General features: G+C 72.5%; 41 protein-coding genes. 15 read left to right on the forward strand and 26 right to left on the reverse strand.

What is annotated here, in order from left to right:
• The first annotated feature begins 199 nt into the window (after positions 1–199).
• Positions 200–889, forward strand: a complete 690-nt coding sequence (locus tag ACZ6R6_RS12470; RefSeq protein ID WP_470092708.1) for a DsbA family oxidoreductase — start codon at positions 200–202, stop codon at positions 887–889.
• A 57-nt stretch (positions 890–946) separates the two neighbouring features.
• Here the strand turns inward: ACZ6R6_RS12470 and ACZ6R6_RS12475 are convergent, their stop codons facing one another.
• Positions 947–1,579, reverse strand: a complete 633-nt coding sequence (locus ACZ6R6_RS12475; RefSeq protein WP_306867835.1) for a thymidine kinase — start codon at positions 1,577–1,579, stop codon at positions 947–949.
• A 153-nt stretch (positions 1,580–1,732) separates the two neighbouring features.
• Between ACZ6R6_RS12475 and ACZ6R6_RS12480 the strand changes: the two genes are divergently transcribed.
• From ACZ6R6_RS12480 to ACZ6R6_RS12490, 3 genes are all read left to right on the forward strand, one after another.
• The gene (locus ACZ6R6_RS12480; RefSeq protein ID WP_306867837.1) at positions 1,733–2,182 is read left to right on the forward strand and encodes a hypothetical protein; all 450 of its coding nucleotides are present in this window, start codon (positions 1,733–1,735) and stop codon (positions 2,180–2,182) included.
• 78 nt (positions 2,183–2,260) lie between these two features.
• Positions 2,261–4,288 carry a hydantoinase/oxoprolinase family protein gene (locus ACZ6R6_RS12485; protein WP_470092711.1) on the forward strand — a complete coding sequence of 676 codons (2,028 nt, stop codon included), beginning with the start codon at positions 2,261–2,263 and terminating at the stop codon, positions 4,286–4,288.
• Entirely contained in the window at positions 4,278–6,125 is a 1,848-nt protein-coding gene (locus ACZ6R6_RS12490) for a hydantoinase B/oxoprolinase family protein (protein WP_470092713.1), read from the forward strand. The genes ACZ6R6_RS12485 and ACZ6R6_RS12490 overlap by 11 nt, the downstream gene beginning before the upstream one ends.
• Positions 6,126–6,221: 96 nt before the next feature.
• Here ACZ6R6_RS12490 and ACZ6R6_RS12495 read toward each other — a convergent pair whose 3' ends face one another.
• Genes ACZ6R6_RS12495 through ACZ6R6_RS12505 form a run of 3 tightly spaced genes read right to left on the reverse strand, consistent with a single transcriptional unit; the run spans position 6,222 to position 8,500 of the window.
• A complete protein-coding gene (locus tag ACZ6R6_RS12495) occupies positions 6,222–7,190 on the reverse strand; it encodes a hypothetical protein (protein WP_470092714.1) in 969 nt (322 codons plus the stop codon).
• Positions 7,191–7,226: 36 nt separating this feature from the next.
• Positions 7,227–8,111 carry an ABC transporter ATP-binding protein gene (locus ACZ6R6_RS12500; protein WP_470092716.1) on the reverse strand — a complete coding sequence of 295 codons (885 nt, stop codon included), beginning with the start codon at positions 8,109–8,111 and terminating at the stop codon, positions 7,227–7,229.
• Positions 8,108–8,500 (reverse strand): GntR family transcriptional regulator, encoded by a 393-nt coding sequence (locus tag ACZ6R6_RS12505; protein ID WP_470092718.1) that lies wholly within the window; start codon positions 8,498–8,500, stop codon positions 8,108–8,110. The genes ACZ6R6_RS12500 and ACZ6R6_RS12505 overlap by 4 nt, the downstream gene beginning before the upstream one ends.
• A gap of 335 nt (positions 8,501–8,835) precedes the next feature.
• Here ACZ6R6_RS12505 and ACZ6R6_RS12510 point away from each other — a divergent pair, with 335 nt between their 5' ends.
• A complete protein-coding gene (locus tag ACZ6R6_RS12510; protein ID WP_470092720.1) occupies positions 8,836–10,860 on the forward strand; it encodes a hypothetical protein in 2,025 nt (674 codons plus the stop codon).
• Here the strand turns inward: ACZ6R6_RS12510 and ACZ6R6_RS12515 are convergent.
• The 9 genes from ACZ6R6_RS12515 to ACZ6R6_RS12555 form a co-directional block, all read right to left on the reverse strand.
• Entirely contained in the window at positions 10,847–12,196 is a 1,350-nt protein-coding gene (locus ACZ6R6_RS12515; protein ID WP_470092722.1) for a hypothetical protein, read from the reverse strand. The genes ACZ6R6_RS12510 and ACZ6R6_RS12515 overlap by 14 nt on opposite strands.
• Before the next feature lie 23 nt (positions 12,197–12,219).
• On the reverse strand, positions 12,220–13,248 hold the full coding sequence (locus ACZ6R6_RS12520) for a LacI family DNA-binding transcriptional regulator (RefSeq protein WP_470092724.1): 1,029 nt from the start codon (positions 13,246–13,248) through the stop codon (positions 12,220–12,222).
• Positions 13,249–14,988, reverse strand: coding sequence for a glycoside hydrolase family 36 protein (locus ACZ6R6_RS12525; RefSeq protein WP_470092726.1), 1,740 nt, complete (start codon positions 14,986–14,988; stop codon positions 13,249–13,251).
• Between the two features lie 2 nt (positions 14,989–14,990).
• A complete protein-coding gene (locus ACZ6R6_RS12530) occupies positions 14,991–15,800 on the reverse strand; it encodes a carbohydrate ABC transporter permease (RefSeq protein WP_470092728.1) in 810 nt (269 codons plus the stop codon).
• Complete coding sequence (locus ACZ6R6_RS12535) at positions 15,797–16,708, reverse strand: carbohydrate ABC transporter permease (RefSeq protein ID WP_470092730.1); 912 nt, start codon at positions 16,706–16,708, stop codon at positions 15,797–15,799. The genes ACZ6R6_RS12530 and ACZ6R6_RS12535 overlap by 4 nt, the downstream gene beginning before the upstream one ends.
• Entirely contained in the window at positions 16,705–18,009 is a 1,305-nt protein-coding gene (locus ACZ6R6_RS12540; protein WP_470092732.1) for an ABC transporter substrate-binding protein, read from the reverse strand. Before ACZ6R6_RS12540 ends, ACZ6R6_RS12535 begins: the two co-directional genes overlap by 4 nt.
• Before the next feature lie 50 nt (positions 18,010–18,059).
• Positions 18,060–19,373 (reverse strand): aminotransferase class V-fold PLP-dependent enzyme, encoded by a 1,314-nt coding sequence (locus ACZ6R6_RS12545; RefSeq protein ID WP_470092734.1) that lies wholly within the window; start codon positions 19,371–19,373, stop codon positions 18,060–18,062.
• Positions 19,374–19,589: 216 nt separating this feature from the next.
• Positions 19,590–21,644 (reverse strand): prolyl oligopeptidase family serine peptidase, encoded by a 2,055-nt coding sequence (locus ACZ6R6_RS12550; protein WP_470092736.1) that lies wholly within the window; start codon positions 21,642–21,644, stop codon positions 19,590–19,592.
• Between the two features lie 112 nt (positions 21,645–21,756).
• Positions 21,757–22,338 (reverse strand): uridine kinase family protein, encoded by a 582-nt coding sequence (locus ACZ6R6_RS12555; protein WP_470092737.1) that lies wholly within the window; start codon positions 22,336–22,338, stop codon positions 21,757–21,759.
• 277 nt (positions 22,339–22,615) lie between these two features.
• Here ACZ6R6_RS12555 and ACZ6R6_RS12560 point away from each other — a divergent pair, with 277 nt between their 5' ends.
• Positions 22,616–23,773, forward strand: a complete 1,158-nt coding sequence (locus ACZ6R6_RS12560) for a CaiB/BaiF CoA transferase family protein (protein ID WP_470092739.1) — start codon at positions 22,616–22,618, stop codon at positions 23,771–23,773.
• A 40-nt stretch (positions 23,774–23,813) separates the two neighbouring features.
• Positions 23,814–25,310 (forward strand): carboxyl transferase domain-containing protein, encoded by a 1,497-nt coding sequence (locus ACZ6R6_RS12565; RefSeq protein ID WP_470092790.1) that lies wholly within the window; start codon positions 23,814–23,816, stop codon positions 25,308–25,310.
• Here ACZ6R6_RS12565 and ACZ6R6_RS12570 read toward each other — a convergent pair.
• From ACZ6R6_RS12570 to ACZ6R6_RS12595, 6 genes are read right to left on the reverse strand one after another with little or no spacing between them, the layout of a single operon-like run.
• On the reverse strand, positions 25,286–26,503 hold the full coding sequence (locus tag ACZ6R6_RS12570) for a hypothetical protein (RefSeq protein WP_470092741.1): 1,218 nt from the start codon (positions 26,501–26,503) through the stop codon (positions 25,286–25,288). The genes ACZ6R6_RS12565 and ACZ6R6_RS12570 overlap by 25 nt on opposite strands.
• Entirely contained in the window at positions 26,500–27,000 is a 501-nt protein-coding gene (locus ACZ6R6_RS12575) for a SigE family RNA polymerase sigma factor (RefSeq protein WP_470092743.1), read from the reverse strand. The genes ACZ6R6_RS12570 and ACZ6R6_RS12575 overlap by 4 nt, the downstream gene beginning before the upstream one ends.
• A 53-nt stretch (positions 27,001–27,053) precedes the next feature.
• Entirely contained in the window at positions 27,054–27,485 is a 432-nt protein-coding gene (locus ACZ6R6_RS12580) for a hypothetical protein (RefSeq protein WP_470092745.1), read from the reverse strand.
• Complete coding sequence (locus tag ACZ6R6_RS12585) at positions 27,482–27,943, reverse strand: hypothetical protein (RefSeq protein WP_306867871.1); 462 nt, start codon at positions 27,941–27,943, stop codon at positions 27,482–27,484. Before ACZ6R6_RS12585 ends, ACZ6R6_RS12580 begins: the two co-directional genes overlap by 4 nt.
• Before the next feature lie 9 nt (positions 27,944–27,952).
• Positions 27,953–28,747: a carbon-nitrogen hydrolase family protein gene (locus tag ACZ6R6_RS12590; protein ID WP_470092747.1), complete on the reverse strand. Its 795-nt coding sequence runs from the start codon at positions 28,745–28,747 to the stop codon at positions 27,953–27,955.
• Complete coding sequence (locus tag ACZ6R6_RS12595) at positions 28,744–29,691, reverse strand: DUF418 domain-containing protein (protein WP_470092749.1); 948 nt, start codon at positions 29,689–29,691, stop codon at positions 28,744–28,746. The genes ACZ6R6_RS12590 and ACZ6R6_RS12595 overlap by 4 nt, the downstream gene beginning before the upstream one ends.
• Positions 29,692–29,908: 217 nt before the next feature.
• Between ACZ6R6_RS12595 and ACZ6R6_RS12600 the strand changes: the two genes are divergently transcribed.
• Positions 29,909–31,093 (forward strand): pyridoxal phosphate-dependent aminotransferase, encoded by a 1,185-nt coding sequence (locus ACZ6R6_RS12600; protein ID WP_470092751.1) that lies wholly within the window; start codon positions 29,909–29,911, stop codon positions 31,091–31,093.
• 141 nt (positions 31,094–31,234) lie between these two features.
• Here ACZ6R6_RS12600 and ACZ6R6_RS12605 read toward each other — a convergent pair whose 3' ends face one another.
• Positions 31,235–32,230: a LysR substrate-binding domain-containing protein gene (locus tag ACZ6R6_RS12605; RefSeq protein WP_470092753.1), complete on the reverse strand. Its 996-nt coding sequence runs from the start codon at positions 32,228–32,230 to the stop codon at positions 31,235–31,237.
• A gap of 317 nt (positions 32,231–32,547) precedes the next feature.
• Between ACZ6R6_RS12605 and ACZ6R6_RS12610 the strand changes: the two genes are divergently transcribed.
• Positions 32,548–33,099: a peroxiredoxin gene (locus ACZ6R6_RS12610; RefSeq protein WP_306867884.1), complete on the forward strand. Its 552-nt coding sequence runs from the start codon at positions 32,548–32,550 to the stop codon at positions 33,097–33,099.
• Positions 33,096–33,632: an alkylhydroperoxidase, AhpD family gene (gene ahpD, locus ACZ6R6_RS12615; RefSeq protein ID WP_306867886.1), complete on the forward strand. Its 537-nt coding sequence runs from the start codon at positions 33,096–33,098 to the stop codon at positions 33,630–33,632. Before ACZ6R6_RS12610 ends, ahpD begins: the two co-directional genes overlap by 4 nt.
• A gap of 127 nt (positions 33,633–33,759) precedes the next feature.
• On the opposite strand, the gene ACZ6R6_RS12620 is transcribed toward ahpD, so the two are convergent.
• From ACZ6R6_RS12620 to ACZ6R6_RS12640, 5 genes are all read right to left on the reverse strand, one after another.
• A complete protein-coding gene (locus tag ACZ6R6_RS12620; protein WP_470092756.1) occupies positions 33,760–34,233 on the reverse strand; it encodes a group II truncated hemoglobin in 474 nt (157 codons plus the stop codon).
• Positions 34,234–34,329: 96 nt separating this feature from the next.
• Entirely contained in the window at positions 34,330–34,704 is a 375-nt protein-coding gene (crcB, locus tag ACZ6R6_RS12625; RefSeq protein ID WP_470092758.1) for a fluoride efflux transporter CrcB, read from the reverse strand.
• The gene (locus ACZ6R6_RS12630) at positions 34,701–35,045 is read right to left on the reverse strand and encodes a DUF190 domain-containing protein (protein WP_470092760.1); all 345 of its coding nucleotides are present in this window, start codon (positions 35,043–35,045) and stop codon (positions 34,701–34,703) included. The genes crcB and ACZ6R6_RS12630 overlap by 4 nt, the downstream gene beginning before the upstream one ends.
• Complete coding sequence (locus ACZ6R6_RS12635) at positions 35,042–35,545, reverse strand: fluoride efflux transporter FluC (RefSeq protein ID WP_470092762.1); 504 nt, start codon at positions 35,543–35,545, stop codon at positions 35,042–35,044. Before ACZ6R6_RS12635 ends, ACZ6R6_RS12630 begins: the two co-directional genes overlap by 4 nt.
• Positions 35,546–35,821: 276 nt before the next feature.
• A complete protein-coding gene (locus ACZ6R6_RS12640; RefSeq protein ID WP_470092764.1) occupies positions 35,822–37,402 on the reverse strand; it encodes an MDR family MFS transporter in 1,581 nt (526 codons plus the stop codon).
• 81 nt (positions 37,403–37,483) lie between these two features.
• On the opposite strand from ACZ6R6_RS12640, the gene ACZ6R6_RS12645 reads away from it, so the two are divergent.
• Positions 37,484–38,044: a TetR/AcrR family transcriptional regulator gene (locus ACZ6R6_RS12645; RefSeq protein WP_470092766.1), complete on the forward strand. Its 561-nt coding sequence runs from the start codon at positions 37,484–37,486 to the stop codon at positions 38,042–38,044.
• Between the two features lie 101 nt (positions 38,045–38,145).
• On the opposite strand, the gene ACZ6R6_RS12650 is transcribed toward ACZ6R6_RS12645, so the two are convergent.
• Entirely contained in the window at positions 38,146–39,093 is a 948-nt protein-coding gene (locus ACZ6R6_RS12650) for a cation diffusion facilitator family transporter (protein ID WP_470092768.1), read from the reverse strand.
• A gap of 228 nt (positions 39,094–39,321) precedes the next feature.
• Here ACZ6R6_RS12650 and ACZ6R6_RS12655 point away from each other — a divergent pair, with 228 nt between their 5' ends.
• The 4 genes from ACZ6R6_RS12655 to ACZ6R6_RS12670 all read left to right on the forward strand — a co-directional run.
• Entirely contained in the window at positions 39,322–41,175 is a 1,854-nt protein-coding gene (locus ACZ6R6_RS12655; protein ID WP_470092770.1) for a fatty acyl-AMP ligase, read from the forward strand.
• Between the two features lie 2 nt (positions 41,176–41,177).
• Positions 41,178–41,447 (forward strand): acyl carrier protein, encoded by a 270-nt coding sequence (locus tag ACZ6R6_RS12660; protein ID WP_306867901.1) that lies wholly within the window; start codon positions 41,178–41,180, stop codon positions 41,445–41,447.
• Positions 41,447–43,846 carry an MMPL family transporter gene (locus ACZ6R6_RS12665; RefSeq protein ID WP_470092772.1) on the forward strand — a complete coding sequence of 800 codons (2,400 nt, stop codon included), beginning with the start codon at positions 41,447–41,449 and terminating at the stop codon, positions 43,844–43,846. The genes ACZ6R6_RS12660 and ACZ6R6_RS12665 overlap by 1 nt, the downstream gene beginning before the upstream one ends.
• 175 nt (positions 43,847–44,021) lie before the next feature.
• Positions 44,022–54,541: amino acid adenylation domain-containing protein (locus ACZ6R6_RS12670; RefSeq protein WP_470092774.1), on the forward strand; the 10,520-nt coding region annotated here is incomplete at its 3' end.

A 54,541-nucleotide genomic window follows, 5' to 3' on the forward strand; every position in this document is an offset into this window, starting at 1 on the left:
GGGGACGGTGACGTCCCTGAAAGGAGTTAGTTGGCTAACTGAATAGTGATCGTAGCCGCCCGGATCGCGGCCTGTCCATAGTTAGTCAGACAACTGACTCAAAACGCTGTCGCGCCGGAGCCGTGATCCCGGGGCCCGGCCTGACCGGGTGCCCACGCCGCGCGGAATCAGCGGGCCGCCGTGCCGGTTGCAGCACTCCGTGAAGGTTGAAATCTACTCAGACGTCGTCTGCCCCTGGTGTTACATCGGCCACACCCGCTTCGCCCGCGCCGTCGAGCGCTACCGTGCCAAGGGGGGCGAGGTGGAGGTGGAGTTCCGGCCGTTCCAGCTCGCGCCGGACGCGGAGTCCGCCGGGGAGCCGACCCTCAAGTGGGCGGCGGCCAAGTTCGGCGGGGCCGAGCGGGCCGCGCAGATGTTCGCGCACGTGACGGGCGTCGCCGCCGGAGACGGGCTGAGACTGGACTTCGATCGTTCGGTCCAGGCCAACACCTTCGACGCGCACCGCCTCATCCGGCTCGCCGGCGAGCAGGGGAAGGGGGAGGAGGCGCTCCACGCCCTCTTCCGCGCGCACTTCACCGACGGTCTCGACGTCGGCTCGCGGGAGGTCCTCGCCGAGCTGGCCGCCGGGCTCGGCGTCCGGGCGGACCTCGACGGCGAGGACGGCACGGCGGCGGTCAAGGAGGACCTGGCCCGGGCCCGGGCCCTGGGCGTCGGCTCCGTCCCGCTGTTCCTGTTCGAGGGGCAGTTCGCCGTCTCCGGCGCCCAGCCCGAGGACACCCTGCTCGCCGCTCTGGAGGAGGTCGCCGAGCGGACCGGCCGGAGCCCGGCGCCCGAGGCGGCCGGGTCCGCCGGGGAGGCCTGCGACGACGACGGCCACTGCGCGGTCTGACGCGCCGTCCGCCGGCGCCACGGGCCTCCCCGCGGGGACCCGGCCGGCAGGCCGGGCTCAGGAGTGGCCGAGGTCGCCCGCGCGGTAGTGGCGGCGGCAGAGGACCTGGTAGCGGATCGGGGCGTCACCGGTGTCCCCGATGATCACCTGCTCGCCGGTCCGCACCAGCTTGTCGCCGACCACGCGGGCGTTCAGCCGGCCGGGACGGCCGCACCAGCACAGCACCTCCACCTGGAGGCGGCTGATCTCGTCGGCCAGCTCGAACAGGCGCTGGGCGGCGGGGAACATCTGCGACCGGAAGTCCGCCGCCAGGCCGAAGGCGTAGACGTCGATGCCGAAGTCGTCGGTGAGGTCGGCGAGCTGCTCGATCTGGGCGACCGTGTAGAAGCACGCCTCGTCGCAGATCACGTAGTCGACGGGCTGCTGGTGGCCGCGGACCAGGGCCACCAGGTCGAGGTCGTCGACGACCTCGATGGCGTCACTGCCCAGCCCTATCCGGCTGGTGAGCTGAGGGCCGCCCGAGCGGTCGTGCTTGGTCAGCACCAGGCCGCGCCTGCCCTGACGGCCGTGGTTGTAGTTCATCTGCAGGGCCAGCGTGGACTTGCCGCAGTCCATCGGGCCGAAGTAGAAGCGCAGCACCCCGTCACGGGATTTGAGGGGGACGGCGGAGAGCGCGGACGATTCGGTCACGGGGGGTCAGCCTAGTGGGTCGGCCGGGAGCGTTTGGGCAGGCGGTGCGCTGGTAGGAATGGGGGACCTCGCGGTGACATAGCCTGGTCCGGCTTGGCTTGACTGCGAAAAGCATGGGAGATTCATTTTGCCTATCGGAAAGTGGGAGGGTCTGTGACGACCGCCAAAGCCTCTGCTCCACCTCTCAACAAGATCCCCGCGGCCACGTCCCCGGCGATGCCGTCCACGGCGGAGACCGCTGAGATACCCGTCGCGCTCGCGGCGATGATGACCGAGGACGAGGCCGTCGCCGCCCAGGCGGAGGCGGCCCGCTGGCGCTACGGGTTCTACGTCGTCGTCACGGGCCTGGTGGTCCTCCTGGTCGCCTTCGTGGTGATCGCGATGCGCAACGGCGAGTCCGCGGCCCCCTTCGCCGGCCTGGTCGGCGTCTCGGGTGCGATCATCGGCGCCTACTTCGGGGTCCAGGTCGGCCAGTCGGGCAAGGACCGGGTCGAGGCCGAGCTGCGCCGTACCAACGAGATGGCCATCCGGCTCGCCGCGAAGGTGCACGCGCACGACGCCGACGCGGTGATCGGCTCCACCATGGGTCCGCGCCGCCGCTAACAGTGCCCAAGGACGCGGCCCAGCTTCGGCAGGGTCCGCCGATTTGCCGCCTCCGCAGGACTGGGTAGACACGGGGGCATGCGTAGCGTCCGTATAGGGGTCGACACCGGGGGCACGTTCACCGACGTGGTCGCGGTGGACGAACAGACCGGTGAGATCACCACTACCAAGACTCCCTCCACACCCGCCAACCCCGCTGACGGGTTCATGGAGGGAGTGCGGAAGGTCCTGCGGAAGGCGGGCGTGGAGACCGTGTCGGCGGTCGTGCACGGCACCACCGTGGCCACCAACCAGCTCCTCGAAGACCGCATCACGGATCTGGGCCTCGTCACCACCGAGGGCTTCGAGTTCATCCTGGAGATCGCCAGGCAGAGCGTCCCCGACGGCTACGGCAACTCTTACTTCTGGGTGAAACCGCCCCGGATCGTCCCCGTGCACCGGGTCAAGACCGTCGGCGGACGTCTCGACCACACCGGCGCCGAGGTCCGCCCGTTCGACGAGGCGCAGGCCGTGGCCGTGGCCGGATGGTTCCGCGAGCGGGGGATCACCGCGATCGGCGTGTGCCTGCTGCACTCCTACGCCAACCCCGGACACGAGCTCCGCATGCGCGAGATCATCGAACGTGAGCATCCCGGCGCGGTCGTCTCGATCTCCAGCGACGTACTGCGCGAATACCGCGAGTACGAACGGTCGGTGACGACCCTGGTGGACGCCGCGGTCAAGCCGACCATGCGCCGCTACATCGCCAACCTCGCCGACCGGCTCGGCATGCCGTTCTCGGTGATGAAGAGCAACGGCGGCGTGCTGTCCGCCGCCGAGGTCGTGCACCAGCCGATCACGACCGTGCTGTCCGGACCGGCCGCGGGCGCGCTCGGCGCCGCGCTGGTCGCCTCCACCGCCGGGCACCCGTCGGTGATCACACTGGACGGCGGCGGCACCTCCACCGACGTCGCGGTGGTGATCGACGGGGAGCCCTCGCTGACCACCGAGGGCGGCATCGGCCGCTACCCGTGCAAGATCCCGATGATCGACATCGTGACCGTGGGGGCGGGCGGCGGGTCCGTCGCGTGGATCTCCCCGGAGGGCACCCTGAAGGTCGGCCCCAGGTCGGCCGGGGCGGACCCGGGCCCGCTCTGCTACGGGCGGGGCGGCACCGAGGTCACCGTCACCGACGCGCACGTCTTCCTCGGGCGGGTCCCCCCGCACCTGCTCGGCGGGGAGATCCCGCTCGACGCCGACGCGGCCCGGCAGGGGGTCGAGGCGCTGGCGGGCAAGATCGGGCTGAGCCCCGAGCGGACCGCGGCCGGCGTCCTGGAGATCAGCGCGTTCAACCAGTCCAACGCGATCCGCCAGATCACGGTCAAGCGCGGCCTGGACGTGCGCGACTTCCCGATGGTCGCCTTCGGAGGCTCGGGGCCGCTGCTGGTCTGCCGGCTCATCGACATCCTCGGCCTGCCGTCGGTGATCGTCCCGCCCGACCCCGGCAACGTGTCGGCGTTCGGCCTGCTCACCGTCGACGTCAAGAACGACTACGTGCGCACCTTCGTCACGCGAGAGCTCTCCCTCGACGCCGCCGCGGAGATCTTCGGCGACCTGGAGCAGCAGGCGGCCGAGGCCCTCGACCGCGAGGGGTTCGCCGCCGAGCGGCACGTCTACGCGCGCAGCGCCGACCTGCGCTACTACGGCCAGGCCTACGAGGTGCGGGTGCCCGCCCCCGCCGGGCCGCTGGACGAGACCTGGCGTGCGGAGGTGCTGGACCGTTTCCACCAGGCGCACCGAAGACTCTACGGATACGGCTACCGCGACGACCCCCGGCACGGCGTCGAGTGGGTCAACCTCCGCGTCTCCGGCATCGGCCCCATCACCCGCCCGGCCATCGGGCGCAGGCCGTACGGCGCCGCCGAGCCCCGGCCGGTGACGGCCCGCGAGGTCTTCTACGACGGGTGGGGGCCGGCGCCGATCCACCGCCGGGCCGACCTGGGCGCCGGATCGGTGGTCTCCGGCCCGGCGGTCATCGAGGAGTACGGCTCCACGCTGCCGGTGCACCCCGGCTTCACGGCCGCCATGGACGAGTTCGGGAATCTGGAGGTGCGCCGTGCGCGGTGAGCCGATGAGCGCCGACCCGGTGCTGGTGGAGATCGTGGAGGGCACGCTCGCGTCGGTGGAGAAGGAGGTCGAGACCGCCATCGCGCGCACGGCCCGCTCGCCGATGATCCGCGACGCGCACGACTTCCGGGCGGGCATCCACGACGTACGGCTGCGCAAGCTGACCGGCAGGTCCTACTCGGCCCTGGTCCAGCCCGTCGTCAGGGACTTCCCCGTGGACGGGATGAACCCCGGCGACGTGTTCTTCCACAACGACGTCTACCTGTCCGAGGGCGGCATCGGGCACCTGCCCGACCTGTGCGTGACGGTCCCGGTCTTCCACGACGGAGCCGTGGTCGCCTTCGTGCAGGCGTTCGGGCACCACGACGACATCGGCGGGGCGGTCCCCGGATCGATGCCCTCGCACGCGCGCAGCGTGTTCGAGGAGGGGCTGATGGTCCCGCCGATCAAGCTCTGGGACCGGGGCGTGCCCAATCGGGCGGCGCTCACGATCATGACCCGTAACTCGCGGATGCCCGACTCCCTCGCCGGCGACCTCGACGCCGAGTGCTCGGCCTGCCTGATGGGCGCGCGGCGGCTGGGGGAGCTGTTCGACCGCTACGGGCGCGAGGCGGTCGAGGCGTGCTTCGACGCGATCATCTCCAAGACCACCGAGACGTTCCGCAGGGAGCTGCTGGCCAGGATCCCCGAGGGCACGCACGTGTGGGAGGACTACGCCGAGCACGACGGCGTGGACGAGCCGCGCCTGCACACCCAGCGGATCACCCTCACCGTCGACCACGGCGCGCGGGTGCCGCTGGTCATCGACTTCACCGGCACGTCACCGCAGGCCAAGGGGCCGATCAACCACGCGGGCGACTACGCCGACGGGGTGTTCCTGAAGAAATGGCTCGCGCCGATCCTGCGCAACCTGGCCGAGACCCCGGAGCGGATGGCGGAGCTGGACGTCAACGAGGGCGTCGTCCCGCTCATCGAGATGCGCTTCCCGGAGAAGGGGACGCTGCTCACCCCGGTCTTCCCGGCCCCGACGAACGCCCGCACCTTCGTGATCCTGCGGCTGCTGGGGGTGCTGGCCGGGGTGCTGGCCAAGGCCACCGGCGGCCGGATGCCCGCCGACCAGGAGACCATCCGCTACACCGGCGTCTACGGCGACGACGCCGACGGCAGGCCGTACCTGATGAGAGAGGTGCTGGGCGGCGGCTCCGGCGGCCGATGGTACGCCGACGGCGAGGACACCATCCACGTCGTCCCCGACTCGCGCAACATACCGGTCGAGTTCGCCGAGTCCCGCTGGCCGTTCCGGGTCGAACGGCTCGGCCTGGCCCAGGACTCCGGCGGTCCCGGCCTCTACCGCGGCGGCCTCGGATACGACAAGCACCTGCGGATGCTGCGCGACGCCTCGTTCATGTCCATCGCCGACCGCTCGATCCTGTCCTGCTGGGGGGTGAACGGCGGGCGGGCCGGGCGGCCGTTCGTCGTGGAGATCGAGGGGCGGGAGATGGAGGGCCTGGTGGACGACTCGCCGGTCCGCGCCGGTGAGGTCATCCGGGTGCGCACCACCGGGGGCGGCGGCTGGGGCTCGCCGCTGGAGCGCGACCCCGCGCTGGTGGCCGCCGACGTCCGCGACGGCAAGGTCTCGGCCGAGGGGGCCCGTGACGACTACGGGGTCGTCCTGAGCGGCCCCCGCGACGACCTCCGGGTCGACGCCGAGGCCACCGCCCTGCGCCGCGCCGAGCTCCGGGCGCTCGTGCCGGACGGGGCCCCGTTCTTCGACCGGGGCCCCGGCTTCCCCTCGCTGTCGGGCGGCCTGCCGCACGCGGAGGTGGACTTCATGTGACGGACGGCCACGCCAGGCCGTCGACGCGGCCGGCGTGCTCCTCGCGTACGTCGGCGGCTCGGCGATTCGGCGGCTCGGCGGCTCGGCGGGGAGCCGTCAGTTCCGGCGGCGGAGGGTGCGGGTGACGGCGAGGCCGCCGACGGCGAGGGTGCCGGTGAGCAGGATGCCCGTCTCGGTCCACTGGAAGCGCCAGAAGCGACCGGTCGGGTGGTGATAGACGGCGATCCGGTAACCGGCGTCGATCAGGCACTCGTCCTTCAGCAGCTGGGCCCGTTCGGAACGGGCGTCCATCCCGGGGGGCGGCGGGCAGACGTCGGCCGGCGGGGCCGCCCCCTCCCGGCCTGACGGGTCGACCCACGCCTCGCGGACCAGTTCGGCGCCGCTGTCGTAGATCGCCAGGCGGTTGCCGGTGACGGTCCGCACCGGCTCGGCGTAGGAGTCGCGGGAGAAGAAGACGGCCGGGACGGCCAGCGAGACCACCGCGACGGTGACCGCCATCGCGGCGACGGTGCGGCGCAACAGCGTCCCGGCGGCGGCGCCCAGGACGAACGCGAACAGCCACCACGCCGCCGGGACGACCCCGGTGATGGTGAACGTCCCGGGCTCCATCGACTTGTCGCCGATCACGCCGCGGAAGATCGGCAGCCACAGGCTGACCATCGCCGACAGGAGCAGGGCGGCGAGCGCGGCCAGGCCGCCGAGCACACCGAGCTTGACCGCCAGCCAGCGTCCGGCCGGCACGGACTGGGTCCAGGCGAGCGCGTTGGTGCCGCGCTCGAACTCGGCCGCCAGCAGCGGTGCGCCCCAGAACGCGCCGATCAGCGCGGATCCGAAGAACGGCAGCAGGCCGAAGACCAGGAAGACGGGGCTGTAGTAGTCCTGGTAGAGCGTCGTGTTCACCTCCGAGCAGGCCGCCGCCGGGCCGGGGCAGCCGGGCGGGGCGTGCCCGGCGATGTGGGCGGAGGCCCGCAGTCCGGAGACCAGCAGCAGGACTCCCAGGACGAGCAGCAGCGCGCCGGTCGCCAGGATCTGCGCGCGGTGCTGTCGCCAGGTCAGCCAGAGCAAGAGGGGTTCCTTCCGATTCGTGCGGGGCCGGACGGGTCAGCGTGCCGGAGCCAGGGCAGGGCGGGGGAGCGCGGCGAGGTCGGGGGCGCGCAGGTAGGCCAGGACCGTCTCCTCCAGGTTCACCGGGCGGGCGCTCCAGCGCGGGTCGGGCAGCGGCCCGGTGTCGCGGACGAGGAGGGTGGCCTGCCGCCCGGTGCCGCCCCGCGAGATCACCGGCAGCCGGGCGGCGAGCGCGTCGGCGGTCCCGGCGGGTCCGGTCAGCAGGCGGTGCCCGGCGACCAGGTCGTCGATGTCGCCGCTGACCTGGACCCGGCCCCCGTTGACCACGATCAGCCAGTCGCAGATGCCCTCCAGTTCGGAGACGACGTGCGAGGACAGCAGTACGGTCAGCCCCGTCTCCGCCACCGCCGCCATCAGGCTCCGCATCACCTCGTCGCGGGCCAGCGGGTCGAGGTCGGCCAGCGGCTCGTCCAGCACCAGCAGGTCGGGGCGCTTGGCCAGCGCGACGGTCAGCGCCACCTGGGTCCGCTGGCCACCCGAGAGCCGGCCGACCCTGCGCTCCAGCGGGATGCCCAGCTCCGCCAGCCGCCGCCGGGCCGAGGCCTCGTCCCAGCGGGGGTTGAGCCCGCGCCCGAACCTCAGCATCTCCTCCACCCGGAACCCGGGGTAGAGCGGCTTGTTCTGGGCCATGAACGCGACCCGTTCCATGTGCTCGCGGGCCGGGCCGCCGAAGATCCGCACCTCTCCCGCGGTCGGGGTGAGCATGCCCACGGCCAGATGGAGCAGGGTTGTCTTGCCCGCGCCGTTGGGCCCGGCCAGCGCGGCGACCCGGCCGGGCGGCACCGTCACCGAACAGTCGCGCAGCGCCCAGGTCCGCCGGTAGCGCATGCCCAGGCCGGTGGCCTCCAGCGCCGCCCTCATGCGATCTCCTCTCGGAAGGTGTCGGTCAGGACCGTGGCGACCAGTGCCCGCAGGTCCTCCTGGTCCAGGCCGGCCTGGAGGCCGTTGCGCACCCACTGGACCAGCTCCGCGCGCAGCCGCGCGCGGTCGTTCGTGGACGCCGCGCCCAGCGACCGCTCCACGAACGTGCCCAACCCCGGCCGCCCGACGACCAGCCCCTCCCGCTCCAGCTCCCGGTAGGCCTTCAGCACCGTGTTCGGGTTGATCGCGAGCTGGGCCACGACCTCCTTGGCCGTCGGCAGCCGGTCACCGGGCCGCAGCAGGCCGAGCCGGAGCGCGTGCCGGACCTGGTGGACGAGCTGGAGGTAGGTCGCCACCCCCGACCCCCGGTCGAGGCGGAATTCGATCACCGTCGACACCTTTCACTATTTGATTAGTGAAATGTTTAAGGAGGGTGATGACGGAAGTCAAGTCCTGGCGTCCCTTGACGTCCCCTGACGTCACCGAGCGGGGCGGTCCGCCGGCGGCACGCCATCCGTGATCACCCCGGTACGGCACGGCCGGAGTGAGTCCGACGCGCACGACTCGGTCCCCGCCCGGCGGGGGACGCGCGGAGAGCTTCAACGCCGCCGGCCATCCGGGAGAGGTGGCGTTTCAGATCGTTTTTTCACCCCCTCCATTGACGAGCGCCCCGTCCTGGGGTCTGCTGCGGCTAGATCATGTCGAGGTTCGAGGAGGGAGGCGCATGCGCCTGCGCACGATGGTGGCGGCTTTCGCGCTGGCCGTGACGTCGACGGCCGCACCGGCCTGGGCCGGTCCCGCCCCCGGACTCGTGGCCCCGCCGCCGCCGTCCGCGGGCGGCTGCGATCCCGTCGCCGGCCCGGAGTGCCTGCTGCCCTTCCCCAACGACTGGTTCACCGAGGCCGCGCGTACCCACACCGGAGTGCGGGTGACGCTCTCGGCCGAGGCCATGCCCCGCAACGCGGCGGGCACCCCGATCGACCCGGCCCAGTGGAACGGCGCCGACGGGTTCTCCCCGGGCTCCATGCTCCTGGCCCATGTGCCCGGCCTCGACCTGGCCAAGACCGGCGCCGCGCCCGTCACCGACATCGGGTGGTCCCTGCGCAACGACGCCCCCATCGTGATCGTCGACACCAGGACCGGGGAGAGCTGGCCGTACTGGGCGGAGCTCGACGCGGGCGCCGCCGACCCCGCCCGGCAGGCGCTGATCGTCAGGCCGGCGAAGAACTTCCGCGAGGGCCACCGCTACGCCGTCGCCCTGCGCCGGCTGAAGGACGCCGCGGGCCAGGAGCTGCCGGTCCCGCAGACCTTCGCCAGGCTCCTCGGCGAGGAACTGCCCGCCGGCGACCCGCTCGCCGCGCGGCAGCACGCGCTCCACCGGACGCTCGCCGACCTCGCCAGGGCCGGGGTGGACACCGAGGGACTCCACCTGGCCTGGGACTTCACCGTGGCCAGTGAGCGGGGCATCGCCGGTCCCGTGCTGACGATGCGCGACCAGGCGCTACGCGGGCTCAGGGGCCGCTCACCGAAGTTCACGGTCTCCTCCGTCACCGACCTCACCCCCGAGCAGGACCCCTCGATCGCCCGCGAGGTCACCGGGGAGATCCTGGTCCCCAACTATCTCGACAGGCCGGGCGGCCCGCCGGGCTCGAACCTCAACCGGGGGCCCGACGGCCTGCCGCGCCCGCTCGGTGACACGGTGAAGGCCCAGTACCAGTGCGAGATCCCGCGCTCGGCCCTCCGGCGGCCCGCGCATCCCGCGCTGTACGGCCACGGCCTGCTCGGCAAGGCCACCGAGGTGCGCGCCCGCAACGTGCGGGCGATGGCCGGCGAGCACGGCTTCGTCTTCTGCGCCACCAAGTGGATCGGCATGTCCGACGAGGACGTCCAGCACGTGGCGGGCGTGTTCGGAGACTTATCCCGGTTCGGCACGGTCACCGACCGGCTCCAGCAGAGCCTGCTGAACTTCGTCCTCCTCGGCCGGGCGATGCTCACCCGGGACGGTTTCGCCGCTCACGCCGCCTTCCAGGACGGGCGGGGCAGATCGCTGATCGACCGGCGGGCCGATCTCGCCTACGACGGCAACAGCCAGGGCGCCATCGCGGGCGGCGCGCTGGTCGCCGTCTCGCCCGACGTGCGCAACGCCGTGCTCGGCGTGCCGGGGATGAACTACAGCACGCTGCTCAACCGCAGCGTGGACTTCCAGCCGTTCCAGCGGCTGATGGACGGCGCCTATCCCGACAGGCTGACCCAGCAGGTCTGCTTCGCGCTGATGCAGATGCTCTGGGATCGCGCCGAGACCGACGGCTACGCCCAGCATCTGGCCGACGACCCCCTGCCCGGCTCGCCCCGCCACCGCGTGCTGCTGCACGTCGCCTTCGGCGACCACCAGGTCTCCACGGTGACGGCCGAGGTGGAGGCGCGCACGGTCGGGGCGCGGGTCCGCCAGCCCGCCGTCGCCGCCGGCCGGAGCCCCGACCTGGCGCCCTACTGGGGGATCAGGTCCATGCCCCGCAGGCCGTACGCCGGCTCGGCCATGGTGGTCTGGGACAGCGGCGCCCCGGCGACCCCGGCGGCCAACCTCCCGCCGCTCGGCCCGCAGTACGGTCGCGATCCCCACGAGGACCCGCGCAACGACCCGCGGGCCCGCGTGCAGAAGGCCCACTTCCTCCGCGACGGCCTGGTGGTCGACGTCTGCGGCGACGCCCCCTGTACGGCGGGCCCGGCCGAGGCCACTAGCTCGCGGTGACCGTGCGGCCCGGAGGGACGTGCTGGACACGGGTGCGGCCGCCGGGGAGGTGAGCCGTCCAGCGGCAGGAGACGTGGGAGGACAGGTTGGTGAGGGTGCTGGCGTGCCGGTCGTGCCGGACGGCGAGGTGCCCGTCGCCGAGCGGGATGCCGCTCACCTCCAGCCAGTCGATGTCCTCCGGCAGGTGGGAACGGGTGGTGACGGCGCCGTCGGGGGCGTCGGGGCGGACCCCGAGCAGGCCCTCGACCACCTGCCCGACCAGGGTGAACGGCACCTCGGGGTAGTCGCCGTTCAGCCCGCCGGCCACGTGCGGCCGGTCGCGTACGGCGAAGATCTCCCGCATCCACTTCCAGGCGGTGCCGTCGCGGCCGTGGCGGAAGAACGTGTCGGGCAGGTAGGTGAGCGCCTCGACGTTCTCCGGCCGGCCGGGGCCGGACGCCTGGGCGTCGACGAAGTCGAGGTAGTCGTCGTTGCGCGGGCCGTCGTCGACGATGCCCTTGAGCGGCATGAACCAGCTGTTCTCCCGGCCCCAGCCGGTCATCGCCCGCCCGTCCACCGTGTAGGCCCTGACCATCTCGGCGCCGGCGCCCCGGCCGCTCCAGGTCTCGTTGAAATACCGTTTGAGCTCGGCGGCCCGCCGCTCGAAGGCGGCACCGTCCGCGCCCCCGGCCCGCGACAGCGCGGCCATCGCCAGATACGCCTGGTACTGAGCGGCGATCCCGTCCCCCGATTCGGCCAGCGGCTCGCCGCTCAGCTCGTTGTAGCTGGCGGCACCCTGGAAGATGCCGCCGCCCGTGCCGCGCGCGACGGGCCCTCCGGCACCGTGCAGGGTGACGAACTCCCCTGTCGCGTGCCGGTAGAAGTCCCGCAGCACGGGGTCGTCCACGTAGGCCGGGTCGCCGGTCCAGCGGTGGCCGAGCTCGGCCCGCTCGACCAGCTCGAACACGGCGGGAACCTCCCGGACGAAGTCATCGGGGCCCCGGTAGTCGATGGCCAGGTAGGAGCCGTCGAAGTTGAACGCCCACACCGGGTAGTAGCCGTGCTCCGGCGTCGCCGAGGCGGCGAAGCGGCGCAACATCGTCAGGTTGGCCTCGGCCAGGCCGAGCAGGTGGGCGCCGGCGAACTGGTGGGCGAAGTCACGGGAGTAGAAGCCGCTGCGGTGGGCGTATCCGGCCCAGTAGGACGGCAGGTAGACACCTTCGCCCGTGCCGGACGGCTGCCGTTCGTCGACGTTCAGCGGCCCGAGTGAGCCGCCGGGATGCGCCCAGCGCAGCGCCCGCTCCCGCGCCCACTCGAACATCGTCACGATCTCCGGGCACGACGAACTGATTTCCATAGGTGTTCCGATCTCGGGGAGGACTACCCACCTGAGCTGGCCCGGACCACGAGCTCGCCGGGGAGCAGGAGGCCGGCCTGAGGGGTGACGCCGTCCTCGACGGTCTTCAGGAGGCGGTTGACGAGCGCGCCGGCGATCTGGCGCAGCGGCAGCCGTACGGTGGTCAGGGCGGGTTGCAGGAACGCGGTGACCGGAAGGTCGTTGAAACCGGCCACGGCCAGGTCGGCGCCGATGCTGAGACCCTCGGCCCGGGCGGCGGCGTAGACGCCCAGCGCGAGCCAGTCGCCGGCGGCGACCACGGCCGTCGGCCTGACGCGCCCGCCCAGGAGCTCGCGTGTCGCCGCGACGATCTCGCCGGGGTCGTCGCCGGGCGCCGAGATCTCCTGGCCGCGCAGACCGTGGCGGCGCATGCCCGCCTGGAAGCCGTCGCGGCGGTGGTCCATCCAGGGCAGCCTGGAGGAGGAGGCGAGGAAGGCGATCCTGCGGTGCCCGGCCGCGGCCAGCAGGCCGACCAGGTCGATCATGGCCTGGACGGTGTCGACGTCCACCCAGTTCTGCGGGTGTTCGGACGCGGTCCTGCCGAAGGCCGCGAACGGGAAGCCCCGGCCGGCCAGATAGGCCACGCGGGGATCGTCGTGCAGCACGTCGGAGAGCAGGAACCCGTCCACGGTCCTGGCCGCGATCAGCTCCTCCAGGGCCCGGGTCTGGTCCTGTCCCGGGTGCGGCCGGACCAGCAGGATGTGATAGCCGGCCTCGCCCGCGGCCGCGACGATCGCCTCCAGGAAACCCCCCATGAGCGGGTTGGGGTTGGTGGGGTCGTCCTCGGGGGTGGGGTAGGCGATGATCCGCCGGGTGCCCGAGCGCAGGCTGCGCGCGGACTGGTCGGGCCGGTAGCCGAGCTCCTCGATGAGCGCGGTGACCCGCTCCAGGGTCTCGGCCTTCAGCCGGTAGGGCGCGTTGAGCGCGTTGGAGACGGTCTGACGGGACACACCGGCCGCGCGGGCGACATCCTCGATCGTGACGCCGCGTCCACGGGGCCGGTGCGTCTCCATCTATTCCTCCTCGGTACGGCGGCGCAGCCTCAGCAGTCCGCCCGTCGGCACGGTGACCAGGTTCGCTCCGGCGTCCAGGCGCAGCGTGGCGGCCGACAGCGGCCTTCCGCCGCAGTCGTGCACGGTCGCCTCCAGGCTCTCCGCCTCCGTGCCGAGCAGCACCACGCGAGAGTCCGGGGCGGCGTTGGCGACCAGGAGCTCACGCCAGCCGGAGGCGGGGATCTCCACCGGCAGCGGCCCGTAGCGGGCGATGACCATGGTCTGATCATCGTAGGCCCGCACGAGGGGGTAGCCGTGCTCGGGCTGAGCCGGCTCCAGCACGCCGAGCTGGAGCGTCTCCAGGTGCCGCCGGAAGATCCCCAGCCAGAACCCGACGGCGGCGAGCTGCTCGGGGGTCTGGGCGGTGAGGTCCACGGAGATCTGCGGTACCGAGAACAGCGCGTTGATCAGGTGGACCGCGACCTGTTCGGCGGGCTCGGACGGGTGCCACAGGATCATGTCGGAGTGCACGGCGACGGGACCGGCGGTCAGCCGCAGGTCCACGGTCCGCTGCCGGTTCTCCTGCGGGCTGAGCGGGCAGTCGACGGCCCGGACCATGTTCGCGTACGGCCACAGACCCGGGTGCGTGTACGGCTGGCGGTGCTCGATCAGCACCTCGGGCCGGGTACGGCGCAGCCGCGTGTCCAACTCGTGCAGCAGGCGCCGCACACCCTCGTCCACCTCCTCGCAGTCGGCCCCCTCGCCGGGGGCGGGGTCGCCGCCCGGCGTCGCGAACCGGTCCACGAAGTCGATCTTCAGGCCGTCCATGCCCCACTTCTCGACCGCCTGGGAGAGCCGGTCGACGAGGAACTCGCGGACGTCGGGGTGACGCGGGTCGATCACCCCGGCGTCCATGTGGTCGAGGTAGCGCAGGAACTTGCCCTCGAAGCGCTCGAACGCGGCGTTCTCCTTGCCGACGAACGGGATGGCGTACCAGAGCATGTAGGCCTGGCCGATGTCCTGCACCCGCTTCACGTGAGCGGAAATATCAGGGAAAGCCGCCGAGTTCGGCTCCCAGTCGCCGCAGAAAGCGTAACCCCGCGCCCGGTCGGCGGTCTGCCAGCCGTCGTCCACGATGATCGTCTCGCAGCCCAGCTCCTTCGAGAGCCGCGACTGGAGTTCCACCGACTCCTCGCTGACCTCCTGGTGCATGCTGTACCAGGTCGAGTACGCCGGCAGCCGGGCCGCGCGCGGCGTCCGCGGCAGCTCCCGGCCCTCGCCCCACCAGGCCGCCACCCCGGCCAGCGCCGCCGAGAACAGTCGGTCGGACAGGTCCAGCCGCAGCCGGAACGCCGGACCCTCGTGCTCGATCGTGAACACGAACTCGCCGGTCTCCTCGATCAGCCCGCCGCTGAAGCGGGACAGGCCCGCCGACCCGTCGAGCGCCGCGGTGCACACGTTCGCGTCGCCCGCGCCGACCAGGGAGACCACCGGCGCGCCGACGGCCAGCCGGGACGTCTTCGACCCGCTCCAGATCGGCGGTACCCACCGGGGACCGCTGTCCGGCGTCCAGAACGCGGTCGTCGAGACGCACGGCACGCGCCACTGCGCCCCCGTCGCGCCCGGCGCGTCGATCACCCAGACTCCGTCGGTGGCCTGCGTGACCGCGATGTCGCGAGCTCCGGAGATCTCCACGTTCAGCCCCCCGACGGGGACCTGGGCGGAGTCGCCGGAGAGGGCGTGTGGCAGCCACAACTGCATGTCTATCCCTTCGTGGCCCCGGCCAGCAGGCCGGAGATGAACTGTCGCTGAAAGAACAGGAAGAGCACCATCACCGGCAGCGTGGAGAGGGCGCTCGCCAGCAGGACCTGGCCGAAATCGGTTTCGGACAAGCCGTTCAGGGTGGCCATCGCCACCGGCAGGGTGTGCATCTCCGGGCTGCGCAGCGCGATCAGCGGCCAGACGAACTCGTTCCATGACCACAGGAAGAGGAAGATCGTCAGAGCTGCGATCACCGGCCGCATCACCGGGACCACAACGCGCCAGATGATCCGCAGCTCGCCCGCGCCGTCCACCCGGGCCGCGTCGAGCAGTTCGTCCGGCAGCCCGCTCATCGCCTGCCGCATCAGGAAGATGCCGAACGGCACGGTCAGGCCCGGCAGGACGAGCGCTGCGTAGCTGTCGAGGAGCCCGAAATCGAGCATCATCTCGAAGAGCGGGATCAGCCGCACCTGGCTGGGGATGACAAGCGAGCTCAGCAGCAACACGAACAGGATGTTCTTGCCGCGGAAGTGGAACTTGGCGAAGGCGTAGCCGGCGAGGACCGAGACGACCAGACCGCCGACGGTCTGCGTGGACGCGACAACGGCCGAGTTGAGCGCCACTTTGGTCAGCCCGATGGACTCCTCCAGGCCCGCCAGGTTGTCCCAGAGATGGTCGCCGGGCCAGAATTTCGGCGGCCAGGTGAAGATGTCCTTGTCATCGTGGGTGGCGGCCATCGCCAGCCAGTAGAAGGGGCCGGCGCAGAGTCCGAAGGCCACGGCCAGCGCGAAGGTGAGCGCCCAACGTTTCATCGGCGCTCTCCCGCCAGCTTGGCCTGGATCAGGCCCAGTACGATGACCAGCAGCGCCAGCACGTAGGCGATGGCCGAGGCGTAGCCGAAGTCGAAATACTTGAAGGCGTTCTCGTAGAGGTACATGGTGACCGTGATGGTGGCGTTGTCCGGGCCGCCGTTGGTGAGGACATAGGGCTCGTCGAAGAGCTGGAGCGTGTCGATCGTGCAGAGCACCATGGTGAGCAGGATGATCGGCCGCAGTTGCGGCACGGTGATCCTGCGGAACCTGGTGACCGGTCCCGCGCCGTCCACCATGGCCGCCTCGTAGAGCTCTTTGGGAATGCCCTGCAGGCCCGCCAGGTAGATGACGGCGTAGTAGCCGACGTAGTGCCAGTTCAGCGCGATCACGATGCCGATCCGGGCCCAGACCGGGCTGCCCAGCCAGTCGATCCTGTCGATGCCGACGAAGGAGAGCAGCCAGTTGAGCAGGCCGCCGTCCCTGTTCAGGATCACCGAGAACATCACGCCGTAGGCGACCAGGCCGGTGAGTGAGGGAACGAAGACTCCGAGCCGCCACACCGCCCGGGCCTTGACCAGGCGCGAGTTCAGACCCAGGGAGAGCAGCAGGGCCAGGCTCAGCATCAGCGGGAGCTGCACGACCAGGATCAGCGCCGTGTTGCGGAGCGCGGTCCAGAACACCGGGTCGTGCATCAGCCGTGCGTAGTTGTCCAGGCCGGCGAAAGTCCGCTCCGAACCCGTGGTCAGGCTGATCCAAGCCGACTTGGCGATCGGGTAGGCCTTGAAGATCAGGAAGCCGAGCAGCGCGGGCATGAGGAGCAGGTAAGGGAGCGTACGACGGTCGATCAGCGTCCGGCGCGGCTTCCCCTGGGGCCGCGCCGGAGCCGACCTGTCAAGCAGGAGCGTCATGCTTTCTGCCGTCCGGTCTGCTGGGCGAGCAGGGCGGCGGCCTCCTTGAGCGCCGTGGCCGGGTCGGCGCCCTTGATCAGCACCTTCGTCTGCGCGTCGGAGGCGACCTTCAGAGCCTTGGCGTAGTCACCGGTGAAGTTGGTGGCGCCCGCGCCCTGACCGAGGACGTCGACGAAGGTCTTGAGCACCGGCTGGTCGCCGTAGTACGGCCATGCCTCGGTGTAGACGGGGGCGCTGTGCGCGGCGGTGAGCGCAGGGAACACTCCGCCCGCCTTGAACATCTTGTTCATGGAGTCGGGCTTGGTCAGCGCGTACTCCACGAACTTCCACGCGGCGTCTTTGTTCTTGCTGGACTCTGCCACCGACAGGTAGGTGGAGTTGACGATCACGGACTGGCTGCCGCCCGCCGTGATCGCGGGGGGCGCGATGAGCCGCCACTTGCCCTTCTGGTCGGGGAACTTGGTGGCCAGGTAGTTCGCGGCCCAGGCGGGGAAGGGCGCGATGGCGAACTTGCCCTCACTCATGATCCGCTTCCAGGTGCCCTCGCCCGCGGTGTCCTCGACCAGTCCGGCGTCGTTCAGCTGCTTGATGATCGTCATGGCCTGTACGGCCTGCGGGGAGTCGAGGGTGACCTTGCCCTCGAGGTCGAAGTAGAACGCGCCCTGGAGCTGCATGAGGTTCTGGAACAGGTCCAGGTCGGGGGTGGTGCCGGGCTTGTTCAGGCCGGTCAGGGCGATTCCGGTGGCGGCCTTGACCTTCTTGCCCGCCTCGATCATGTCAGCCCAGGTCTTGAGTGACTCGGGGTCGACTCCGGCCTTTTCGAAGTAGTCGGTTCGGTAGAACATGCCGAGCGGGTTGACCTCCCAGGGCATCGCGTAGACGCCGCCGTCCTTGCCCGTGACCGTCGGCCACAGACCCTTGGAGAAGGCGTCCTTGTGCTTGTCGGCGCCGAGCTTGTTGAGGTCGGCGAGACCGCCCGGAAATTTCTCCATGTATCCGGGCAGGTAGTCGACGCCGATGTGCAGCACGTCCGCCAAGCCCTTGCCGCCCGCCGCCAGACCCACTGTGATCTTGTCCCAGATCGCCGGGTTGCCGACGTCCTGGACGTCAACCTTGATACCCGGGTTGTCCCGCTCGAAGTCGGGAACCACGCCGCGCAGCGCCTCGGCCGCGGTGGTCCAGCTCCAGATGGTGATCTTCGTCGGCCCTCCGGAGGACGACTTCTCCTCGGCGCCGCACGCTGCGGCGCCGAGGACGACGGCTCCGGCCACGGCCAGCCGCATCAGGTGGCGGCGGCTCATGGAGATACCGGAAAGCTTGGAAGCCGGCGTGGGATTCCCCGGTGACATGGTCATTTCGCTGTTCCTTTCAGGGGGGTGAGTGCCGTACTGGACGGCGGCGGGGGCTCAGAGGCGCGTGCCGCGCGAAGGGCGGAGGCCAGGCGCCGGGTGGTCTCGTGGGGCGTGGTGGCGTGCGGGGACAGGCGGATCCAGCCGCCGCGCAGGGTGGTGACGAGCCCGGCTCCGGCCAGTGCCGCGTGCGCGGCCGCGGGCTCGAGGCCGGGGAGGCGGAAGCAGCCGATGCCGCCGCGCTCGGCGGCGTCCAGGTCGTCCAGCAGGATCTGCGCCCCGGCGCCGCGGGCGGTGTCGAGCAGGGCGCCCAGGGTCTCGGCGACCCGGCGGCCGATCTCCGCGACCCCCACGCCCAGGACCAGGTCGATCGCGGCGCCGAGCGCGGCCACGGCGGGGTAGTCCGGGTTGGTCAGCGTATGGGCGATCGCCCCACGCAGCGGCGGGCGGGGATGCGCGGCCGTCCCGCCCGCGTGGGCCGCCCCGTCCCCGCCGGCCGGGCCGTGCCCGGGACCGTCGGGGGAGGCGAGAGCACGGGCCGGGCTGTCCGGGACGGGGACGTCCTCGCCGGTGCCGAACGGGTCCTGGACCCCGGACCAGCCGCCGAGGCCGGGGACGAGCCGGCCGTCCACCCGGTCGCGGACCAGGAGCAGGGCCGCCCCCCAGCCGGCGCGCAGCCACTTCTGGCCGCCGCAGACCAGCAGATCGGCCGCGTCGACCTCGATCGGGACGGCGCCCAGACCCTGGATCGCGTCCACGACCAGCACCCGGTCCGGGCCGAGGAGCTCCTTCAGCGCGCCCAGCGGGGCGCGGTAGCCGGTGAGGGCGTCCACGGCGCTGATCGAGAGCGCCCGCACGTCGCCGTCCAGGTGCGCGGCGACGACGTCCGGGGTGATCCGGGGCGAGTCGATCCAGCGCACCCGGAGCCCGCCGCGCTCCTCGAACCGCAGCCAGGGGTAGACGTTCGAGGGGAACTCCCCCCGGGGGACGAGCACGACGCCCGCGCCCCCGCCGGAGCCGCGGTCCGGAGACGGGGCCTGGAGGGCCGCGGCGGCCGCGAACAGGCCGTGGCTGGTGGAGGAGACGAAGGCCACCTCGTGTTCGGCGGCGCGCAGCAGCCGCGCCGCGTCGGCCCGCGTCCGGGCCGCCTGCAGTTCCAACTCGGCCAGCGCGATGGACGAGTCACCCCGGAGGAGCCGGGCCGCCTCGATGAGCGTCGTGGTGACGTCGTGCGAGGTGGGCCCGATTCTGGCGAAGTCGAGGTAGCCCGGAGGCTCGCTGAACCTGGCCAGGTAACTGTCTATTTGAACGTTCATATTCAGCGCTGACGGCACTGCGGAAGCCTCCGGCGGCTTGAAGGGGTGGATGTGTTGAACGTTCATATCACCCAAAAGGGGACGTCGTGGAGCAAGATTTGATAACGGAGCGCGAGCCCTGCGACGGGTTCCGTGTCGGGGCGACGCCGCCGTCCGCACCGTGGCCGTGATCACGGCCACGGTGCGGACGGCGGTCTGTTTCCCCGGCACGGCTCCTCAGCGGGGGAGGTTGCGGCGGAGGAAGTCGAGTTCGATCGCCATCAGGTTCTCCGCGACACCGTCGGGGGTCATGTGGCTGACGCCGGGGAGCAGGAGCGTGGAGTGCGGCCGCCCGGCCCTGGTCAGGGCCTCCGACAGGCGCAGGGTGTGCAGCGGGTAGACGTTGTCGTCGGCCAGGCCGTGGATGAGCAGCAGCGGTCGTTCGAGTCCGGGGGCGTCGGCGATCAGCGAGTCGCCGTCGTATCCGGAGGGGTTCTCGTCGGGCAGGCCGAGGTAGCGCTCGGTGTAGGCGGTGTCGTACCAGCGGAAGTCGGTGGGCGGGGCGCCCGCGCAGGCGGCGTGGAAGACGTCGGGACGCCGGAGCACGGCGAGCGCCGCGAAGTAGCCGCCGTAGGACCAGCCGCGCACGCCGACCCTGGACAGGTCGAGGTCCGGATGCTTGCCCGCGAGCTCACGCAGCCCCGCGACCTGGTCCTCCAGCGCCACCTGCGAGAAGCGCCGGAAGATCGCCCGGCCGAAGGAGGCCGACACGTTCGGCGTGCCCCGGTTGTCGATCGTCACGACCGCGAACCCCTGGTCGGCCCACCACTGCTTGCGGATCCACCGGCCGGGTTCGGCGGCGATCGCCTGGTAGCCGGGGCCGCCGTACACGTCGAGGAGGACCGGCAGTCTCTCACCGGGTATGTGCCCGCTCGGATAGAGCACCGCGGAGGGCAGGCGATGCTCGGTCACCCGGTCCAGGATCGGCCGCGGCCGGTACGGCGACGCCGCCGACAGATCGCGGATCTCCACGGCGGAGCCGGGGGCGATACCCCCGGGGTACACGACCCGGCGGATGCGGGAGGTCTCCAGCGAGCCGCTGGTGAGGACCACGGTCGAGCCGCCGGTCAGGGCGCTGTGCACGCCGGGCCCGTGGGTGATCCTGGCCGGCGTGCCGTCCGCCGTGAGGCGGTAGACGTGCTGCTCGGCGGGGTCCGCCTCGCTGCCCTCGAACAGCAGGTCGTCGCCGAGGGAGCCCACGACGCGTCGCACGTACAGCGACGGGGGGGTGACCACGGTGCCGTCGACGGCCAGGGCCTGGGTGTCGTGCGCCTCGACCGTGGTCAGCACCCGGCCGTCGGCCAGGAGGGAGGGGGTGCCGGGCACGGCCTCGATCCACAGCGGGTCGGCGAACTCCGCCAGGGAGGAGGTCGTGGCGGTGGCGAGGTTGATCGCCAGGAGCAGCCCGTTCTGCTGGAGCCGGTCCAGCACGGTGATCGTCGGGCGGTCCTGCTCGCTCCAGTCCACCGCCGACAGGTACGGGTACCTGGTGTCGTTCCACAGGATCTGCCGGCGTGTGCCGTCCAGGCCGAGCAGGTGCAGTTCGACGGCCGCGTTCGGCCCGCCCGCCTGCGGGTAGGCGGGCTCCGGCGTCGCCTGCTCGGGCCGCGTGGGGTCGGCCAGGCGGCGGCGCGGCACCCGGGTCTCGTCCACCCGGGTGGCCAGGAGCGCCGAGCCGTCGGGCGCCCACCAGTGGCCCCGGTGCCTGCCGAGCTCCTCGGCGGCGGCGAACTCCGCGACGCCCCAGGTGACGTGGGACTCGCCGGCGATCAGGCGGTTGCCGCCGTTCTCATGGACGTAGAGCCGCCCGCCCGTCACGTAGGCGATCCTGTCTCCGGACGGCCGGGGGTCGAAGGCGGGCCCGGCCACCGGGATCTCCTCGACGGCGGCGGTGGCGACGTCCACCCGGAACAGCCGGCCGCCCAGCGCGTACACGGCGACGGCGCCGTCGGCGGCGTAGGAGCCGATGCCCGGCGCCCACAGGCGCAGCCGCTCGCGCAGGGCCCGCTCCTCGGGCGGCAGGGTGTGCGGACCCTCGCCCGGTCCGGCCAGCGGCCGCTCCACGCCGGTGGCGACGTCGAGCGCCCACAGCCGCTCGACGGGGTCCTCGGGGCCGTCGGAGCGCAGGAACAGCACCTGCGAGCCGTCGGAGGAGACGGTCAGGGCCCGGGGGGAGCCGTAGGTGAACCGCCCGGTGGCGGCGAAACGCGCGAGGAGTGCGTCAGAAAGCATGTAATGTGAAATATCACACTACATTCTGGATGGCGAGGGTTCCGCGCCGCCCTCGTGGAGATGCCCTGGTCCCGCACGTCGGGGGAGCGCGGCCGGAGCACGACGGGTCGGCTCAGGACGGCCGGATCCTGACGAACTCGCCGGGGACCGCGGCCCCGTCGAGGAGGAAGTCGGCGCGGGAGCGGGTGCCGTCGGCGGCGAACCACTCCTCCTCGGCGCGCATCCACTCGCGCCACTGCGGCGCGTAGGAGGCGCCGTCCCTGGCCAGGGCGCGGGCCAGCCGCAGCTCGGCGGGCGCCTCCACCCAGACGGTGAAGGCGGCCGGGGCCGTGCGCCGGGCGGTGCTCACCCCTTCGAGGAGCAGCACCGGCGCGACGGGCACGTCCACCCAGTCGGTGAACGTGCCGGCGGCCCAGTCGTAGCGCCGGTAGCCGCCCGGCCGCCCGGCCGCCAGCGGGCCGAGCACCTGCTCCTCGACCTGCCTGAACCAGGTCACGGGCGGCTCGTCCCACGGCACGGGGAAGTCGTCGCTGTGGATCACCTGGGCGCCCAGCGCCCGCGCCAGCCGCCCGGCGAAGGTCGTCTTGCCCGACCCGCCCGGTCCGTCCACCGCCACGACGCGGACCGGCCCGCAGGACGGCGGCAGTCCCCGGACCGCTCCGGCGAGGTCCTCGAAGGAGACGATTGAAGCCACCCGCCCATGGTGGCAGCTCCCGGCGGAAGAGGGGGAAAGCGGTCGGACGGGGTAGGTCCCGGGTAGGTCCCCGTTCCGCCGGACGGACGCCGGCGGGCCCGCTCCGCCGACGGCGGGACGGGCTGGAGGTGGAGGGCCCCGCCTGGGAGGATCTTCGTGTGCCGGACCTGACGCGGGAGCGGCACGGGCCGCCTGGCAGGCCGGCGTCAGGCTTCAGGGAGAATGCCCTTCCCGCTCCGATTCGACTAGGCTCGGCGACCACCACAGGAGGTTGATCTTGCACGGATCACTCGGCGACATCGTCGTTCTCGACCTCTCCCGCGCGCTGGCGGGACCGCACGCCGCGCAGATGCTCGGCGACCTGGGCGCCCGCGTGATCAAGGTGGAGCATCCCGGCGGGGGCGACGAGTCCCGGGGCTGGGGGCCGCCGTTCGCCGGTCCCGACGGCGACATCTCCACCTACTTCCTCGCGGCCAACCGCAACAAGCAGTCGATCACCGTGGACCTCAAGTCCGCCGAGGGCAAGGCTCTGATCGAGCGTCTGGTACGGCAGAGCGACGTGCTGATCGAGAACTTCCGCACCGGCGTCCTCGACCGGCTGGGCTTCCCCGTCGAGCGGTTGCACGCGCTCAACCCGCGCCTGGTCGTCCTGTCGATCACCGGGTTCGGCCACGACGGCCCCGAGGGCGGCCGGCCGGGCTACGACCAGATCGCCCAGGGCGAGGCCGGCCTGATGAGCCTCACCGGGCCGTCCGCCGAGGAGCCCTACCGCGTGGGCGCCTCGATCGCCGACCTGCTCGCCGGCATCCACGGCGCCTACGGCGTGGTCGCCGCCCTCTACGAGCGCGGGCGGACCGGCCGGGGCAAGGTCGTGCGGACCTCGCTGCTGGCCGCCGTGACCGGCGTGCACTCCTACCACGGCACGGCCTGGACCGTCGGCGGCCAGGTGCCCAGGGCCAACGGCAACCACCACGCCTCCATCGCCCCCTACGGCGCCTTCCGCTGCGCCGACGGCATGATCCAGATCGCGGTGGCCAACGACACGCAGTGGCGGAAGGTGGCCACCCTGTTGGACATCGATCCCGATATCCCGAAATATGCGATAAACAGGGAGAGATTTGCGCACCGGGACGAGCTGATCGCCGACATGGAGCAGGTGCTCGCCAAGCACGACCGCGCCCACTGGCTGGCCGCGCTCGGCGAGATCGGCGTGCCCGCCGGCGCGATCAGGTCCATCGACGAGGTCTACGCCTGGGAGCAGACCCGCTCCCAGGGGCTGCTCGTCGAGGTCGACCACCCCGTGCTGGGCGCCATCGAGCTGCCCGGCCCGCCGCTCCGCTTCGACGGCGAGCCCGCCGTCCGCCACGGCGCCCCGCCCGCGCTGGGCCAGCACAACGACGAGATCCTCGCCTGGCTGGAGGAACGTGAAGGATGAGAGCCTGCCCCACGCGGATCCCGCCGTGCGGGGGCAGGGGATGAGCCGCACCCGGCCCGACGCCCGCACCCTCATCGACACCGTCCTCGACCCGGGGACGTGGCGGTCGTGGGACGAGACGCCCGCCGATCCGGCCGAGCCCGGATCGGACTACGCCGAGGAGTTGGCCAAGGCCCGGGCCAGGACCGGGTACGACGAGTCGGTGATCTCCGGGGAGGGCCTGCTCGACGGCCGCCGGGTCGCGGTCATCGCCTGCGAGTTCTCCTTCCTGGCCGGGTCGATCGGGGTGGCCGCCGCCGAGCGGCTCACCGCCGCGATCGAGCGGGCCACGGCCGAGCGGCTCCCGCTGCTGGCCGCCCCGGCCTCCGGAGGCACCCGGATGCAGGAGGGCGCGCTGGCCTTCGTCCAGATGGTGAAGATCACCGCCGCGGTGGTCGCGCACCGCACCGCCGGCCTGCCGTACGTCGTCTATCTCCGCCACCCCACCACCGGCGGGGTCTTCGCCTCCTGGGGCTCGCTGGGGCACGTCACCGCCGCCGAGCCGGGCGCGCTGATCGGGTTCCTGGGACCGCGGGTGTTCGAGTCGCTGCACGGCTACCCGTTCCCAGAGGGCGTGCAGGTCTCCGAGAACCTCTTCGCCCACGGCCTGGTCGACGCGGTCGTCTCCGCCGAGGACGCCCGGCGCGTGGCGATCCGCGCGCTGGCCGTGCTGTGCGCCCCGCGTGAGGAGCTGGAGAGCGGGCCCGAGCCGGACGGGCACGTCCAGCCGACCGAGGCGTGGGACGCGATCAGCCGCTCGCGCCGGGACGACCGTCCCGGCGTTCGGGCGCTGCTCAAGCTCGGGGCCTCCGACGTCACCCCGCTCAACGGCACCGGCGAGGGCGAGAACGACCCCGGCCTGCTCCTCGCCCTGGCCCGCTTCGGCGCGGCCCCCGCCGTCGTGCTCGGCCAGGACCGCAGCCGCCAGCGGGTGGTGGCCCCCCTCGGCCCGGCCGGGCTCCGGGTCGCGCGGCGGGGCATGCACCTGGCCGCCGAACTGGGCCTGCCGCTGGTCACCGTGATCGACACCTCCGGGGCCGCGCTGTCCAAGGCGGCCGAGGAGGGCGGCCTGGCCGCTGAGATCGCCCGGTCCGTGGCCGACCTGATGGTGCTCGACGCCCCGACCGTCTGCCTGCTGCTCGGAGAGGGGGCCGGCGGCGGCGCCCTCGCGCTGCTGCCGGCCGACCGGGTGCTCTGCGCCCAGCACGCCTGGCTGTCCCCGCTGCCGCCGGAGGGGGCCTCCGCGCTGCTGTACCGGAGTGTGGACTTCGCGCCGGAGATCGCCGCCGCGCAGGGCGTGAAATCCACCGACCTGCGTCGCGACGGCATCGTGGACCGGATCATCCCGGAGCTCCCCGACGCCGCCTACGAGCCCGAGGCGTTCTGCCGCCGGGTGGCCGGCGCCCTCGAATACGAGATCACCGGCCTGCTGAGGCGGGCCCCCGCGGACCGCCTCACCGCCCGCCTGGCCCGCTACCGGCGGCTCGGGGTGGGCTGAGACGCCGGCGGTCTACGGGGGTGGCGGGCTCCCCGCGCGGGCACCTCGTGCCGCCAGAGCTCGTCGCCGCCGGTGTCGAAGCCGACGTATACGGCGCCGTCCCGATTCGGGTCGGCCCCGGCGGGCAGTTCACCGCCGAACAGGCGGACGCCCTGTCCGGGGAAGGCGTCGACCGTGTCGGCCGACACCCGGCCGCCGCCGCGGAGCCGCAGCTCGACCCGGGCCGTCCCCGTACCGGTGTAGCCGTACCAGCGACCGGCCACGGCCTGCCCGGGACCGGCCCAGGCGGTGACCGGCTCCCTCCTCCGCTCCTGGCCGGCGCCCAAGGTCGTGCGGGAGTCGCCGCCGGTGAGTCCCGCCTGCCCGCCGCCGTGCCAGAACACCAGGCAGTTGCCGGCGTGGAGGTGGGCGCTGATCCCGCCGGGCAGGGGGACACCCGCACCGGCGGGCTCGCGGTCCTTGTGGCAGGCCGGTGTGATGACGTCGTCCAGCCGCTGGAGCGGCTTCCCGCGCCCGTCGGCGAAGGTGTAGCTGACGGAGGGGGGAGTGCCGAGGGAGTCGCCGGGGAAGCGGACGGTCCAGACGGGCAACGGCATGCCCCGGCCGCGGATCACGGTGCCGGGGAAGCTCCGGCCGCCGACGGCCGCCCTGACCGCGTGGACGGACTCCTTGGCCGCGCCGAAGACGGCGACCTCGGCCGGGAAGGGGACGCCGCCGGTCCGGCCGCCGACCCTCCCGGCCTCCTCGCCGTCCCACTGCTCGACGGGCGTGCAGCCGGCCATGGTGCCGCCCGTGTCCGTGACCTGTTGCGCCCCGCAGAACCGCAGCGGACCGGCCTGCGCCCCGCGGCTGTACCAGGCCCGGATCGGGACGTCCGGGAAGTCCGGGTGCGGGATCGTGAGCACCTCTCCGATGGGCGGATAGTCCCGCAACGCCTTCTCCAACGACTGCTCGGGACCGTGGACGGAGACCATGCTCGTGTTCTCGCCCTCCCCCGCCGGCGGAGCGACGGCGGACCAGGCCAGTGCGGCCACCGCGGTCACGGCGGCCGCCACGGGGACCAGGACGGCCCAGCGGCGCCGCCGTACCCGGGAACCGCGGGCCTGGACCCTCGTGTAGGCGTCGGGGGCGGCGGTGTAGGCGCCGGCGCGGGCGTCGAGCGCGGCGCGCAGGCGCTCTTCGAGATCGTTCATGAATCCTCCCGGAGAGTCCTGCCCAGGGCGGACAGGCCCCGGCTCGTGTGAGTCTTGACGGAGCCGGGGGAGACGCCCATCGCGTCGGCGATCTCCCGCTCCGACAGGTCCAGCCAGTAGCGCAGGACCAGGGCCTCGCGCTGGCGGCGGGGGAGGCGGTCGAGGGCGGCCAGGAGCTCCCGGTGCTCCTCGGCGGCGATGACCACGTGCTCGCTGCTGGGCGCGGCCGGCGGCGGGGCGAGCGGGCGCAGCCGTACCAGCCGCAGGTGGCGCAGCCGGTTGCGGGTCATGTTGCACACGGTGGAGCGCACGTAGGCGACGGCCGCGCCGTCGTCGCGCAGCCGTGACCACCGCGCGTGGAGGCGGGCGAACGCCTCCTGGGCTATGTCCTCCGGGTCGTCGGCGCCGAGCAGTCCGGCCAGCCGCACCATCGACAGATGGTGCGCCGCGAACAGCTCGGCGAACGAGGGAGGCGCTGCTGTGGAGAGGACGGTCACACTGTCGAGACACCCGGGCGGCCCGTCGGTTGACAGGGCACGCCGCGGCGCTCCTACGGCTCCGGCACCGAGGGGCCGAGGGAGACCGGCAGGCGCTCGATCCGGAGGGAGAAGACCTCCTCGCGCGGGACGACGACCTCGTAGGCGCCGTGGTCGACCATCCAGTAGCCCAGCGCCTCGGCCTTCATCCCGCTGTGCCCGGTGTAGGCGATGTGCAGGCTCTCCTCGCCGTTCTCCTCCGAGACGTCGAGGACCAGGCACGGCTCGCCGCCGAACGCGCCGACCGTGCGGACCAGCACCAGCCAGTCGAGGTCGGCGCGGGAGACCACCGTCCGCCAGTAGCCGGCGGCGGCCTCGAAACCCTCCTGGGCCTCCTCGTTGAACAGCACGACCTCGTCGGCGCCCGGGCCGATGGCGGCCGCGTAGGTCCGATCGGCGTAGTGGGCGACGAAGCCCGAGGCCACCGGCTCGATCTCGGGGCTCATGCGGCCGGCCTCCAGCTGAGTCCGTCGTACAGGCCGAAGAGACGCTCCTCGTCGGCGGTCACGTGGATGATCTCGGCCCCCGCGGGGATCGGCATCGGCGTGGTGTGGAACTGCGGCACGACGTGCTCGCGCGAGGTCGTGAAGCCGTTGCCGGCGAACGGGGGTGAATCGTTCCAGTCACCGCCCATGTGCGGGCCGTACGGCACGACGTAGCTGTCCATGTCGCGGGCGAACCAGCGCATGAGATAGATCTCCGGGACCGTGACGGTCAGCTCCGAGCCATCGAAGCCCAGGTCGAGACCGGTGAAGAGCTGCGCCGGGGTGGTCAGGCGGGCGCAGTCTTGCACCCGGTAGACATATCCGGATATCACGGTCCGCCTGCCGGCCAGATAGGGCACGAGCAGCCGGGGCGGGATGACCTTCTGCATCTGCGTTCTACGACCAGGTGGCTCACTCACGGTGGCAGTTTACGATCTGCCGACAGGGAGCCGCCGGTGTTCCAGGCACGGTAGGGCATTCCGGGTGGCAATCGTGATCTGAGGGTCCAGCTCGCACGTCTGCACGGCGGGCGCCGGGCCCAGGTCGGAGCGGACCACGCCCATCGGGTCGACCAGCATGCTCCGGCCGATCCCGAAGCCGTCGCGGACCTGCGGGTTCGGCGCCTGGCCGACGGCGGCCACCCAGGTGGTGTTCTCGATCGCGCGGGCCCGGACCAGGGTCGTCCAGTGCTCCTCCTTCATCGGCCCCGACCCCCAGGCGGCGATCACCGCGAACAGCTCGGCGCCCTGGTCCACCAGCGCCCGGGTCAGCTCGGGGAAGCGGATGTCGTAGCAGGTGACCAGGCCGACCCGGAGTCCGGCCAGCTCCACCACGACCGGGGTGTCGCCCGGCGCGACCAGCTCCGACTCGCGGGCGCCGAAGGAGTCGAACAGGTGGATCTTCCGGTAGGCCGCCTCGATCCCGCCCCCGGGGCCGATGGCCACCGCGGTGTTGTGGACCCGGCCCTGTCCCGGCTCGAAGACCCCCGCGACCACGGCCAGGCCGTGCGCCCGGGCGGCCTCGGCCAGCCCGGTGACGAAGGGCCCGTCCAGCGGCTCGGCCAGGTCGGTGATCCGCCTGCCGTAGCGGGTGAGCGTGGCCTCGGGGAGGATCGCCAGGTCGGCGCCGCCGGCGGCGGCCCGCTCCAGCGCCTCCCGGGCGCTGCGCAGGTTGGCGGCGGGCTCCTCGGAGACCGCGATCTGGCACAGGGCGATGCGTGTCACGCGTCCGACCTTATCCGGCGGTTCGGCATGGGCTCCATCCACGTGAGGCAGCGCCACCCCCACTCCAGCGGGCCGTATCTGAACCTGGCCAGCCAGGCCCGGCTGAACACGACCTGGAGCGCCAGCACCGCGGCGGCGAGCAGCACCCCGGTGATCCGGGTCGGGTCGGCGGTCAGCAGCGGCAGCGCCGCCAGGATGACCAGGGTGCTGACCAGGTAGTTCGTCAGCGCCATCCGGCCCAGCGGGCTCAGCGCGGCCAGCAGCGCCTCGCGCGCCCGGGTCCGCAGGAGCAGCAGCAGCCCGGTGCAGTACGCCGCCGCGGCGGCCAGCCCGGCGGCCGGGTAGGTGCCCCGGTAGAAGAGCGTGTGATCGACGGCGGTGCGGGCCCACAGGTAGCCCAGCGTCACCGCCAGCACGCAGGCGCCCGCGAAGACGGGCGCCAGCAGCCACTCGGGCGGCGGATACTCCATCATGGCCATGCCCAGCAGGAACAGCCCCGGGATGAGCTTGGTCCCGCCCCCCTCGTGCACCGCCCAGGCCGTGACGGCCACCCCCAGCGCGAGCGCCGCCGGCCGGGGGAGGCAGGAGGCGGGCAGCAGGACCAGCGCCCCGAAGATCGCGTACGGCAGCAGCACCTCGCCTGGGTTCACGAGCTGGTGGGCCAGTCCGAAGCAGGCCAGCACCGCCAGCCTGCGCAGCAGCACCACCCGGGGATGGTCCGTCCGGCCGGCCGCGGACCTCAGGAACAGCGCGAAACTCAGCCCGAACAGGAACGAGAAGATCGGATAGAACCTGCTCTGCAGGAGGTTGTCGATCATCCAGTCGACCGCGGTGTCCTCGGGGGCCGTGAGGTGCTCGCGGGTGTGCTGCCAGGTGTTGACCAGCATGATCCCGCACACCGCGAAGCCGCGGAGAGCGTCCAGCTCATGAAGCCTTCGGGTCACAGGAAATAGACGTACCACCACACAATCCACCCTGCATATACGACCCCTGATAAAAGTGAGCTTCTCCTCTTTTCCCAGCTGTCGCACTCCGTGGAGCCGCCGCACGGCAGGCCCGCCCACGCGCGCCCGGGTCGGTCCCCGCCGGCGTGAAACGTACTCGGACACGGGGACGCTCCGATGTCGATCGCCGGGCGGCGTGCCGGTTACGCTGGGGCGCGTGAGCGATCCCCTGGTGGCGCGGATGCGCGAGTTCGGCACGACGATCTTCGCTGAGATGTCGGCGCTCGCCGCACGGACCGGCTCGATCAACCTGGGACAGGGCTTCCCCGACACCGACGGGCCCCCGGAGATGCTGGAGCGCGCGGTGTCGGCGGTCCGCGGCGGCCTCAACCAGTATCCGCCGGGTCCCGGCGTCCCCGAGCTGCGCCAGGCCGTCTCCGAGCACCGCAAGGACCACTACGGCCTCGCCTACGACCCCGACGGCGAGATCCTCGTCACCGTCGGCGCCACCGAGGCCGTCGCCGCGTCGATCCTGGCGCTGTGCGAGCCCGGCGACGAGGTCATCGCCTTCGAGCCCTACTACGACTCCTACGCCGCCTCCGTCGCCCTGGCCGGAGCCGTGCTCCGGCCGGTCACCCTGCGCCCGGTCGAGGGCCGGTTCACCTTCGACCCCGCCGAGCTGCGCGCCGCCGTCGGCCCGCGCACCCGGGTGATCCTGGTCAACTCCCCGCACAACCCCACCGGCACGGTCCTGACCCGCGCCGAGCTGGAGGAGATCGCCCTCCTGTGCCACGAGCACAGCCTGGTCGCCGTCACCGACGAGGTCTACGAGCACCTCACCTTCGACGGCGTCGAGCACATCCCGCTGGCCACCCTCCCCGGCATGCGCGACCGCACCGTGATGATCTCCTCGGCGGGCAAGACCTTCTCGGTGACCGGCTGGAAGACGGGCTGGGTCTGCGCCCCGCCCGAGCTCGTCCGCGCCGTCCAGACCGTCAAGCAGTTCCTCACCTTCACCGCCGCCGCGCCCTGGCAGCTCGCCGTCGCCTACGGCCTGCGCCACGAGCTCGGCTGGGTCTCCTCCCTCCGGGCCGGCCTGCAGGCCAAGCGCGACCGCCTGACGGCCGGGCTCTCGGCCGCGGGCTTCGACGTCTACCGGCCCGCCGGCACCTACTTCGTCCAGACCGACATCCGCCCCCTGGGCTTCACCGACGGCCTCGCCCTCACCCGCGAGCTGCCCGCCCTGGCCGGCGTGGTCGCCATCCCCACCCAGGTCTTCTACGCCCACCCCGAGCGCGGTGGCCACTTCGTCCGCTTCGCCTTCTGCAAGAAGGACGAGGTCATCGACGAGGCCGTGAGCCGCCTGGCCCGGCTGGGCGGGACGGGAGGCGGCTCCGGGTGAGGGGCGGACGCCGCCTGCCACCGGGCTGACGCGTCACCAGGCGCGTGCGACCGGCCCACACGTTGCGGGCGCGGAGACGGGTGTCGCCGGCAGGACCCGGCTGCTCGCTCCAGCCCGGACCGCCGGTCTGAACCGTCCGGATCACGGGATGATCCGGACCGGCAGGCGTCTGGCGCGGACGGCGCCGCGGACCGCCGTGGCCAGCTGGGCGTATTCGGGGGCCCGGGCGGAGCTGGCGCGGTAGGCCAGGCCGATGGTGCGGCCGGGGGCGGGGGACTGGAAGCGGCGCAGTGTCAGCCGCGCGCGCTTGCCCGTCTCCACCGGGACGGCCGACTCCGGCAGCAGGGTCACGCCGAGACCGCCCGCGACGAGCTGCACCAGGGTGGGGAGGCTGGTGGCGTAGGTGGCGGCGGTGGCGCGGGCGCCGACCTCGCGGCAGACGTCGATGGCCTGCTCGCGCAGGCAGTGGCCCTGGTTGAGCAGCACGATGTCGAGCCCCTTGAGCACATCCCGTTCCAGCGGCCCGTCGGCCTCCGCCAGCGGGTGGCCGGAGGGGCAGGCGAGCAGGAAGTCCTCCTCGTAGAGGGGCTCCTCGACCAGGCCGGCCGTCTCCGTCGGAAGCGCCAGCAGCACCAGGTCCAGGCGGCCCTCGCGCACCTCCTCCAGGATGGTCTCGGTCTTGGCCTCGTGCACGGTCAGCTTGAGCCGCGGGAACCTCCGCGCGAACATCGGCAGCAGCGCGGGCAGCACGTAGGGGGCGACGGTGGGGATCACCCCCAGGTGCGCCGGGCCGTGGAAGGGCTCCCTGGTGTGGGCCACCTCGCCCATCAGGTCCTCGACCGCCTTGAGCACCCGGGCGGCGTGCACCGCCACCCGCTCGCCCGCCGGGGTCAGCAGGACCTTCCTGGTGGTCCGTTCCAGCAACTGGGTGTGCAGGGTCTCCTCCAGGGCCGAGACCGCGCCCGACAGCGCGGGCTGGCTCATCCGGAGAGCGGTGGCCGCCTCCCTGAAGTGCAGGTGCTCGGCGACCGCGAGGAAGGCCCGGAGCTGGGCCAGGGTGGGGGTGATCTCGCGGGGCGGCTGCAGTGCGGAGGCCGGACCTTCGGGGCGGGGAGGGAAAGGGGGACGGCGGGTCATGGCTTGATCATTTCGAATAGTGGAGGACAGGCTTGAACGCGGAGCGTTACGCTCGGTGCGTGCCGGTAGCCGAGAGGTGGAGGCTCCGGGCCCCCTGGCCGGGCGGGCGGAGGCGTCGGCCGGCCCGGCCCGGGTGGCGCGGCCTGACGTCCGACCTCCGGTCAGAACGGCGAGCCGCGAGCGTCGACCTCGGGGTGGAGAGGCCGACTGATAGGAAAAACTTTTCACATTGGCCTGACTGCTCGATTTCTCGGATCAATGTTAGATGCGGCAGGGTAGGCCCCGACAACGACGTCCTTTGCAAAGGAGATCCGGACTTGCTCACCGTCGGTGACCACTTCCCTGAGTTCGAGCTGACCGCCTGCGTCTCCCTGGACGCGGACAGCGCGTTCGCCGAGATCAACCACAAGTCCTACGACGGCAAGTGGAAGATCTATTTCGCGTGGCCGAAGGACTTCACTTTCGTCTGCCCCACCGAGATCGCCGAGTTCGGCCGTCTGGAGGGCGAGTTCGCCGACCGCGACGCTCAGGTCCTGGGTTTCTCCGTCGACTCGGAGTTCGTCCACCACGCCTGGCGTAAGGACCACCCGGACCTGCGTGACCTGCCCTTCCCGATGCTGTCGGACATCAAGCGCGAGCTCTGCACCGAGCTGGGCATCCTCGGGGCCGACGGCGTCGCCCAGCGCGCCACCTTCATCGTGGACCCCAACAACGAGATCCAGTTCGTCATGGTGACCGCCGGTTCCGTCGGCCGCAACGTCAAGGAAGTCCTCCGCGTCCTCGACGCGCTCCAGTCGGACGAGCTCTGTCCGTGCAACTGGAACAAGGGCGAGGCGGGCCTGGACGCGCAGAAGCTGATGGCCGGATGAGCGTCGACGCTCTGAAGGAGGCTCTCCCGGCCTACGCCAAGGACATCAAGCTCAACCTGGGCTCGGCCGTGACGACGTCGTCGCTGACCGACCAGCAGCTCTGGGGCGCGGTCCTGGCCTGCGCGCTGGCCACCAGGTCGGCCCGCGTGATCGCCGAGATCTCCGCCGAGGCGGCCGCCAACCTGTCGGCCGAGGCGTTCCAGGCGGCCAAGGGCGCCAACGCCGTCATGGCGATGAACAACGTCTACTACCGGTCGGTCCACCTGATCGGCGACGAGACATACTCCACCATGCCGGCCAAGCTCCGCATGACGATCATCGGCAACCCGGGGGTCGACAAGGTCGACTTCGAGCTCTGGTGCCTCGCGGTGTCGGCGATCAACGGCTGCGGCCGCTGCCTGGAGTCGCACGAGCAGGTGCTGCGCCAGGCCGGCCTGCCCCGCGAGCAGATCCAGGAGGCCCTCCGGATCGCGGCGGTCGTCAACGCCACCGCCGCCACCCTGGAGTCCGAGGCCGCCCTGGCCATGGTCTGAGCCTCCGGCCGGGGCCGGGTGCTCGGCCGGAGGTCCGTCTCCCCGGTCCGGGGCCGAGCCTCCGGCCCGGGGTCCGGGCTCTCCGGCGGACGGGCGGGTGTTCCACGGAACACCCGCCCGTCGCCCGTCAGCCCTGCGGACCGACGTCTTCCGCCCGGCTCTCGGGCTCCTTCCACGTCCACAGCGGGACCTCGCGCAGCGGGTGGAGCTCCTCGTCGGTGGCCGCGCGGGAGTTCTGCTGGGCCACCCGTGAGCCGAACTCCAGATGCTCGCGTACGGCCTCGCGGAAGGGCTCGTCGTCGGGGAGTCCCGCCTCGTCGAAGGACTCCATGTACAGCTCCACGAAACGCTCGCGCTGCTCGTCGGAGATGTCGAGATGGCGGTGCACCCGGATGAGATGGTCGAAGCCCACCTCGCGGGTGAAGCGGTCGGGCCCGCCGAAGGACTCGGCCGTGAACCAGGTCAGGTGATCGACGTGGGTGGCGCGGCGCTCGGGGAAGAGCTGCTTGAGCAGGGGGTCGTCGAGGACCTTCGCGTAGAAGATCTCTTCGAGCCGGTGTAACGCCCCGTCGCCGCCTGCATGCGAGTACAGACTGGTCATGCACCCACCTTGATGGTCACCCGAGAGGATGTCCAGGGCCTCCGGGCGGGGAGCGGAGAGGCCGGTGCGCGCGGGCGGCCGCACCCGCCGGGCGCCTCATCCGAAGATCACCTGAGCGACCGCGAGTCCGACGGACACCGCGCCCAGGCCGGCGACGACCGAGGCGACGACATTGGCGACGGCGAAGAACACCGCGCCGGTCTCGGCCAGCCGCAACGTCTCGTAGGAGAACGTCGAGTACGTGGTCAGCGCCCCGCACAGCCCGGTGCCCAGCAGCAGTCGCACCTCGGTGCCCGCCGCGCCGGCCAGCACCGCGCCGGTCAGCACGCCCAGGATCATCGAGCCGGTCATGTTGACGGCGAAGGTGCCCCAGGGGAAGACCGTGTCGTGGCGGGCCTGCACGGCCCGGTCGGTCAGGTAGCGCAGCGGCGCGCCGACCGCGCCGCCCAGCAGCACCAGCAGCCAGTTCACGGCGCCCCCTGGCGGCCGAGGTAGTGGACGACCTCGACCTCGTCCAGCACGGCCAGTCCCTCGATGAGGAGGTCGTCCAGCCGGGGCAGGAAGGCGCGGATCTGCTGTTCGGTGTCGACGATCACGACGGCCACCGGCAGGTCGTCGGCCATCGAGAGCAGCCGGGTGGTGTGCACGACCTGGGTGGCGCCGAAGCCCTCCATGCCGCGGAAGACCGACGCGCCGGCCAGCCCGGCGGCGTGGGCGCGGTGCACGATCTCGGTGAACATGGGGCGGTGATGCCAGGTGTCGGTGTCGTCGACGAAGATCGTCAGCCGTAGGGCCCGTCCGGACAGGGTCATCGCGATCTCCCCCCTCCTCTCCTCGCCAGGAACCGGCGGGTGGTCCACGCGCCGGCTACCACCGCGGCCATGGCCGCGACGACCGTCGCCGCCAGATAGCCGAGCGCCAGTTCGGCCCGGCCGACGGATGCCAGGCGGTCGATGTCCACGCAGTAGGTGGAGAAGGTGGTGAAGCCGCCCAGCACACCGGTGCCGAAGAACGGCCGCACCCAGGCCGGCGCCGCCCACGCCTCGCTCAGCGTCACCATGAGGACCCCGATCACCAGGCAGCCGGAGGCGTTGACGCCCAGTGTGGTCCAGGGGAAGGCGTCGTCGGCGGTCGGCCACAGCAGGCCGGCGCCGTAGCGGCCGCCCGCGCCGATCGAGCCGCCCGCGGCGATCACCGCCAGCACACGGTAGTGCGAGCGGCGCAGCTCCCGGCGCTGGCGCGCGTCGGTCAGATCGACATCGGGGTCGATGGGCTCGGTCACCGTCGTGGACCTCATCCGATCCGAACGCATGTCTCTCCCTACGCGTGGCGGGTGCCCGTGGACGCGGACACGACCTTTCACGAGTAGGGACCGTTGGCGGCAGCGCGGTGCCACGGTTCGGGTACGGCGGGCCCCACCGCCGCTGGCCCCGCCTGCCGGCGAGGCGTCCCTGACACCGTTCAGCTTAGCGCGGCGGCGTCCCGGTCATCCGCGGGCCGCGCCCGCCGTACGCGGTGAGGAGCCGATACGTGAGACGAGACGCCAGGGGCGGGCCCTGGCGTCTCGTCTCCGTGGTCCTGCGGGAGGTCAGTCGGCCGGGACCGGGGGAGCGGTCGGGCCGGCGGGGGTGGCGGGGGTGGTCTGGGCCGAGCGGAGCGGGATCTCCCGCAGCAGCAGGGACGCCAGCGCGGCCAGGACGGCGATGGGCACGCCCACCAGGAAGACCATGTGGATGGCCCGGGTGAAGGCCTCCAGGATCACCTCCAGCACCGGCGCCGGCAGGTGGCGGATGGCGTCGGGGGAGCCGAGGCTGGGGGTCGCGCCGCCGGTGAGGGGCAGGTGCGCGGCCTTGGCCAGGGAGACCAGCTCCGCGCTGAGCCGGTTGGTCAGGATGGCGCCGAAGGCCGCCACGCCGACCGCGCCGCCGAGGGAGCGGAAGAAGGTCACGCCCGAGGTGGTGGAGGCCAGGTCGGCGCGGGTCACGGCGTTCTGCGCGGCCAGGATCAGGATCTGCATGGAGGCGCCGAGGCCGACGCCGAGCACCGCGATGTCGAGGGCGACGACCAGCAGCGAGCTGTCGACGTGCAGCCGGGAGAGCAGGAACAGGCCGACCGCGACCAGCAGCATGCCCGCGACGGGGAAGACCTTCCAGCGGCCCGTCCTGCTGACGGATCGGCCGACCAGGATCGAGGAGGCCAACAGCCCGAGCACCATGGGCAGGGTCATCAGGCCGGAGCCGGTGGGGCTCATGCCCTTGACGATCTGCAGGTACTGCGGGAGGAACATCAGCGCGCCGAACATCGAGGCGCCGACGAGCAGGGACGCGATGCTGCTGAGCATGAAGGTGTGGTTGCGGAACAGGCGCGGCGGCAGGATCGGGTCGGCGGCCCTGCGCTCGGCGACGACGGCGAGGCCGAACAGCACCAGGCTGAGCGCGCCCAGGCCGTAGGTCCACGCGGAGTTCCAGTCGAACTCCTTGCCGCCGAGGGACAGCAGCAGCATCAGCGCGGTGGTGCCGCCGGTGATGAAGGTGGCGCCCCACCAGTCGACCTTGGTGTCGCGGCGCATGAGCGGCAGCTTGAGCACCTTCTGGATGACGACGAAGGCGACCACGGCCAGCGGCACGCAGATCCAGAACGTCCAGCGCCAGGACATGTTGTCCACGATGAAGCCGCCGAGCAACGGTCCGGCCACGGTGGAGACGCCGAAGACCGCGCCGATGTAGCCGGAGTAGCGGCCGCGCTCACGGGGCTCGACCACGTCGCCCAGGATGATCTGCGGCAGCGCGGCGAGGCCGCCGGCGCCGATGCCCTGCACGGCCCTGGCCGCGATGAGCTGGCCCATGTCCTGGGAGAAGCCCGCGGCGACGGAGGAGAGGAGGAAGACCAGCAGGGCGGCCTGGAACATGAGCTTGCGGCCGTAGAGGTCCGACAGCTTGCCCCAGAGCGGGGTGGAGGCCGTCATGGTGAGCAGCGTCGCGCTGGCCACCCAGGCGAGCTGGTCCTGACCGCCGAGCGTGCCCACGATCGTCGGCAGCGCGGTCCCCACCACGGACGTCGAGATCATCGACGTCAGCATGGCGAGCATCAGCCCGGCCAGGATCTCCAGCACCTGCTTGTGTGTGAAGCGTGGTGCGGCCTCGGCCTGGGCCTGTTGTTCGGTCAGCATGAACCGTCCCCCAATGTATGTACGATACATATGAAGTTAGTAGACGCTTGTTTACTGGTCAAATCTGGAAGGATCGGTCAGGTGGATGAGATACGGCACCGCGACCGGGCGGGCACCCGGCGGCGCATTCTCGACGCCGCCCGCCGGCTGTTCACCGAACTCGGATACGACGAGGTGACGATGCGGCTGATCTCCGCGGAGGCGGACGCCAACATCTCGCTGATCAACCGTTACTTCGGCACCAAGCGGGAGCTGTTCGCCGAGGTGCTCGCCATGCAGGGGCGCTTCCCCGGCGTGCTGGAGGTCCCCGAGGAGCAGCTCCCCCGCCGCCTGGCGGAGTACGTCGCCGAGCGGCTCCGGTCGGACCGGGGGAGCCCGATCATGGCGGCGCTCATCCGGTCGTCGTCCTGCTCGGAGATCCACGGGATCATCCGTGACCGGGTCACCTCGGCGATCCTGGGGCCGCTGGCCGAGCGGCTGCCCGGCCCGGACTCGCTCTTCCGGGCGACCGTCGCCACCGCCCTCATCACCGGCTCCGGCACGCTGAGCCAGCTCTACGGCCCCGACGCGATCGACGCGCCCGACGAGGAGACGGTGGTCCGGCGGCTGACGGCCGTCTTCGAGGCGTGTCTCAAGCTGTGAGCCGCGCCCGCCTCAGGCTGTGCGCCGCGCCCGCGCCCGCCTCGGGCTGTGCGCCGCCCGGGGCGGCCGGTCCGGGATGAGGCCCGCGCGGGGCGCCCGCCTCAGGAGGCGATGCCCGCCGGCGGCGGGCCGGCGGCGGGCCGGTCGGCGGCTCTGGCGATCCGGCAGGCCGTGCCCGGCACGTGGTCGACCTGCAGGGTGGTGTGGTCGATGTGGAAGCGCTCGTGCAGCAGCTCGGCGAGCTCGCGGCGGATCCGGTGGCAGTCGCCGCCGGGCTTGACGATCACGTGTGCGGACAGTGCGGGGAAGCCGCTGGTCACCGTCCACACGTGCAGGTCCTCCACGGCGGTGACCTCGGTGTGGGCGGCGATCGCGGCGCTCACCTCGGCCGGGTGCACCCCGGTGGGCGCGGCCTCGAACAGGACGCGCCCGGCGTCGCGCAGCAGGCCGTAGGCGGACTTGGCCATCAGGGCCGCCACGACCAGGGCGGCGATGGCGTCGGCCCGGCCCCAGCCGGTGAGCCAGACGACCGCGCCCGCGATCGCGGTGGCGATGAAGGCGTACATGTCGTTGAGGATGTGCTGGAAGGCGCCTTCCACGTTGAGGCTGCTCCGGTCGGCTCTGGCGATGAGCCAGGCGGCGACCGCGTTGACCGCGATCCCGGCCAGGGCCGTGCCGAGGACCAGGCCCCCCTCGACCTCGGGCGGCTCGACGAGCCGCCGCACGCCCTCGTAGACGAAGTAGACGACGAGCAGCACGAACGTCAGCCCGTTGATCGCCGCCGACAGGATCTCCGCGCGTTTCCAGCCGAAGGTGTAGGCGCCGCGGGCGGGACGGGCGGCCATGCTCATCGCGACCAGGGCGAGCGCGATGGAGGCGGCGTCGGTCAGCATGTGCCCGGCGTCGGAGATCAGCGCGATGGAGTTGGCGACGAGGCCGATGACGACCTCGGCCGCCATGAAGACGACCAGCAGGGCGAGCGCCGCCGCCAGGTAGCGGCGGTCGGAGTCCGCGCCGTGTCCGTGCCCATGGCCGTGTCCGTGACCCATCGCAAGATCCATTCCGTAACACTTGAACAGTTGCTCAGATGTTAAGCAAGTTAAGCCTAACAGGGCAACCTCCCGGTCTGTGCTGGCACGGGGTGAAGGGAGAATTCGCTGGCGGCAAAATACTAAATTTCCGCATAAAACCGAGCGGTAGCTTGTGCGGCGCAGGCCTGGGACCGGCTGATCTTTCCTCTTATGTTGGGTGGTCTTGCCGTCACGGGAGATGACCAGATGTCCTTTGTGCAGCGGGTGCGCGCGCAGGCCGGCCGGTACGGGCACGGGCGGTCGTACACCTTCGTGGAGGACCGCAGGGGCGAGCTCGCCGAGACCCGCCTGACCTTCGCCGAGATCGACGGGCGGGCCGGGTCCATGGGGGCGTGGCTGGCCGGGCGGCGGATGACGGACCAGACGGCCCTGCTGCTCTACCCCGCCGGGCTGGAGTTCCTGACCTCCTTCCTCGGCTGCCTGTACTCCCGTGTGATCGCGGTGCCCTCGCCGCTGCCGCAGACCGACCCGCGCGCGCTGGAGCGGGCGGAGGGCATCATCAAGGACGCCGACGTGCGGATGGTGCTCACCGACTCGGCCAACCAGGCCATGCTCACCCGGTGGCTGCGCGACGTCGGCCTGGACGGCACGGTCGAGTGCGTGGCCACCGACGCCCTGACCCTGCCCGGCGCCGGGGCCTGGACGATGCCGGAGACCGGCCCCGACACCCTCGCCTACATGCAGTACACCTCCGGCTCCACCAGCGAGCCGCGCGGCGTCATGCTCACCCACGCCAACCTGCTCCACAACGAGGAGGAGATCTGGCGGGCGATCGGCTCGCCGGAGGAGGGCGTGGGGGTCGGCTGGCTGCCGCACTACCACGACATGGGCCTGATCGGCATGCTGCTCCAGCCGCTCTACGCGGGCGGCGACCTGTACTTCGCCTCGCCGATCGCCTTCGTCATGCGCCCCGCGCTCTGGATGGAGATGATCAGCCGTTACCGGGCCGGATACACCGTCGCGCCGAACTTCGCCTACGAGTGGTGCGCCGCCCGGGTCACCGACGGGCAGCTCGCCGGCCTCGACCTGTCCAGCCTGCGGTTCGCGCTCAACGGAGCCGAACCGGTCCGCACCGGCACGCTGCGCGCCATGGCCGACCGCTTCGGGGCCGCCGGCTTCAGCGAGAAGGCATGGGCGCCGGCGTACGGCATGGCCGAGGCCACTCTGGTGGTCACCGCCACCCCCCTGGGACACGGGCCGCTGATCCGCCGGTTCGACCCCGGCGCGCTGGAGCGGCACCGGGCGGTCCCCGCGCAGGACGGCGTGGAGCTGGTCGGCTGCGGGCGGCCGATCAGCATGGCCGTGCGCATCGTCGACCCCGGGACCCGTGCGGTTCTGCCGGAGGGGAGGGTCGCCGAGATCTGGGTGCGCGGCGGGAGCGTCGCGAGGGGCTACTGGCAGCGCGCGGAGGCCAGCCACGACGCCTTCGGCGGGCGCACCGCCGACGGCGACGGGCCGTTCCTGCGGACCGGTGACCTCGGCTTCCTGCTCGACGGCGAGCTCTACGTCACCGGCCGGATCAAGGACGTCGTCATCGTCAACGGGCGCAACCTCTACCCGCAGGACCTGGAGGAGACGGCCCGGCAGGCGCATCCGTCGCTGGGCGCCGCGGCGGCCTTCGGGGTCGAGGCGGCGGGGGAGCACGTGGTGCTCGTCCAGGAGGTCCGCAGGCAGCGTCTGGACGGCGCCGGCGCCGGGGAGGTCGCCCGCCGGGTCCAGGGAGAGCTCGCCCGCGCCTTCGGCCTGCCGTCGATGAGCGTCGTGCTGGTCGAACGCGGCGGGGTCGGCAAGACCACCAGCGGCAAGATCCAGCGTTCCCGCACCCGCGACCTGCTGCTGGCCGGGGCGCTACCCGTCGTCCACGCCGAACTCACCCCGGCCGTCGCCGAACTCGCCCCGGCCGTCGGCGGGGGCGCCGTACCGGCCGGGGACGACACCACGGCAGCCGGCGGCACGGTGCCGGCCGCGCACGCCGTACCGGCCGCCGACGCCGTACCAGGAGCCGTGCCGGCCGCGCACGCCGTACCGGAAGGAGTGTGAACATGTCCGCCGACGCCGGGATCGCCACCGACCTGGACAGCATTCGGGGCTGGCTGCGGGCCCAGGTTGCCTCGTACGTGACGCGCGCGCCGGAGGAGATCGATCCGCTGGTCCCCTTCGCCCAGCACGGCATGGACTCGGTCTACCTGCTCAGCCTCTGCGGCGACATCGAGGCGGAGTACGGGCTGGAGGTCGAGCCGACCCTCGCCTGGGAGCATCCGACGGTCGCGGCCATGGCCGACCACCTCCGGGGACGGCTGAGCGCGGGCTGATGACCGCTCTGCTGTGCGGCCGGCGCGCGAAGTGGGTGGTGCTGGTCATCTGGCTGGGCGTCATCGGGATCGCCGGGTCCTTCGCCGGGCGGCTGGAGTCGGCACAGAAGGACGACATCGCCGCCTACCTCCCGGAGAAGGCCGACTCCGCGCAGGCGGTCAAGCGCATTCTCGGCATGCAGGGGGAGAGCCTCTCCCCGGCGACGATCGTCTACGAGCGGCGCGAGGGCCTCACCCGGGCCGACGAGGACGAGATCGCCCGGGACATGAAGGCCTTCGCCGGGGTCGCCGGGGTGGTGGCGGAACTGCCCGCGCCGACCGGCGGCAGGACCTTCGGGCGGGCGGAGTTCGACAGGGAGCTCAAGCCGTACCGGGACGCGGAGGGGAGGCTGCCGGAGCCGCTGCGGGTGGTCGAGCGGAAGCTCCGGCTGCCCGCGCCGGCCAAGACGGTCAAACTGATCGCCTCGCAGCGGTCCAAGGACGGCCAGGCCGTCCAGGTCGTGGTCATCGTCAGGGACCAGGGCGGCCGGGAGACGGCCGAGGTCGTCGAGCGGGTGCGCCGGGTCGTCGACGCGGGCCGGCCCGCCGGGCTGGCCGCGCACATCACGGGCATGGTCGGCTTCCAGGCCGACGCGCTCGCGGTGTTCTCGACCGTGGACACCGACCTGCTGCTGGCCGCGATGGGCGTGGCGGTGGTGGTACTGCTGATCACCTACCGCAGCGTGGTCCTCTGGCTGTTCCCGCTGGGCGTCGTGCTGGTGGGACTGGTCGTCGCGATGGGGGTCAACTACCTGCTCGCCGCAGCGGAGGCGATCACGGTCAGCAGCGTGGCGGTCTCGCTGCTGATGGTCCTGGTGATCGGGGCCGGCACCGACTACGCGCTGCTGGTCATCGCCCGCTACCGGGAGGAGCTGGGCAGGCACGAGGACCGGCACGAGGCGATGGCGGTCGCGCTGCGCCGGGCCGGGCCGGCGGTGGTGGCGAGCGCGGCGACCGTGGTGGCCGGGCTGCTGTGCCTGCTGGTGGCCGACCTGAACTCCACCAAGGGGCTCGGGCCGGTCTCGGCGGTCGGCGTGGCCAGCGTGATGCTCGCCATGATGACGCTGCTGCCGGCCGTGATGGTCGTCTTCGGGCGGTGGGTGTTCTGGCCGCTCGTCCCGCGCTGCCGGCCCCCCGGAGGCGAGGGCCGGCGCGGGCCGGCGGGGACGTCCGGGGATCTCCCCGCCGACGCCGGCCTCTGGGGCACTTTAGGGCGGAAGATCGCGAAGAATCCAAGGCTGGTGTGGGTCGTCACCGTCATCGGGCTGGGCGTCTGCGCCTCCGGGCTGGCCTCCTACAAGGCGGGCGGTCTGAGCAACGCCGACGTGTTCCTCGGCAGGCCGGACTCGGTGGTCGGGCAGGAGGCCGCCGCCAGGCACTTCCCGGCCGGCGCGGCCGACCCGGTCCAGGTGGTCACCACCGAGCAGTACGTCAGGGACGTGATCGTCGACACCGCCCAGCGGCCCGAGGTCACCGCGATCTCGCTGGGCGCGGCGGGCAACGGCGACATCCTGCTCAACGTGAGCGTGCGCGCCGGCAACGGGGAGGAGTCCGAGCAGCGCCAGGTGCTCGCCCTGCGCGACCGGCTGCGGGCGGTGGCCGCCCCGGACGTCCACGTGGGCGGGAACGTGGCGCTGGTCGCCGATCTGGAGCGGGGCGCGCAGCGGGACCGCACCGTGATCATCCCGCTGGTGCTGCTGGTGGTCTTCGTGGTGCTGGCCCTGCTGCTGCGCTCGCTCGTCGCGCCGCTGCTGCTGCTGGCGACCGTCGTGGTGTCGTTCCTGGCGACGCTGGGGATCAGCTCGCTGGCCTTCGCCCACCTGTTCGGCTTCGCCGGGGTGGACCAGGGGTTCGTCCTGCTGGTCTTCGTGTTCCTGGTGGCGCTGGGGGTGGACTACAACATCTTCCTGATGCACCGGGTGCGGGAGGAGGCGCACCGGCACAGCACGGCGCACAGCGCGATCCTCGGTCTCGGCGCGACCGGCGGCGTGATCACCTCGGCCGGGGTCGTGCTCGCGGGCACCTTCGCGGTGCTCGTGGTGCTCCCGCTGACGCAGACCGTGCAGATCGCCTTCGCCGTGGCCGTGGGCGTGCTGCTCGACACGATGATCGTCCGCTCGGTGCTCGTGACGGCGCTGACCCTGGACGTCGGCGACGCCGTCTGGTGGCCGAGCCGGCTGGCCAGGGGGCTGTCCTGGTGGCACCGCGCGGGGCGGCCGGTCCGGCGGCCGGGCCCCGGGGTGCGGCCCCAGGTCATGCTCCGGCCCCGGGGGCTGGTACGGCCCCGCGTCATGCTCAGATCCAGTCGCGTTGTCTTGGGAAAAGGCGGAAAAATGAGGGGCGAGTTTAGCGGCAAATGACAAATTGGATTATTGCGATGTAGATCACACCTATGGTTTACTGCCAGGTAACAAATGTGGGGCGGATTGTCGCACACAATGCGTTTCTACCCCGCTGAGGTGCTGATACGCACCCATCAGGCATTCTCCGGCCAAGATGGAAAGCGTGGCGATGGTGCTTATTCCGCGTTCTTTCATGCCATTGTCCGCGGCGCAGAGTGGGATTTGGCACGCTCAGCGGATCACTCCCGATGACCCGATCCATATCGCCCAGTACATCGAGATCTCGGGGCCGGTGGACCCGGTGGTCTTCGCCTCGGCCGTCCGCCTGGCGGCCGGGGAGGTGGACGCGATCCAGGTCCGGATCGTCGAGGGCGGGCAGGTCGCCGAGGGCTGGGAGCCGCACTGCCCCTTCCTCGACCTCGGGGACGAGCGGGCCGCGCTCGACTGGATGCGGGCCGAGCTGTCCGCCCCCCTGGGCGGGGACTCGCTGCTGGCCACCGCCCTGCTGCGGGTCGCCGACGACCGCTACTTCTGGTACCTCCGCTGCCATCACGTGATCATGGACGGCTACAGCGGGCCGATGATCGCCCAGCGCCTGGCCGAGGTCTACACCGCGCTGGCCGAAGGCCGCGACCCCGGACCCGGCGGACTCGGATCGCTGACCACGCTGCTCGAAGAGGACGCCGCCTACCGCGCCTCCGGCCGCTTCGGAGCCGACCGCCGTTACTGGCTGGACCGGCTCGCCGACCTGCCCGCCATACCCGTCCTCTCCTCCGGCGCCGCCGTCGCCACCTCGCGCTTCCACCGGTGGAGCGCGAGGCTGGGGGAGGGCGACGCCGCCGCGCTGACGGAGGCGGCGCTGTCCCACGGGACGGCCGTGTCCGGGCTCATGATCGCCGCCACCGCGGCCTACGTCGGGCGTCTCACCGGAGCCCAGGAGGTGGTCCTCGGGCTGGCGGTCACCGCCCGGACCACCGCGGCGGCCCGGCGCACCCCCGGCATGCTCTCCAACGTGCTCCCGCTCCGCCTGGCCGTACCGCCGCAGACGACCTTCCGAGAGCTCGCCGGGCAGGTCACCAAGGAGGTCGGGCGGCTGCTGGTGCACCAGCGCTACCGGTATGAGGACCTGCGCCGGGAGGTGGGCGGGCGGCTGTTCGGGCCGGTGGTCAACATCATGCGGTTCGACTACGACCTGAAGTTCGCCGGTCACGCCGCCACCGCGCACGCGCTGTCCACCGGGCCGGTCGAGGACCTGTCGATCAACCTCTACGACGGGTCCGACGGGCGCGGCGTCCGCATCGACTTCGACGGCCACCCCGAGCTGTACGGCGAGGCCGAACTGGCCGGCCACCACGACCGGTTCCTGCGCTGCCTGGCCCAGATCGCCCAGGCCGGGCCGGGGCTGCGCGTCGGCGAGGTCGAACTGCTCGACGAGGCCGAGCGGGCGCTCCTCGACGGCTGGGCCGGCGCGTCGCGCGAGGTGCCGCCCGCGGCGGCCGGCGGCACCGCCGTCACCCTGTTCGAGGAGCAGGTACGGCGGCGCCCCGAGGCCGTGGCGGTCGTCGCCGGGGACGCCGAGATCACCTACGCCGAGCTGAACGCCCGGGCCAACCGGCTGGCGCACCACCTCATCGCCCGGGGTGCCGGACCCGACCGCCACGTCGGGCTGTCGATGCCCCGCTCGCTCGACATGGTCGTGGCGTTCCTGGCGATCCTCAAGTCCGGCGCCGCCTACCTGCCGCTGGACCCGGAGTATCCGCCGGACCGCCTCGCGATGATGCTCGCCGACGCCGCACCGCCGATCGTGGTCACCTGCGCGGCGGCGGGGTTCCGCCCGCCGCCCGGTCCCGGTGCCGGGGACGGTCTCTCCGGCGCCGAGGTCGTCATGATGGACACCTGGACCGGAGACGGCCTGCCCGACGGCGACCCGGTGACCGGGCTGCTGCCCGGCCACCCGGCCTACGTCGTCTACACCTCCGGCTCGACCGGCCTGCCCAAGGGCGTGCTGGTCACCCACGCCGGCCTGCCGAGCTACGCCCGGACCGGGATCGAACGGTACGCGGTGACCGAGGACAGCCGGGTGCTCCAGTTCGCCTCGATCGGGTTCGACGGGGCGGTGCTGGAGTGGCTGATGGCCTTCTCCTCGGGCGCGGCCCTCGTGCTGGCGCCCCCCGGGGTCTACGGCGGGGAGCCGCTCGGCCGCTTCCTGGCCGAGGCGCGGATCACCCACGCGTTCGTCACCCCGGCCGCGCTGGCGACGGTCCCGGAGCGGCCGCTCCCCGACCTGCGGACGCTGCTGGTCGGCGGCGAGACCTGCCGTCCCGAACTGGTCCGCCGCTGGTCCGCCGGCCGCCGGATGATCAACGTGTACGGTCCGACCGAGACGACCGTCGTGGTCGCCGCCAGCGACCCGCTGACCTCTCCCGAGGACACCCCGATCGGCCGCCCCGTCCACGGCACCCGCCTCCACGTTCTGGACCCCGGCCTGCGCCCGGTGCCGCCCGGCACGGCCGGCGAGCTGTACGTCGCCGGTCCGAGCGTGGCGCGGGGCTATCTCAACCGGCCCGGCCTGACCGCCGAGCGCTTCGTCGCCGACCCGTCGCGGCCCGGCGGCCGGATGTACCGCACCGGAGACCTGGTCCGCTGGGACGCCGACGGCCGGCTCCACTACCTGGACCGGGCGGACCGGCAGGTCAAGATCCGTGGCTTCCGGATCGAGCTGGGAGAGATCGAGAGCGTGCTCGCCGGCCACCCCGGCGTCGGCCAGGCGGCGGTGCTCGCCCGTGCCGACCGGCCCGGCGACCGGCGGCTGGTCGCCTACGTGACCGGTACGGCGGGCGCCGACGAGCTGCGCGCACACGCCAGGCTGTCCCTGCCCGACTACATGGTCCCGGCCGCGATCGTGGCGTTGGCGGAGATGCCGCTCACCGCCAACGGCAAGCTCGACCGGCGCGCCCTGCCCGAGCCTGAGCCGGAGACCTCCGGCCGGGAGCCCGCCACGGACCGGGAGCGGCTGCTGTGCGGGCTGTTCGCCGAGGTGCTCGGGCTGCCCCGGGCAGGGGCCGACGACGGCTTCTTCGACCTGGGCGGGGACAGCATCCTGGCGATCCAGCTCGTCGCCCGCGCCCGCGAGGCCGGGCTGGGCCTCACCCCCAAGCACGTCTTCCAGCACCAGAGCCCGCAGGCGCTGGCGCTCGCCGCGGAGGAGGCGGTGGAGGCGCCCGCCGCCGGCGACGGAGGAGACGACGGTGTGGGGGCCGTCCCGGCCACCCCGATCATCGCGTGGCTCGCCGAGGGCGAGAGACCGGCCGACGGCCTGACCCAGAGCGTGGTGCTCCGGGTCCCCCCGGGCCTCGGCCTGGACCACCTCACCGAGGCCGTGCAGGCCGTACTGGACCACCACGACGCGCTGCGGCTGAGCGGGACCGTTCCGGGAGGGCTGGAGGTGCTGCCGCGCGGAGCGGTCCGCGCGGCCGGCCAGGTGCGGCGCGTCGAGGTCACCGGGGACCTGGACGAGGCGGTCGCCGGGCAGGCCGGGCCGCTGCGCGCCGCGCTGGACCCGGCCGCGGGGCGGATGGCCGCGGTCGCCTGGCTCGACGCGGGCCCCGAGCGTCAGGGCCGGCTCCTGCTGACCCTGCACCACCTGGCCGTCGACGGCGTCTCCTGGCGGATCCTGCTGCCCGACCTCCTGGCCGCCTGGACCGCCGCCGCCACCGGCGCCCCCCACACGCTCCCCGCGCCCACCACCTCCTTCCGTGCCTGGGCACGGCGGCTCCAGGCCGAGGCCGTCACCCCCGCCCGCCTGGCCGAACTCCCCATCTGGACCGCGCTCCTGGACCCCGGGCCGGGCGGCGGCGCGGGCCCGGCGGCCCGGCGGCGGGGGAGATGGGGGGACCGGCGCGAGCGGGTCGTGGAGCTCCCCGCCGAGGTGACGGGACCGCTGCTGGGCAGGGTCGCCGCGGCCTTCCACGGGCGGGCCGACGACGTGCTGCTGGCCGGGCTCGCGGCGGCGGTCGCCAGGTGGAGCGGGCACCGGCCGGTCCTGATCGACCTGGAGGGGCACGGCAGGGAGGACGTCTTCCCGGGGGTCGACCTGTCCCGGACCGTCGGCTGGTTCACCGCCATGCACCCCGCGCGGATCGACGCGGGACCCGTCGACTGGAGCGACCTCAGGAACGGCGGGCCGGCCGCCGCCCAGGCCGTCAAACGGGTCAAGGAGCAGCTCCGCGCCCTCCCCGACTCCCTCAGCTACGGCCTGCTGCGCTATCTCAACCCCGGCACGGCACCCGTCCTCGCGGCCCTGCCCCGGCCCGAGATCGGCTTCAACTACCTCGGCCGGATCACGGCCTCGGGCCGGGACTGGGAGCCCGACATCGACGGCCCGTCCGGCGGCCTGTCCGGCGGCCAGGACGCCGACGCCCTGCTCAGGCACGGCATCGAGATCACCGCGGTCGCCCTCGGCGACACCCTCCGCGTCACCTGGACCTGGGACCCGGGCCACTACGCCGAGGACCGGATCGCCGAGCTGGCCGCCGCCTGGTCGGAGGCCCTGACCGGCATCTCCCGGCACACCGGCGGCGCCCTCACCCCCTCCGACATCACCGCCCCGCTCACCCAGGACGACCTCGACGCTCTCGGGCCGGACCTGCAGGACGCCTGGCCGCTCGCCCCGCTCCAGCGGGGCCTGTTCTTCCACTCCCTGCTGGCGGTCGACGTCTACACCGCCCAGCTCGTGCTGGACCTCACCGGCCCCCTCGACGCCGCCAGGCTCAGGGCCGCCGCCGAACACCTCCTCCGCAGGCACCCCAACCTGCGCGCCTCCTTCGAGCTCCGCCAGGAGCCCGTCCAGCTCGTGCACCGCCGGGTCGAGGTGCCCTGGCGGGAGGTCGTCACCGCCGACGCCGAGGGCGTGGCCGCCGAGGAGCGGGCCCGCCGCTTCGACCTCGCCAGGCCCCCGCTCCTGCGGTTCGCCCTGGTACGGCTCGCGCCGGACCGGCACCGGCTGATCCTCACCAACCACCACATCCTGCTCGACGGCTGGTCCACCCCGCTGCTGGCCGCCGAGCTGTTCGCCCTCTACGGCGGGGCACAGCCCCCCGCGGCCCCGCCGTACAAGGGGTATCTGGCCTGGCTGGCCGGCCAGGACCAGGCGGCGGCGGCCGCGGCCTGGAGGCGGGCCCTGGACGGCCTGGACGGTCCCACGCTCCTCGCCCCGCACGCCCCCGCCGACCCGGTCATGCCGGAGCGCGTCACCGCCGAGCTCGACGACGGCCTGACCCGGGCGCTCAGCGCCCTGGCCCGCACCCACTCCACCACCCTGAACACGGTCATGCAGGCGGCCTTCGGCCTGCTGCTCGCCCAGCTCACCGGCCGCGACGACGTCGTCTTCGGCGGCACCGTCTCCGGCCGGCCGGCCGAGCTGCCCGGCGTCGAGCGCATGATCGGCCTGTTCGTCAACACCCTGCCGGTCAGGGTGCGGCTCCACCCGGCCGAACCGGCGGGAGACCTGCTGCGCAGGCTCCGCGACGGGCAGGCCGAACTGCTGGCCCACCACCACCTCGGGCTGACCGAGATCCGGCGGGGCGCGCTGTTCGACACGCTGCTGGTGATGGAGAACTACCCCGTCGACCCGCGGACCACGGCCGGGGATCTCCGGCTGACCTCGGCGGACGTGGCCGACGCGACCCACTATCCGATCACGCTGCTGGTCGTCCCGGGGGAGCGGCTCCGCCTGCGGCTGCAGTACCGGCCCGACGTGTTCACCGGGGCGGAGGCCGGAGGGCTGCTGGAACGCTTCCGGCGGCTGCTCGCCGAGCTGGCCGCCGCGCCGGACACCGCCGTCGGGCGCCTCGGCGGGCTCGGCGGCGACGAGCGGGAGCTCGTCCTGCGCCGGTGGAACGGCACGGCGGCGGCCGTACCCGAGGTGACGCTGGCCGGGCTGTTCGAGGCCCAGGTCGCGCGGACCCCCGACGCGACGGCGCTGGTGTTCGAGGGGGCGGAGCTGAGCTACGCCGCGTTCAACGCGCGGGCCAACCGGCTGGCGCGGCTGCTGGCCGAGCGCGGGGCCGGGCCGGAGCGCCTGGTCGCGCTGGTGCTGCCCCGGTCGCTGGAGCTGCTGGTCGCGATGTACGCCGTGGTCAAGGCGGGCGCCGCCTACCTGCCGGTCGACCCGGACCATCCGGCGGAGCGGATCGCCTCGACGCTTGAGGACGCGCGTCCGGTGCTGGTCATCGACCGTGACTGGCTGGCCGCCGCGGACGTGTCCGGATATCCGGCGGAAAATCTCGATGTGCGGCTCGTGCCGGAGAATCCCGCCTACGTGATCTACACCTCGGGTTCGACCGGTCGACCCAAGGGCGTCGTGGTCTCCCACCGCTCGATCGCCAACCGTCTGCTGTGGGCGCAGTCCGAGTACGGCCTGCGCGCCGGCGACCGGGTCCTGCAGAAGACCCCGGCCGGGTTCGACGTGTCGGTCTGGGAGCTCTTCTGGCCGCTGCAGGCCGGTGCCACCCTCGTGATCGCCGGACCGGGCGAGCACCGGGACCCGGTCCGCCTCGCCGAGCTGATCGACGCCGAGCGCGTCACGACCGTCCACTTCGTCCCCTCCATGCTCGCCGCCTTCCTCGCCGGGGACCCGGCGCCGGCGTCCCTGCGCCGGATCATCTGCAGCGGCGAGGCGCTCCCGCCGGAACTCGCCGACCAGGCGGTCGAGCGGCTGGGCGTCCCGGTCCACAACCTCTACGGCCCGACCGAGGCCGCGGTGGACGTCACCTTCTGGGAGCACCACCCCGAGCCGGGCGCCGTGACCGTCCCGATCGGCCGCCCGGTCTGGAACACCGGCGTCTACGTGCTGGACGCGTGGCTGCGGCCGGTCCCGGTGGGGGTGGCCGGGGAGCTGTATCTGACCGGAGCCCAGCTCGCCCGGGGGTATCTGGGGCGGGCGGGGCTGACGGCGGAGCGGTTCGTGGCGTGTCCGTTCGGTCCTGCTGGTGGGCGGATGTATCGCACGGGTGATGTGGTGCGGTGGCGTGCGGAGGGGTGTCTGGAGTATGTGGGGCGGGCCGATCTCCAGGTGAAGGTCCGGGGGTTCCGGATCGAGCCCGGCGAGGTGGAGGCGGTGCTGGCCCGGCACCCGGCGGTGTCGCAGGTGGCGGTGGTGGTGCGGGAGGACCGGCCGGGGGACCGGCGGCTGGTCGCCTACGTGGTCCCCGCTCCGGCGGGTCCGGTCCGGGGGGAGGCGGTCTCCGCGCCGGCGGCGGCTTCGGCGGTTTCGTCGACCTCGCTGACCTCGCCGGCTGAGGTGGATGTGGCGGAGGTGCGGCGGTGGGCGGCGGGGGTGTTGCCGGAGTTCATGGTGCCGTCGGTGGTGGTGGTGTTGGGGGCGTTGCCGGTGACGGTGAACGGGAAGTTGGATCGGGCGGCGTTGCCGGTGCCGGAGGTGGCGGTTTCGGGGCGGGGGCCGCGGACGCCGGTGGAGGAGGTTTTGTGTGGGGTGTTCGCGGAGGTGTTGGGGGTGGGGCGGGTGGGGGTGGAGGAGTCGTTCTTCGATCTGGGTGGGGATTCGTTGTCGGCGACGCGGTTGGTGAGTCGGGTGCGGTCGGTGTTGGGGGTGGAGGTGCCGGTCCGGGTGGTGTTCGAGGTGGGGTCGGTGGCGGGGTTGGCGGTGTGGGTGTCGGGGGTGTCGGGGGTGGGGGTGCGGCCGGGGGTGCGGTCGGTGGTGCGGTCGGGGTGGGTGCCGTTGTCGTCGGGGCAGCGTCGGTTGTGGTTTTTGAATCGGTTGGAGCCGGGGTCGGCGGTTTATAACTTGCCGGTGGTGTTGCGGTTGTCGGGTGGGGTGGATGTGGGGGTGTTGCGGGGGGCGTTGGGGGATGTGGTGGGTCGGCATGAGAGTTTGCGGACGGTGTTTCCTGAGGTGGGTGGGGTGGCGTGTCAGCGGGTCCTCGACCCCGCCGCGCCCGTGTTCGAGCACACGCCCCTCGGGGAGGCCGACCTCGCCGACGCGCTGCTCTCCTCCGCGAGCCGGGGGTTCGACCTCGCCGTGGAGCCGCCGCTGCGCGCGGAGCTGTTCACCCTGGGCTCCGGCGAGCACGTCCTGCTGCTCGTGCTGCACCACATCGCGGCGGACGGCTGGTCGATGGCGCCGCTCGCCAAGGATCTGATCACCGCCTACGTGGCGCGTTCCGGGGGGCGGGCTCCGTCGTATGCGCCGTTGCCGGTGCAGTATGCCGATTACGCGTTGTGGCAGCGGGAGTTGCTGGGGGAGGAGTCGGATCCGGGGAGTCTGGTCAGCGCGCAGGTGGCGTTCTGGCGTTCGGCGCTGGCGGGGTTGCCCGACGAGATCGCGCTGCCGGTCGACCGCCCGCGCCCGGCGGTGGCGTCGTACCGGGGCGCCACGGCGCCGGTGGAGATCGGAAAGGAGCTTCACGACGGGCTCGTGGCACTGGCGCGGGAGGCGGGGGCGAGCCTGTTCATGGTGGTGCAGGCCGCCCTGGCGGCACTGCTGACCCGGCTGGGCGCGGGCACCGACGTGCCGATCGGTACGCCGATCGCGGGCCGGACCGATGAGGCGTTGGACGATCTGGTGGGGATGTTCGTCAACACGTTGGTGTTGCGGACCGACACCGGTGGGGATCCGAGTTTCCGGGAGCTGGTCGGCCGGGTGCGGGAGACGGATCTGGCGGCGTACGCGCACCAGGATCTGCCGTTCGAGCGGTTGGTGGAGATCGTCAACCCGGTCCGCTCCATGGCCCGCCACCCCCTGTTCCAGGTGGCGCTGACCTTCCAGAACAACCCACCGGTGAGACTCGGGCTCGACGGCCTGACCGTCGCGGTGGAAGCGCTGGAGACCGGTGTCGCCAGGTTCGACCTGCTGATGTCCCTGACCGAGACGGCCGGCGGCCTGACCGGCGTCCTCGAATACGCCACCGACCTGTTCGACCCGGAGACCGCCGAGGAGCTCGTGTCGAGGTTCCTCCGCCTCGTCCACGCCGTGGTCGCCGACCCCGACGCCCCCCTGAGCGCGATTGACATCCTCGACGCCCGCGAGCGCCACACCATCCTCCACGAGTGGTCGGGGACCGGCTCACCCCCCGGCGTCCTCTCGACGATCGTCGAGGAGTTCGAGGCGCAGGTGGCGCGGTCGCCGCATGCGGTGGCGGTGGTGGGGGCGGGGGCGGAGGTGTCGTACGGGGAGTTGGACGCGCGGGCGGGTGCGCTGGCTGAGGTGTTGGTGGGGTTGGGGGTGGGGCCGGAGCGGTGTGTGGCGCTGGCGATGCCGCGGTCGGTGGAGTTGGTGGTGGCGGTGGTGGCGGTGTTGAAGGCGGGGGGCGCCTATGTGCCGGTGGATCCGGGTTATCCGGCCGATCGGGTGGGGTGCATCGTCGAGGACGCCGCTCCGGTGCTGGGGGTGGCCACCCCGGACACCGAAGGGGTGCTCCCCGCCGGTCTGCCGAGGATCGTGCTGGACGGCCCGCGCATCATGGCGGTCCCGGCTCCCGGGGAGATCGCGGTCCCCGCTGCGGCGGGGCGGCTGCTTCCGGCTCATCCGGCGTATGTGATCTTCACGTCGGGGTCGACGGGGCGGCCGAAGGGGGTGGTGGTCTCGCATGGGGCGGTGACGCGGTTGCTGGCCTCGACGGAGGGGTGGTTCGGTTTCGATGAGACCGATGTGTGGGCGTTGTTCCATTCCTATGCGTTTGATTTCTCGGTGTGGGAGTTGTGGGGGGCGTTGTTGTATGGCGGGCGGTTGGTGGTGGTGCCGTTCGAGGTGAGTCGGTCGCCGGGGGAGTTCGTGCGGTTGGTGGCCGAGCGGGGGGTGACGGTGCTGAATCAGACGCCGTCGGCGTTCTACCAGTTCGTTCAGGCTGAGCGGGACAGCGTGGGGATGGAGCTGTCGCTGCGGTATGTGATCTTCGGCGGTGAGGCGCTGGATCCGGGACGGCTGGAGGAGTGGTACGGCCGCCATCCCGAGACCGCGCCGGTGCTGGTGAACATGTACGGGATCACCGAGACCACGGTGCACGTCACTCATGTCGCGCTGGATCGGAGCATGGCGGTGCCCGGTGCCCGGAGTGTCATCGGCGGGGGTATTCCGGATCTGCGGGTGTATGTGCTGGATGGGGGGTTGTGTCCGGTGCCGCCGGGGGTGGTGGGGGAGTTGTATGTGGCGGGGGCGGGGTTGGCGCGGGGGTATGCGGGGCGGGCGGCGTTGACGGCGGAGCGGTTTGTGGCCGATCCGTTCGGGCCTGCTGGTGGGCGGATGTATCGGTCGGGGGATCTGGCGCGGTGGGATCGTGCGGGGCGGTTGGAGTATCTGGGTCGGGCTGATGCGCAGGTGAAGGTGCGGGGGTTCCGGATCGAGTTGGGGGAGATCGAGAGCGTCCTGGTGCGGCATCCGTTGGTGGCCGATGCCGCGGTGGTGGTGCGCGAGGACCGGCCGGGCGACCGGCGTGTGGTGGCGTATGTGGTGCCGGCCGGCCGTTCCGCCTCGGGTGTGGCCGACAGCGGTGGCTGTGCGGGGTCGGATGCGCTCGCCGGTGGTGGCCGTGGGGCGTCGGGCGGGGTGGCCGGGGGCGACGGCACGCCTGGTGGGGCGGTTGGGGGCGACGGCACGCCGGGTGTGCTGGAGGCGGGGGAGGTGCGGCGGTTCGCGGCGGGGGTGTTGCCGGAGTTCATGGTTCCGGCGGCGGTGGTGGTGTTGGGGGCGTTGCCGTT

The organism is Streptosporangium sp. NPDC048886, from assembly GCF_055586905.1.

Coding starts and splice junctions, on each gene's coding strand:
- ACZ6R6_RS12485 (WP_470092711.1), top strand. CDS start 2,261: ATGCGTAGCGTCCGTATAGGGGTCGACACCGGGGGCACGTTCACCGAC.
- ACZ6R6_RS12500 (WP_470092716.1), bottom strand. CDS start 8,111: ATGAGGGCGGCGCTGGAGGCCACCGGCCTGGGCATGCGCTACCGGCGG.
- ACZ6R6_RS12510 (WP_470092720.1), top strand. CDS start 8,836: ATGCGCCTGCGCACGATGGTGGCGGCTTTCGCGCTGGCCGTGACGTCG.
- ACZ6R6_RS12515 (WP_470092722.1), bottom strand. CDS start 12,196: ATGGAAATCAGTTCGTCGTGCCCGGAGATCGTGACGATGTTCGAGTGG.
- ACZ6R6_RS12520 (WP_470092724.1), bottom strand. CDS start 13,248: ATGGAGACGCACCGGCCCCGTGGACGCGGCGTCACGATCGAGGATGTC.
- ACZ6R6_RS12525 (WP_470092726.1), bottom strand. CDS start 14,988: ATGCAGTTGTGGCTGCCACACGCCCTCTCCGGCGACTCCGCCCAGGTC.
- ACZ6R6_RS12530 (WP_470092728.1), bottom strand. CDS start 15,800: ATGAAACGTTGGGCGCTCACCTTCGCGCTGGCCGTGGCCTTCGGACTC.
- ACZ6R6_RS12535 (WP_470092730.1), bottom strand. CDS start 16,708: ATGACGCTCCTGCTTGACAGGTCGGCTCCGGCGCGGCCCCAGGGGAAG.
- ACZ6R6_RS12540 (WP_470092732.1), bottom strand. CDS start 18,009: ATGAGCCGCCGCCACCTGATGCGGCTGGCCGTGGCCGGAGCCGTCGTC.
- ACZ6R6_RS12545 (WP_470092734.1), bottom strand. CDS start 19,373: ATGAACGTTCAAATAGACAGTTACCTGGCCAGGTTCAGCGAGCCTCCG.
- ACZ6R6_RS12550 (WP_470092736.1), bottom strand. CDS start 21,644: ATGCTTTCTGACGCACTCCTCGCGCGTTTCGCCGCCACCGGGCGGTTC.
- ACZ6R6_RS12565 (WP_470092790.1), top strand. CDS start 23,814: ATGAGCCGCACCCGGCCCGACGCCCGCACCCTCATCGACACCGTCCTC.
- ACZ6R6_RS12570 (WP_470092741.1), bottom strand. CDS start 26,503: ATGAACGATCTCGAAGAGCGCCTGCGCGCCGCGCTCGACGCCCGCGCC.
- ACZ6R6_RS12580 (WP_470092745.1), bottom strand. CDS start 27,485: ATGAGCCCCGAGATCGAGCCGGTGGCCTCGGGCTTCGTCGCCCACTAC.
- ACZ6R6_RS12605 (WP_470092753.1), bottom strand. CDS start 32,230: ATGACCCGCCGTCCCCCTTTCCCTCCCCGCCCCGAAGGTCCGGCCTCC.
- ahpD (WP_306867886.1), top strand. CDS start 33,096: ATGAGCGTCGACGCTCTGAAGGAGGCTCTCCCGGCCTACGCCAAGGAC.
- ACZ6R6_RS12620 (WP_470092756.1), bottom strand. CDS start 34,233: ATGACCAGTCTGTACTCGCATGCAGGCGGCGACGGGGCGTTACACCGG.
- ACZ6R6_RS12630 (WP_470092760.1), bottom strand. CDS start 35,045: ATGACCCTGTCCGGACGGGCCCTACGGCTGACGATCTTCGTCGACGAC.
- ACZ6R6_RS12635 (WP_470092762.1), bottom strand. CDS start 35,545: ATGCGTTCGGATCGGATGAGGTCCACGACGGTGACCGAGCCCATCGAC.
- ACZ6R6_RS12640 (WP_470092764.1), bottom strand. CDS start 37,402: ATGCTGACCGAACAACAGGCCCAGGCCGAGGCCGCACCACGCTTCACA.
- ACZ6R6_RS12650 (WP_470092768.1), bottom strand. CDS start 39,093: ATGGGTCACGGACACGGCCATGGGCACGGACACGGCGCGGACTCCGAC.
- ACZ6R6_RS12655 (WP_470092770.1), top strand. CDS start 39,322: ATGTCCTTTGTGCAGCGGGTGCGCGCGCAGGCCGGCCGGTACGGGCAC.
- ACZ6R6_RS12660 (WP_306867901.1), top strand. CDS start 41,178: ATGTCCGCCGACGCCGGGATCGCCACCGACCTGGACAGCATTCGGGGC.
- ACZ6R6_RS12665 (WP_470092772.1), top strand. CDS start 41,447: ATGACCGCTCTGCTGTGCGGCCGGCGCGCGAAGTGGGTGGTGCTGGTC.